At 55.3% G+C, this 57,671-nt stretch carries 50 protein-coding genes (2 of these 50 cut by a window edge); 29 read left to right on the top strand and 21 right to left on the bottom strand.

All coding sequences use genetic code 11. From position 1 onward, the window contains the following. The 7 genes in view from PHC90_01440 to PHC90_01470 are tightly spaced (at most 24 nt apart) and all read right to left on the bottom strand, a layout consistent with a single transcriptional unit that may run on beyond the window. A protein-coding gene (locus PHC90_01440) for an ABC transporter ATP-binding protein (protein ID MDD3845003.1) crosses the window boundary here: on the bottom strand, positions 1-454 show its 5' portion. Its footprint begins 416 nt before the window's first position; only the first 454 of its 870 coding nucleotides appear in the window; the start codon lies at positions 452-454; its stop codon lies beyond the left edge, outside the window. Beyond that, on the bottom strand, positions 454-1,467 hold the full coding sequence (locus PHC90_01445) for an iron ABC transporter permease (protein ID MDD3845004.1): 1,014 nt from the start codon (positions 1,465-1,467) through the stop codon (positions 454-456). Before PHC90_01445 ends, PHC90_01440 begins: the two co-directional genes overlap by 1 nt. A gap of 16 nt (positions 1,468-1,483) precedes the next feature. Continuing rightward, positions 1,484-2,293, bottom strand: a complete 810-nt coding sequence (locus PHC90_01450; GenBank protein MDD3845005.1) for a class I SAM-dependent methyltransferase — start codon at positions 2,291-2,293, stop codon at positions 1,484-1,486. 15 nt (positions 2,294-2,308) lie between these two features. Then, on the bottom strand, positions 2,309-2,905 hold the full coding sequence (locus PHC90_01455) for an FmdE family protein (protein MDD3845006.1): 597 nt from the start codon (positions 2,903-2,905) through the stop codon (positions 2,309-2,311). A 24-nt stretch (positions 2,906-2,929) separates the two neighbouring features. Next, a complete protein-coding gene (locus tag PHC90_01460; GenBank protein MDD3845007.1) occupies positions 2,930-3,739 on the bottom strand; it encodes an energy transducer TonB in 810 nt (269 codons plus the stop codon). After that, positions 3,736-4,173 carry a DUF4213 domain-containing proteins gene (locus PHC90_01465; protein MDD3845008.1) on the bottom strand — a complete coding sequence of 146 codons (438 nt, stop codon included), beginning with the start codon at positions 4,171-4,173 and terminating at the stop codon, positions 3,736-3,738. The genes PHC90_01460 and PHC90_01465 overlap by 4 nt, the downstream gene beginning before the upstream one ends. An 8-nt stretch (positions 4,174-4,181) precedes the next feature. Beyond that, positions 4,182-6,194, bottom strand: a complete 2,013-nt coding sequence (locus PHC90_01470; protein MDD3845009.1) for a TonB-dependent receptor — start codon at positions 6,192-6,194, stop codon at positions 4,182-4,184. 287 nt (positions 6,195-6,481) lie between these two features. Here PHC90_01470 and PHC90_01475 point away from each other — a divergent pair, with 287 nt between their 5' ends. Beyond that, positions 6,482-6,808 carry a LysR family transcriptional regulator gene (locus PHC90_01475; GenBank protein ID MDD3845010.1) on the top strand — a complete coding sequence of 109 codons (327 nt, stop codon included), beginning with the start codon at positions 6,482-6,484 and terminating at the stop codon, positions 6,806-6,808. Between the two features lie 202 nt (positions 6,809-7,010). Here PHC90_01475 and PHC90_01480 read toward each other — a convergent pair whose 3' ends face one another. Further along, the gene (locus tag PHC90_01480) at positions 7,011-7,829 is read right to left on the bottom strand and encodes an EF-hand domain-containing protein (protein ID MDD3845011.1); all 819 of its coding nucleotides are present in this window, start codon (positions 7,827-7,829) and stop codon (positions 7,011-7,013) included. Between the two features lie 188 nt (positions 7,830-8,017). On the opposite strand from PHC90_01480, the gene PHC90_01485 reads away from it, so the two are divergent. Then, entirely contained in the window at positions 8,018-9,268 is a 1,251-nt protein-coding gene (locus tag PHC90_01485) for a coproporphyrinogen III oxidase family protein (protein ID MDD3845012.1), read from the top strand. 16 nt (positions 9,269-9,284) lie between these two features. On the opposite strand, the gene PHC90_01490 is transcribed toward PHC90_01485, so the two are convergent. From PHC90_01490 to PHC90_01505, 4 genes are all read right to left on the bottom strand, one after another. Further along, the gene (locus tag PHC90_01490) at positions 9,285-10,004 is read right to left on the bottom strand and encodes a L,D-transpeptidase family protein (protein MDD3845013.1); all 720 of its coding nucleotides are present in this window, start codon (positions 10,002-10,004) and stop codon (positions 9,285-9,287) included. An 84-nt stretch (positions 10,005-10,088) separates the two neighbouring features. Further along, positions 10,089-10,346: a hypothetical protein gene (locus PHC90_01495; protein MDD3845014.1), complete on the bottom strand. Its 258-nt coding sequence runs from the start codon at positions 10,344-10,346 to the stop codon at positions 10,089-10,091. Between the two features lie 35 nt (positions 10,347-10,381). Then, positions 10,382-11,962 (bottom strand): sodium:solute symporter family protein, encoded by a 1,581-nt coding sequence (locus PHC90_01500; protein ID MDD3845015.1) that lies wholly within the window; start codon positions 11,960-11,962, stop codon positions 10,382-10,384. 6 nt (positions 11,963-11,968) lie between these two features. Further along, a complete protein-coding gene (locus PHC90_01505; GenBank protein ID MDD3845016.1) occupies positions 11,969-12,169 on the bottom strand; it encodes a hypothetical protein in 201 nt (66 codons plus the stop codon). Between the two features lie 204 nt (positions 12,170-12,373). Here PHC90_01505 and PHC90_01510 point away from each other — a divergent pair, with 204 nt between their 5' ends. Next, positions 12,374-12,739, top strand: a complete 366-nt coding sequence (locus PHC90_01510) for a pentapeptide repeat-containing protein (GenBank protein MDD3845017.1) — start codon at positions 12,374-12,376, stop codon at positions 12,737-12,739. 84 nt (positions 12,740-12,823) lie between these two features. After that, complete coding sequence (locus PHC90_01515; GenBank protein MDD3845018.1) at positions 12,824-13,252, top strand: tetratricopeptide repeat protein; 429 nt, start codon at positions 12,824-12,826, stop codon at positions 13,250-13,252. A 185-nt stretch (positions 13,253-13,437) separates the two neighbouring features. Here PHC90_01515 and PHC90_01520 read toward each other — a convergent pair whose 3' ends face one another. The 3 genes from PHC90_01520 to gltX (PHC90_01530) form a co-directional block, all read right to left on the bottom strand. Beyond that, a complete protein-coding gene (locus tag PHC90_01520; protein ID MDD3845019.1) occupies positions 13,438-15,009 on the bottom strand; it encodes a hypothetical protein in 1,572 nt (523 codons plus the stop codon). A gap of 482 nt (positions 15,010-15,491) precedes the next feature. Further along, entirely contained in the window at positions 15,492-18,827 is a 3,336-nt protein-coding gene (gene smc, locus PHC90_01525) for a chromosome segregation protein SMC (GenBank protein ID MDD3845020.1), read from the bottom strand. Beyond that, on the bottom strand, positions 18,827-20,227 hold the full coding sequence (gene gltX / locus PHC90_01530; protein ID MDD3845021.1) for a glutamate--tRNA ligase: 1,401 nt from the start codon (positions 20,225-20,227) through the stop codon (positions 18,827-18,829). The genes smc and gltX (PHC90_01530) overlap by 1 nt, the downstream gene beginning before the upstream one ends. Before the next feature lie 148 nt (positions 20,228-20,375). On the opposite strand from gltX (PHC90_01530), the gene PHC90_01535 reads away from it, so the two are divergent. The 9 genes from PHC90_01535 to PHC90_01575 all read left to right on the top strand — a co-directional run bounded on the left by PHC90_01535 (position 20,376) and on the right by PHC90_01575 (position 28,906). Then, positions 20,376-20,981, top strand: coding sequence for an ankyrin repeat domain-containing protein (locus PHC90_01535; GenBank protein ID MDD3845022.1), 606 nt, complete (start codon positions 20,376-20,378; stop codon positions 20,979-20,981). A gap of 149 nt (positions 20,982-21,130) precedes the next feature. Then, positions 21,131-21,658 (top strand): CarD family transcriptional regulator, encoded by a 528-nt coding sequence (locus PHC90_01540; protein ID MDD3845023.1) that lies wholly within the window; start codon positions 21,131-21,133, stop codon positions 21,656-21,658. Positions 21,659-21,662: 4 nt separating this feature from the next. After that, positions 21,663-22,706: a TRAM domain-containing protein gene (locus PHC90_01545; protein MDD3845024.1), complete on the top strand. Its 1,044-nt coding sequence runs from the start codon at positions 21,663-21,665 to the stop codon at positions 22,704-22,706. A 7-nt stretch (positions 22,707-22,713) separates the two neighbouring features. After that, positions 22,714-23,412 (top strand): 2-C-methyl-D-erythritol 4-phosphate cytidylyltransferase, encoded by a 699-nt coding sequence (ispD, locus tag PHC90_01550; protein ID MDD3845025.1) that lies wholly within the window; start codon positions 22,714-22,716, stop codon positions 23,410-23,412. Then, a complete protein-coding gene (gene ispF, locus PHC90_01555) occupies positions 23,409-23,882 on the top strand; it encodes a 2-C-methyl-D-erythritol 2,4-cyclodiphosphate synthase (protein ID MDD3845026.1) in 474 nt (157 codons plus the stop codon). The genes ispD and ispF overlap by 4 nt, the downstream gene beginning before the upstream one ends. A gap of 43 nt (positions 23,883-23,925) precedes the next feature. After that, entirely contained in the window at positions 23,926-25,290 is a 1,365-nt protein-coding gene (gene gltX / locus PHC90_01560; GenBank protein ID MDD3845027.1) for a glutamate--tRNA ligase, read from the top strand. Beyond that, positions 25,259-26,800 carry an ATP-binding protein gene (locus tag PHC90_01565; protein MDD3845028.1) on the top strand — a complete coding sequence of 514 codons (1,542 nt, stop codon included), beginning with the start codon at positions 25,259-25,261 and terminating at the stop codon, positions 26,798-26,800. The genes gltX (PHC90_01560) and PHC90_01565 overlap by 32 nt, the downstream gene beginning before the upstream one ends. After that, on the top strand, positions 26,790-28,259 hold the full coding sequence (locus PHC90_01570) for a sigma-54 dependent transcriptional regulator (protein MDD3845029.1): 1,470 nt from the start codon (positions 26,790-26,792) through the stop codon (positions 28,257-28,259). The genes PHC90_01565 and PHC90_01570 overlap by 11 nt, the downstream gene beginning before the upstream one ends. A 185-nt stretch (positions 28,260-28,444) precedes the next feature. Next, the gene (locus PHC90_01575) at positions 28,445-28,906 is read left to right on the top strand and encodes a hypothetical protein (protein ID MDD3845030.1); all 462 of its coding nucleotides are present in this window, start codon (positions 28,445-28,447) and stop codon (positions 28,904-28,906) included. 314 nt (positions 28,907-29,220) lie between these two features. Here the strand turns inward: PHC90_01575 and PHC90_01580 are convergent, their stop codons facing one another. Both PHC90_01580 and murI read right to left on the bottom strand, forming a co-directional pair. Then, entirely contained in the window at positions 29,221-31,188 is a 1,968-nt protein-coding gene (locus PHC90_01580; protein ID MDD3845031.1) for a zinc-ribbon domain-containing protein, read from the bottom strand. Then, positions 31,185-32,009, bottom strand: coding sequence for a glutamate racemase (murI, locus tag PHC90_01585; protein ID MDD3845032.1), 825 nt, complete (start codon positions 32,007-32,009; stop codon positions 31,185-31,187). The genes PHC90_01580 and murI overlap by 4 nt, the downstream gene beginning before the upstream one ends. 241 nt (positions 32,010-32,250) lie before the next feature. On the opposite strand from murI, the gene PHC90_01590 reads away from it, so the two are divergent. Continuing rightward, positions 32,251-33,483 (top strand): FIST N-terminal domain-containing protein, encoded by a 1,233-nt coding sequence (locus tag PHC90_01590; protein ID MDD3845033.1) that lies wholly within the window; start codon positions 32,251-32,253, stop codon positions 33,481-33,483. Positions 33,484-33,487: 4 nt separating this feature from the next. Beyond that, positions 33,488-35,536 carry a PAS domain S-box protein gene (locus tag PHC90_01595; GenBank protein MDD3845034.1) on the top strand — a complete coding sequence of 683 codons (2,049 nt, stop codon included), beginning with the start codon at positions 33,488-33,490 and terminating at the stop codon, positions 35,534-35,536. A gap of 122 nt (positions 35,537-35,658) precedes the next feature. On the opposite strand, the gene PHC90_01600 is transcribed toward PHC90_01595, so the two are convergent. Then, positions 35,659-37,005, bottom strand: coding sequence for a hypothetical protein (locus tag PHC90_01600; protein ID MDD3845035.1), 1,347 nt, complete (start codon positions 37,003-37,005; stop codon positions 35,659-35,661). A gap of 110 nt (positions 37,006-37,115) precedes the next feature. Between PHC90_01600 and PHC90_01605 the strand changes: the two genes are divergently transcribed. Continuing rightward, entirely contained in the window at positions 37,116-37,919 is an 804-nt protein-coding gene (locus PHC90_01605) for a macro domain-containing protein (GenBank protein ID MDD3845036.1), read from the top strand. A 55-nt stretch (positions 37,920-37,974) separates the two neighbouring features. On the opposite strand, the gene PHC90_01610 is transcribed toward PHC90_01605, so the two are convergent. Further along, positions 37,975-38,910, bottom strand: a complete 936-nt coding sequence (locus PHC90_01610) for a transcriptional regulator (GenBank protein MDD3845037.1) — start codon at positions 38,908-38,910, stop codon at positions 37,975-37,977. A 202-nt stretch (positions 38,911-39,112) separates the two neighbouring features. Between PHC90_01610 and PHC90_01615 the strand changes: the two genes are divergently transcribed. The 3 genes from PHC90_01615 to PHC90_01625 all read left to right on the top strand — a co-directional run bounded on the left by PHC90_01615 (position 39,113) and on the right by PHC90_01625 (position 41,259). Continuing rightward, positions 39,113-39,586 carry a PaaI family thioesterase gene (locus PHC90_01615; protein MDD3845038.1) on the top strand — a complete coding sequence of 158 codons (474 nt, stop codon included), beginning with the start codon at positions 39,113-39,115 and terminating at the stop codon, positions 39,584-39,586. 49 nt (positions 39,587-39,635) lie between these two features. Next, complete coding sequence (locus PHC90_01620; GenBank protein ID MDD3845039.1) at positions 39,636-40,136, top strand: hypothetical protein; 501 nt, start codon at positions 39,636-39,638, stop codon at positions 40,134-40,136. A 238-nt stretch (positions 40,137-40,374) separates the two neighbouring features. Continuing rightward, positions 40,375-41,259 (top strand): shikimate dehydrogenase, encoded by an 885-nt coding sequence (locus PHC90_01625; GenBank protein MDD3845040.1) that lies wholly within the window; start codon positions 40,375-40,377, stop codon positions 41,257-41,259. A gap of 66 nt (positions 41,260-41,325) precedes the next feature. Here the strand turns inward: PHC90_01625 and PHC90_01630 are convergent, their stop codons facing one another. Continuing rightward, positions 41,326-42,519 (bottom strand): cyclopropane-fatty-acyl-phospholipid synthase, encoded by a 1,194-nt coding sequence (locus PHC90_01630; GenBank protein MDD3845041.1) that lies wholly within the window; start codon positions 42,517-42,519, stop codon positions 41,326-41,328. 271 nt (positions 42,520-42,790) lie between these two features. Between PHC90_01630 and PHC90_01635 the strand changes: the two genes are divergently transcribed. The 4 genes from PHC90_01635 (at position 42,791) to PHC90_01650 (ending at position 50,663) form a co-directional block, all read left to right on the top strand. After that, positions 42,791-43,030: a hypothetical protein gene (locus PHC90_01635; protein MDD3845042.1), complete on the top strand. Its 240-nt coding sequence runs from the start codon at positions 42,791-42,793 to the stop codon at positions 43,028-43,030. Between the two features lie 119 nt (positions 43,031-43,149). Then, positions 43,150-43,830, top strand: a complete 681-nt coding sequence (locus tag PHC90_01640; protein ID MDD3845043.1) for a pentapeptide repeat-containing protein — start codon at positions 43,150-43,152, stop codon at positions 43,828-43,830. A 193-nt stretch (positions 43,831-44,023) separates the two neighbouring features. After that, positions 44,024-47,869 (top strand): hypothetical protein, encoded by a 3,846-nt coding sequence (locus PHC90_01645; protein ID MDD3845044.1) that lies wholly within the window; start codon positions 44,024-44,026, stop codon positions 47,867-47,869. 115 nt (positions 47,870-47,984) lie between these two features. Beyond that, positions 47,985-50,663: an autotransporter domain-containing protein gene (locus PHC90_01650; protein ID MDD3845045.1), complete on the top strand. Its 2,679-nt coding sequence runs from the start codon at positions 47,985-47,987 to the stop codon at positions 50,661-50,663. Positions 50,664-50,971: 308 nt separating this feature from the next. Here the strand turns inward: PHC90_01650 and gspG are convergent, their stop codons facing one another. Next, positions 50,972-51,400, bottom strand: a complete 429-nt coding sequence (gene gspG / locus PHC90_01655; protein ID MDD3845046.1) for a type II secretion system major pseudopilin GspG — start codon at positions 51,398-51,400, stop codon at positions 50,972-50,974. 293 nt (positions 51,401-51,693) lie between these two features. On the opposite strand from gspG, the gene PHC90_01660 reads away from it, so the two are divergent. The 6 genes in view from PHC90_01660 to PHC90_01685 are tightly spaced (at most 52 nt apart) and all read left to right on the top strand, a layout consistent with a single transcriptional unit that may run on beyond the window. Continuing rightward, the gene (locus PHC90_01660; protein ID MDD3845047.1) at positions 51,694-53,907 is read left to right on the top strand and encodes a secretin N-terminal domain-containing protein; all 2,214 of its coding nucleotides are present in this window, start codon (positions 51,694-51,696) and stop codon (positions 53,905-53,907) included. Beyond that, the gene (gene gspE, locus PHC90_01665) at positions 53,904-55,436 is read left to right on the top strand and encodes a type II secretion system ATPase GspE (GenBank protein MDD3845048.1); all 1,533 of its coding nucleotides are present in this window, start codon (positions 53,904-53,906) and stop codon (positions 55,434-55,436) included. The genes PHC90_01660 and gspE overlap by 4 nt, the downstream gene beginning before the upstream one ends. Next, a complete protein-coding gene (locus PHC90_01670) occupies positions 55,437-56,633 on the top strand; it encodes a type II secretion system F family protein (protein MDD3845049.1) in 1,197 nt (398 codons plus the stop codon). 2 nt (positions 56,634-56,635) lie between these two features. After that, positions 56,636-57,085, top strand: coding sequence for a prepilin-type N-terminal cleavage/methylation domain-containing protein (locus PHC90_01675; GenBank protein ID MDD3845050.1), 450 nt, complete (start codon positions 56,636-56,638; stop codon positions 57,083-57,085). 52 nt (positions 57,086-57,137) lie between these two features. Further along, positions 57,138-57,581, top strand: coding sequence for a prepilin-type N-terminal cleavage/methylation domain-containing protein (locus PHC90_01680; protein ID MDD3845051.1), 444 nt, complete (start codon positions 57,138-57,140; stop codon positions 57,579-57,581). Next, positions 57,568-57,671, top strand: partial view of a prepilin-type N-terminal cleavage/methylation domain-containing protein gene (locus tag PHC90_01685; protein MDD3845052.1) — the start only. It continues 541 nt past the right edge of the window; only the first 104 of its 645 coding nucleotides appear in the window; its start codon is at positions 57,568-57,570; the stop codon falls past the right edge of the window. Before PHC90_01680 ends, PHC90_01685 begins: the two co-directional genes overlap by 14 nt.

The following is a 57,671-nucleotide window of genomic DNA, read 5'->3' on the forward strand; positions in this document are numbered from 1 at the left end:
GCGCAATGAGGGTGAGCTGCCTCTCGCCGCCGCTTATCTCCGTGTAAGGGCGCCGGGAGAGATGAGTGATGGAAAGGCGCTCCATCACGGTCCGTGCAATGTTCATATCCTCCCGTGAGTACCGGAAGAAAAAGGTCTTGTGGGGCATCCTTCCCATGAGAATGACGTCGAAGACGCTGTAGGGGAATGTACTTTTATGGGTCTGGGGAACGTAGGCTATCTGTCTCGCCAGTTCTCTCTGCGTGATAGACGCTATGTCCTTCCCGCGGAGGCGGACCGTACCTTTCTTCGGCTTGATGAGCCCGAGGATGGATTTGAGAAGGGTGCTTTTCCCGCTGCCGTTCGGCCCCAGAAGCGTCACAACCTCTCCCTCATGGACTTCCATGGTGACGTCGTTCAGGACCGGTTTGTCCGTGTAGGCAAAAACGATATTGTTTGCCTCCATGAGGGGCATCAGCTCCACCCCCTGTTCGCCTTTTTGAGAACGGCGGCAAAGAAAGGTATACCCACGAGAGATGTGATGATCCCCAGCGGTATCTCGGTTGCGAAAAGAAGACGCGAAACGTCGTCGACCGCCACGAGATACAATGCACCGATGAGGGCACTCACGGGGATAAGCACGCGGTTGTCGGGCCCGACGATCATCCTGGCGACATGGGGGATGATGAGGCCTACCCAGCCGACCATGCCGGCGAGCACAACAGTGATGGCGCTCAGCATGGTTGCCAGGATAATGAGGAGAAACCGTATCCTTTCCACGGGAACGCCCATCGCCCGGGCCTCTTCGTCGCCCATGCTCAGAACGTTGAGATATCCCGAGAGCGAAATGATGAGAGCTATCCCGCCGACGACGGGGATCGCGGTATTCCTGATCGTGCTTCCATCGACCAGAGTGAGTCCGCCCATCAGCCAGTAGACGATTGCCGGAAGCTGGTTGTAAGGGTCGGCGAGGTATTTCACGATGGACAGGAGGGATGTAAACAGCGCCCCGCTTATTACCCCGCCGAGGATCAGGAGAAGAACGGTGTTGCCTCTATACAGGCGGGCGACCCCGACGGCCGCCATGACAGCCAGAAACCCGAAAAGGAAACAGCTCGCCTGGACGAAGAACCAGCTCTTCGAGAGTATCATGCCAAGGGCCGCACCGAAAGAGGCGCCGGCGAGCACGCCCAGTATGCCCGGCGAAACGAGGGGATTGATGAACATCGCCTGGAAAGCGGCCCCCGAGATCGACAGGGATGCGCCGACAAAAACCGCCGCCATGATGCGAGGCAAGCGTATATTGAGGAGAATGTTCTCCAGCAATTGTCTGTCGATCGAGAAGGTCACGCCGGCGTCGAAGAGCTTCCAGAGGAAGAAGGAACAGATGTCTGAGAGTCCCAGGGGATATTTGCCGAGCGCCAGGGACATGAGGACGGCGAGCACGAGGGCGGCGAAAAGCGATGCGATGAGCATCCCCTGTCTCATGGGTGGACGACCTCGTTCATTCCTTTTCCCACCACATCACCGCCCAACGTGTCATTCTCTTATAGTCGAGGACCCACTTTCCGTTTCTCGACACAAGGTGCTTTCGGAGATAATTCCGCAGGTCCCGTTTTTCACCTCTTGTCAATTTCCCCAGGAAATGCTCGTAGTGTGCAAAAGCCTCATCGTTATCGCGGAAGGATTCCACCCTGAGGTCTTTGATGATGAACAGGCTTGCGTAAATGCCGAGCTGGTGGAGGAGGTTGTAGGTGTATATGTAGTCCGGCCCGGGTGTGAGTCGCCTCCCGACGGCCTCATAGATCCTTCTGTCATGAGGCCCGTCCCCAACGATGGTGGAAATGTAGACGCGTTCCCGGGCCGCACTGTTCAATTTCAGAACGGCTTTCTGCAGATCATCGACGACGAGGCACCGCGACGCCACGACAACGTCATATTCGCCGATGCCCCTGGACATCCAGTCATCATCCCAGCTTGCATTGATGGTGGTGACGTTCTCGATGCCCTGTATCCGGCATTGTTTCTCGAGAGCTTCGAGCATCCTCGGCGAGAAATCGACAGCGGTTATCCTCCTGACGTATCTCGACAGAGGGATGGTCAACGCGCCTGTGCCGGATGCCATGTCGAGAACGGTCCAGCAGCGCCTGGGTTCCATGATCTTGAGGAAATCCCCGGAGTAATTCGATTCCCAGGGTTTGTTGAAGAAGTTGCGGGCCTTTTCATTCCAGAAATGGACATCCCGTTTCTCTACAGACCTTTTTGCAGTCTCATGTTTCCAGACCTCGTTCCAGTCAATTACCGTATCAGCCATTGAAGTATCCTGTTTTCAACTTTTTTTCCGCCAGTAGGTCCTGCTTTCCGCACAGGGCCTGCAGAGTATCCTGCCGTTGTCTCTGATCTCCCTCATATCCATGACTCGCTCCCCGCAGGCGGAACATGTGACAATCCTCAGGGGTTTGCCGGGCATATCTTCGGGTCTCAGGTCCACCTCCACCTCCTCGAATTCGAAGAGGTCCTCGGCGGGCATCATGGCGTATTTTTCCGTGTGCGGTTCTTGCTCGATCATCTCCCGGGTGTATTCCTTGTTCGGGTCGATAGTCTTGTCCTTCGTCACGACGCGGACGGCCTTGCCTGTGGCCAGATTGATGAATGTTGCCGCCATCTTGCCATAGTCGAGGATCTTCATCGTCCTTTTTCCCGGATGGCATCCGGTCACGGCCAGGATAGCATCGGCGGCGCAGCGGTCTGTCTCGACGAATATGATGAGGTTTTTACGGTCCCTCCCCATGGGGTCGTCAATGCCGATCGCCTTGAGGCCCAGTATGGACATTCTCGTGCCCAGCGTAATCCCCGCGCAGAGGTCGCCGTGGAACCGTGACGCCCTTTCGAGACATTTCTGCAAGTCCAGTTGATCGGTGTTCATTTTTCCTCCTTTTCCTTATCCTTTCTATTCCAGTTTGTAGACAATGGGTATGACAAGCTCTGCCTTAACGGGAGGCCTCGGGAAAGGCTGTGCCTCCCTGATGGTCTTCACCGTGTTGCTGTCGAGCACGTCGTAGCCGGAGCTTTTGACGACGCGCGTATTCTCCACGGTGCCGTTTTCCCTGATGATGAAGGCGACGACAACCCTTCCCCTCCACCCCATCTTCCTGGCCATGTGGGGATAGTTGATGTGTTTCATGATGAGGTCCCGGATGTAGCCGAAGTGTTCCTTCAGATATTGCATTTTCAGGTTTGAAGCCGCACCTCCCCTGCCGCTTCCGAAACTCTGCCCGTAACCGCTTCCGACGCCGGTTCCGGCACCGGGCCCGGAACCAGCCCCCCCGCCGCTTCCCCGTCCGCCTTCACCCCCGCCCGTCCGCTGCGGCAGGCCGTTCGAGATGCTCGCCGCGTCTACCCCGGCCTCCGAGCGGTCAACCTCTGCAGGAGTCTTCCGTTCCTCATCTTTTGTGTTCTTTTCAACGTTTCTCGAAAGGGCCTTCGTGGTGGACAATGATCTCTCCGGCCTCTTTTTTGCACTTTCTGGTGTCGTCGCAGGTTTTCCCTGTGGTTTTGCGTCTTCCTTCGAAAGCGCCGCCGCTCTGGCCGAGCCGCCGCGGCCTGCGCCGGGCAGTTCATCAGTAAGATAGACGAGGACGGTCTCCCGGGGTTTGTCCAGGGTGTGTCCGAAGACCACAACCGCTCCGAAGATACATATGTGGATCGCGAGGGAGATCGCGAATTCCCGGCCCATGCTGTGAAGGGACGCCGTATTCATGCGAAGTTGCTCACCTCCCGGGGCTTGTGTCTCAGAAGATTCATCTTGCGTACGCAAACGCCGAAGAGTTGATAGGCACCCGCGCCTTCGGAAAGTATGTCGAGGGCGCGGTCGGGATCGGTGACGACAACGCCGCCCACGATATCCAGACAGCGAGTTTTGCAGCGGTGGTCAGGAAGGAGACGGGGGGGCGGCAAAAGAATGTCGTAGACGGCTGCACCCTTGAGCTCCCCCTGCTTCTGTCCCATTGTATTGAGGATGGAGCAACAGGAGCCATGGAGTTCGGCTGCGGGTGTGTATGAAACACCCCCGCAGCCGTTTGACAGCTTAACACCGGTGAAGTAGACACCAACGACGGTCCTCTCGATGGTGATGTTCTTCAACGTCTCCCCGTATAGGGTTTCGAGAAGAGCCGCCGTTTCCTCGATGATCATCGTAAGCCTCAGAACTTGTAAACAAGATTGGTAAAATAGCTTCTGCCTGCCTCGGGGTAACCTTCGGCAAGGGAGTAATCCCTGTCGAATACATTCGATACCCCGCCTTCGATCCTGAGACCCTTCAGGAATTCATAGGCGGCCTTGAAATTGGTGACCGCGAAGGCCCTGGCGACCTCGATGCCGTCGGAAGAGCTGTATCGCTGGGAATTGTATTCGATGTCCGCGATGAGGGAAAGACCCGTAAGCGGCGTGTATTTCGCGTAGGCCGCAAGCTTGTGTTTCGGGATATCGGTCACCCGCGTGGAGTCGGTCCGGTTGTCGGACCAGATATAGGTGTAATTGAAGCCGCCGTTCAGGTTCGTGATGATGGAGCCCGAGACATCGAGTTCGGCACCGTATCTCCTCACATCGCCGATGTTCTGGTTCTGGTTCAATGTGGTTGCTGGATTGGAGGGATTGGGGACCTTGACCTGCATGACCATGTCCGATATATCGGAATAGAAGATGGCGGTCTTCAGTGCGATTTTCTTGAAGAACGTATTCTGGTATCCCAGTTCGTAGTTGATGGCCTCCTCGGGTTTCAGGTTCGGGTTGGGCAGGGCCGTCCCCTGTTTGTAGGAGTACTTGTCCTTCATCGTGGGAAGCCTGGTTTTTTTCGCCACGCTGGCGTGGATCTTGCTCGTGTCTGTAAGATCATAGAAAAAGCCGATCTGGGGGTTGAGAGATGATTGACTGTCCTTTTGGAAATCGGAGAAAGTGTTGGTCTTCGAATCGTAAGCTTCCGCATTGATAGTCTTTATGCTGTCGTAGCTGGCGCCGAAGATGGTGTAGAATTTGTCGACTATCTGCAGCGTGTCCTCAAGCCCGACGGACCATATTTCGTCTTTGAAATTTTGGTAGGGGTTCGGCTGGTTGTGTTCCTTGTGGCGGTCTTCCTTGTAGTGGAAGGCCGCTTTGATGTTGTTCCTGGGAACAAGGGTCGTCCCGGCCTCAATGGAGCCGCCGGTGGTTTTGTCGCTATAATCGCTCATCCAGGAGGATTTCTTATCCATTGTCGAATAGGTATCGTTGTCATAACTGTATAGTGAGTTCTGATACTGATCGTAGTAGAACCTTACCTTGAAATAGGAGTCTTGCCCGACAGGTGTCTTTGATGTGAAGTAGACGCTCTCCTTGTCCCAGTAGGGCCACTGCCAGTAACGGATGGCAACGGACGGGTCCGTACCGGCATATACCGGGTTGCCTTTCACGCCGTGCTGGTTTGTGTAACTGATGGCGTACTCATGGCCGTCGAAGGGGGTGAACCCCAATTTCAGGTTGTACTTCCTGTCCCTATAGTAGGAATTGTCGCGGTGCCCGCCGTTTTCCGTCGGTCTTTCCGACCAATTGTCGGACATCCTCACGTAGTCGCTGCTCACATAGGACCCGCCGCCCTGGAGATACCATTTCTTCTGGTTCGTTCCGAGATTGATATAGCTCATGAAGGTGTCACCTGTGGCGTACCCGGTGCTGATACTCCCCTCGAAGGCCTTCTGCGGTCTTCTCGATATCATGTTGATGGCCCCGCCTTCGGTATTGGGGCCGTAAAGCACAGACGTGAACCCCTTGGAAACGGTGATCTGGGACATGTCGAATGTGGTGAAGCGCCCGAGGTCCGGATAGCCGTCATAGGGCACATAGATCGGAATGCCGTCAAGGAAGATGGGAACGCGTCTCATATCAAATCCACGGATGTAGACCATCTGTTCGTTTCTGCTGTTCTTTGTCAACGTTACCCCGGGGAGCAGGTTGACCGCCTGCGCCACGTTGTTCTTGTTGAAGTCGCGCATGTCTTCCTCGTAGATCCTTTCGACGGTCACATTCCTGCTCACCTCGGATCGGTCCTTTACCTCGATCTCGCCAAGGGTGAACACATCTTCCTTCGGTTTTTGGTTTTGCGCGCCGGAGGGTGTGGCCAATGCCAGGGTCAACACTGCAACGATAAGGACGAAGAGAGCGGATCGTGTTAGAGAAACCATAAACAGAGCCTCCTTGTATCTTGATGGATATAACGAACGTTATATATCATCGGATATAAGGACAAGTCAAGGCCAATTTTTCGTAATGGTTCGACATTGTGTCCATGCTGGAGGACGCGTGGTATATCCTACCGGAATAACAGGATATTGAGGACCTTCAGAATTGTTGTCGATGATGAACACCGGGGCCGGGTTTGGCGGGAGGTGCCTGGGTCAATATTGTAACTTGACAGGATTACAGGATGTTTTCTATAATTGCCTTGATGGAAGAACAAGGGGGCCTGTATATGAAAGTTGGTTACAAGGTATGGATAGATAATGACGGCAAGGCGTTCGGTGAGGGTCCTTACCAGGTGCTCAAACGGATAGAGGAAACGGGTTCCCTGCACAAGGCGGCAATGGATCTCAATATGTCTTACCGCAAGGCCTGGCTGATGCTCCAGGCAATAGAGAAACGCCTGGGCTTCGCGCTTCTGGAACGAAGGGTGGGAGGTGTGTCAGGCGGCGGTTCCAACATAACGCCGGGGGGCAAGAAGTTCCTCAAAAGTTATGAAGGGTTTCGCGAGGACGTTAAGACTGTTCTGGAAAAGACCTTCAGGAAACATTTCAAGTAAGAAACGTTTCACGTTCCAATGCGCATGGAACATGGGGCGTGGGAACGTTTGTTGAACGACAATGCGCTGTTCTCGTCATGTGGATTTGAGTCGTGTATCGAGAAAAGAAGGGAGCAGGGTAATGTGGCCGGTCTGGTGGACCGGAACCGGGATGACAGGAAAAAGACCAGTCTGTTCTTTGTTTGAAACCTGAAACTGTTTTCTACCTCTTCTTCACGCTGCCGTATTCCGCTTCGTTGAGGCCGCCGTCGCCGTTGCGGTCATATTTCTTGAAATCTTCCATGGTAAGAGAAGGCAGCACTGTGCCGAGTTCCACGGGAGATACCTTGCCGTCCTTGTTGTTGTCGACGTCGTTAAAGGCAAGCCGGTTCACCTTGTATTTGACACGAACAGGAGTTGCCCCCTTTTTAGAGGATTGATTGGCTGTTGCGCGTTTAGACCGTTTGCCTTTCCGTGATGAGGCAAGTTCGTCAGGTGCGGTCTGGTTTTGGAGGTCCGGGTGGAAGTTCTCCCCCTTGACGATGCCGATGCCGTTCTTTATGTATCCGAGGGTGATGGTGTCCCCTATCTGGATCTCTCCTATGTTTGCATACCCCCGCACGACGGGGTTCGTAAGGTCGAAGGTCAGGTTTTTGCCTGTGCTTTTCACGGATATCGTCTTCCCGACGTAATCCACGGCGGTGACGCTGCCCGTGAAGGTGCTGCGGGAGGCGGTCTTTACCCTGGTCATGGATCCGCTCGCCATCCTTACGACTGGGCTGCCGTCTATGCTCTCGTCCTTCACGGTCCGAGCGGCTGATCTCGGTGTAGGCCCCAGCTTCGCTTCTTCGTCGGGAGCAGTAACGCGCTGTGGTTGGTCGGCAACCGGCTGCTTCTGCTGCCCGCCCTCCTGTCCTGGAAGGGAGGTCGTGGGATACTCCAGGTTGCCATAATTGGGAGAGAAAAAGGCGTCAAGAGAGCAGCCGACAATGGTGCTTGAAAGGAAAATAGTGAGCATTGGGAGAAAGAAGATTCTTTTCATGAATATGCCCATGTTTTAACGACCTTTGTCGGGCATGTCAAGTTATTTCCGGGGTCGGGGAATATGTGCTTGATTTTTCGCCACCGTGACCTTTAAACTAAATCACTCACGGGGCAGGGAACAGGATACAGGGGACAGGTTGAGAGGTTTCTGGCACCTTATGCGTACCCTTTACCCCTGAATTTACGATGCTGATCGAAAAACTCATATGCAACGTGGCCCGGAGAAAGAATGCGGATTACCTGCGTTTCTCGCCCGGCGAATCCTACGAAGTCCCGCGGCCCTCCGATGCCATCCCGAGGCTTCTGTACCTCCATGTGCCCTTTTGCGAGGAACTCTGCCCTTACTGCTCTTTCAATCGCGTGGTCTTCAGGGAGGAGATAGCCCGGTCCTATTTCAGGGCCCTTCGCACAGAGATCGGGATGTACGGCGATCTTGGTTATGACTTCAGCGCCGTTTACGTCGGCGGCGGAACACCCACGGTCCTTATCGACGAACTCTCGGAGACGCTGAAGCTGACGAGAGATATCTTCCGCATCCGCGAGGTCTCCGTCGAAACGAACCCCAACCATCTGACGGAAAACAACCTGACATTGCTCAGGGATATGGGCGTCAACCGCCTCTCCGTCGGCGTCCAGACCTTCGACGACGGCATCCTCAAGGCCGTGGAACGCTATCACAAGTACGGCAGCGGGGAAGAGATAACGCAGAGGCTCAGGGAGACCATGGGCCTCTTCGACACCCTCAACGTGGACATGATATTCAATTATCCCACCCAGACAATGGGGATGCTCGAGCACGATCTAGAGGTCCTCGTGGACCTCGCCGTGGACCAGGTGACGTTCTATCCCCTGATGGTTTCGACCTCCACGGAAAAGCTCATAGGCAGGAAACTGGGCCGCGTCGACTACAACCGCGGCCAGAACCTCTACGTGAAGATCACAGAAATGCTCCACGACGACTACCGCCCCAGCACGGCCTGGTGTTTTTCCCGCGGCGACGTCATGATCGACGAATACGTCGTCAATTACGATGAATACGCTGGCCTGGGAAGCGGTTCCATCGGCTACCTCGGCGGCAGTGTCTACTCAAATACCTTCGATATCTCCGCCTACATAGAGCGCCTCGCCAAAGGAGAACTGCCCATAGCCGCCCGAAAGGACTGCGGCACGAGGGAACGTCTCCTTTACGATTTCCTGATGAAGCTTTTCGGCATTACCCTCGACCTCAAGGAACTGTCGAAAAAACACGGTGTCAACGCCAGTCTCTATCTCCTCCCCGAGATAACATTCTTCCGCCTTGCAGGCGCCCTCACCAGGAAAGGCGACACCCTGTCCCTGACCGCCAAAGGCCAGTATTACTGGGTCATCATGATGCGGGAGTTTTTCATAGCGGTGAATAACTTCCGGGACTATTGCAGGGCGCTCATAACACGATAGCAAAAGATCTGAAGGTTCATTTTTCAAGAACGATCAACGGTTGTTTTGCCGGATCCAGCCAGCGGATCAATCTCAGAACGGTCTCCTCCGACAGGGCTACGCAGCCCGCGGTCGCGGTCTTGTCGTCCTTCCAGATGTGGATGAAAATGGCGCTGCCCCGGCCGGGGACGACGGGATTGGTGTTGTATTCGATAATGATGCCGTATTTGTACCGGTCATCGGGAAGAACCATGTTTTCGGAGGAGCGGGCAGTTGTTTCACCGCGTTTCTTCAGGCGGTTGTAGTCGGGGGAATCGGGGTCGTCGACCCATATGTCCTGAGCCGTCATCTGACGATAGGGCATAGAGGATACAACGGTTGGGGGATAGCCGAAGACGAGACCGAGAGGGTATGTTCCCGTTGGGGTCCTGCCGTCGCCTTCACGTTTGCCGCCTGGCTGCGCAAAGCCGTTTCGCCCCGTCACGGCGCGGACGGGACCGAAAATAGTGGTCCAGAGACCGCCTTTCTTTTCGAATGCATATACGGTGGAGATGTGAGGCGATGGGTCATCTTTCTTCACAACAATGAACTGTGAAGAGGCGGGCCATTGTTCTTCGACAGATCCTTTCGTCGACTCCGCGAGTCCCGTCGCTGCCATGATCACCTTTTTCGATTCCCCGGCACAACAGGTGTTCGCCTGAAGAATCAAGAGGACAAGGACAGCAAGAAGAAGAATGCCCGGCGCAGCATGTATCACATCATGATCCCCCATCCCGGATAGGCGCGCCATTGTTTTCCTGTTCCTTATCCCCTATTGCCCATCACCCGTTACCTGCCTTTCTCACATTTCAAATTCCATCTTTTGGACCTGCAGACCCTTGACCGCTTTCAGCCTTGACACCATTTCGGCAACGGCCTCGTCTCCGCCATAAACCTCGAGGAGGATAAGGCCGCCAGGGGCGCAAAGGTTTTCGTTGACCTCATGGAGGCCGAGGCGGGTCTTGATGTAACAGCCGCATGCCGTCAGGATATTCTGGAACTCGGCGGCACTTTCGACCCTGTTGCTGAGGTAAATGCCCAGAACGTAACGTTTTGACATGATGGTCTCCTCCTTAATTCTATCGAAGGCCCTTGCTATATGTGAACAAAAGCCTTCTTTACCGTTTCCTCCCGGACGGGGTGTGTTGTCAGCGATACGACGACGAAGACGATCAGGGCTATCGGCAGGGCGATGATCTGCGGGTCTATCATGTTCCAGGGGTGGCTGGCGAGGGTGTCGGTATTAAAGAACCTCCTGCACAGACCGAAAGCCTTTGCCTCCTGCTCGTGGAAAAGGAGCATCCAGATGAGGGATATGAAAAACCCGGTAAGTATGCTGGCCTTGGCGGCGGGTTTTGTTCCCCGCCTCCAATAGAGGCCGAAAAGATATACAGGGATAAAGGTGGCGCCGCAGAGGCTGAAAAAGAACGCTGTTGCGACGGCAACGATGCTCTCGGGCAGAACAAGGCCGATGATGAGGGTGGCGAAGATGCTGAAGACGATACCCACTCTGGTCACGATCGTTGTTTCCGCCACCGATCTTCCTTTCAGGAGGACCTGCTCGAAGATGTCGCGGGAGAGCGATGTACCCAGAGCATGGAACTGACTGCTTCCGGCGCTCATGGCAGCGGACATGAGGGCAACGAGAAAGAGTGCCACGAACCACGGGGGATAGAATTTGTCGATATAGAGGGGGATTATCTTGTCGATGTTCCCCTGTACGGCATGTATTGGCAGCTCTGTATATGTGTTATAGAAGTAGACGTTGGTGAGCGCCCCAACCGCGTAGGCTACCCCTGTGGTACAGAGGATGAATATTGCCGTAAAGGGGACGGAGCGGTTGATCTCCCTGTCGGATTTAAGCGTCATAAAGCGGACATTAAGCTGGGGCTGGCCTATGACGCCTATGCCTACCCCCATGACCATCGTTGTTATCACATACCACCAGATCGAAGAGAAGCCCTCGGGCATAGAGGTAAAACCCCTGTGCCCCGCTTCCTTGAGAAAGAGGGGAACATAGGGGGTGATGGCGTCCAGAGACCGGTGGGCCTGGGATATCCCGCCCAGGGAATAGTAGCTGGTGATGCCGATGGCGACCATGGAGACGACCATGATGATTCCCTGGAAGGCGCTGGTGTAAAGTACGCCCTTAAGGCCTCCCCAGATAACAAAGCACGCCGTGATGAGCAGGAAAGCGAGGAACGCCGTTGAAAAAGGAATGTTGAGATAGATCTCGATGAACCGGGAGATCCCTATCAACACAGCGGCAGTGTAGACGGGCATGAAGATAAGGATGATGAGGCCCGAAAAACCCTGGATGAACCTCGAGTCATAGCGCCTTCCCAGAAGTTCGGGAAAGGTGTGGGCGTCCAGGGCCTTGCCCATCTTGCGCGTCCTCTTACCGAATATCACGAAGGCGATCCAGACGCCTACCATGATATTGAGGAATGAAAGCCAGGTAAGGCCAAAACCGTAAAGAGCGCTCATGCCGCCGAAACCGATGATGGCCGACGTGCTGATGTACGTGGCGCCGTAGCTCAGGCCCATTGTGACGGGATGGACCTGCCGTCCGGCAAGAAGATAATCGGAAACTGTGACGGTCCTGCGATATCCAAGATAACTGAAGTACACCGTGATGGCGAGATAGATAAGCGTGAAGGTTATGAGGTAGAACATAAGACCTTAAGGGAGTTTCTCGATAAGTTCGATCTCTTCCCGTTCCCACTGGATCTCTTCGCGGTAGTCCCCTTCTTTTTCAATGCCGCCCTTGTTCCAGTTGCGTATACCGTAGAGAATACAGAAGAGGGCGGAGAGAACCGTCAGGGTGAAACCGGCGAAGACCCACGAATCTGAAAAACCCAGCAGCATGCTATTGATTAGCACGTCAGTTTTTTGACTGTCAAGCAATAATGTCCGGAAGGGGGTTGACATATGATGAAAGAAGGGTAAAATAGACTAAGTAATAAATGGTCGTGTAACTCGGGTTCAAAGACGGGATGACCGTTTTTGAAGGGTTATGAAGGATGGTCGGGCCGCCATCTCGCATGCGAGGTGGCGGCCTTTTATATTCTCACAAAGGAGGGTTCTATGAGGAAGACAATGATGTTGTTGATGGTTTTACTCGCGGGATCATTTCTGTGTGTGCCCTGGGGCGCTCTGGCCTTCAATCCTCAGGACGTTCAAAAGCTCAATGCCACAAACAATTGCGGCAAATGTGACCTGTCCCAGACGAATCTTGCAGGCATTGATCTCTACGGGGCAGATCTGAACGGGGCGAACCTGAGCGGGGCTAACCTCAAGGGAACGCTATTCAATGATGCGGACCTCAGGGGAGCGAACCTGAAGGGGGCTTCGATGGACAAGGAGACGAACTTCTCCGGTGCAAAGCTCTCCGATACGATCTGGCCGGACGGCAGGAAGTGCAAATCAGGTTCCATGGGCAAATGCAAATAGATCAGGGGCCAATATACCCATAGACATTGACGGACCACCGGGTTAGACTAATGGGGTTTCACATAATCATAAAAGCGAGGCCCCATGAGACATATTGCGACAGCAGTTCTTTTGTCAATCGTCATTATTCTGGCCGGTTGCTCCGGCAGCGGCGATAACGAACCGACCGCTAAGGATTATTACAAGAAGGCCTATCAATTTATCGATGCGGGCTATCCGGGAGAAGCCATCGATCTCCTCAATATCGCCATCAAAAAAGACCCCAACTATTTCGATGCCTATTACAACCGCGGTGTTGTTCATTATCTCATGAAGAACTACAGGGCGGCGATAGACGACCTGTCAAAGGCCATATCGATCGATCCCAATAGTTCAGAGGCCTACGCAAGCCGGGGAGAGGTGTACGAGATCATGAATGACGGCGAGAAGGCTTTTAACGATTACAAAAGGGCCGCTCGGATGGGGAACAAAGGCGCACAGGATTATCTCAGGTCGAAGAACGCTTCCTGGTAGTCCTATTTCTTTTTGAACTTGCTGTAGATGTAATACGCCAGGATTCCCACCCCTGCCGCAAGCCACGCAACGGTGTATGTTTCCATGTGTGTTCCCCCCGTAGTATCGTCAGATATGTCGCGGTTCCGTAAGGTAATAAAAAGAGGGGCTTAAAAAAGCCCCTCTTTTTCTCGAGTCTTGCAATATCAGTTCTTTGCCGGGAAGAGTCTGTCGAGCAGTTCCTTCGAAGGCGCTTTCGTAACGGCGCTGACGACAAAATAGAGTACGCCGCAGCCGATGACGAGCCACCACTCGAATGTTCCCAGACCGATCTCTTTCTTGAAGAGAACCTTGTAGCCGCCAAAAATGCTCATGCCCGTGCCATAGAGAACGGTGACGAGTGCGCCCCACTTCGTGGCGCCTTTCCAGTAGTAGGAGACAGCGGTGACGAAAACGAAAATGGCGCCGAGACCCATCGCTGCGAGGCCCATGAAGATGGACAGAAGCGGCGGGGGATTGACCAGCGTCCAGTAGAAGGGCAGGAAGAGGAAGAGGGCGATGAAGAAATATCCGAGATAGAGCATCGATTTGTCGGATACCTGAGGCCACCAGAGCTTAACGACGTCCCTTGTGATATTGGCGCTCATGATGAAGACCATACCGGCGAGGGTGGAAAGAGCGGCCGCGAAAAGGCCCATGACATAGAGGGTCATCAGGGGAACGCCGCCGACAGCAAAGGCGAGTTCAGGCGCGGCAAGGTCGGCTGCCCAGGGTTTCACTTTCAGAAGGTTTGTCCCGTAGATCATCCTGGCAACAAGACCGTTGCTCGAGCAATCAAGCATGATGGGAATACCGGCAATGAGGAATACCACGGTGATCAGCGTCCAGTAGCCCCTCTTGCTTAGCGTGCCCATACCGAGGAACCGGCTTACGTTGTGGGGGAAGCCGATGGCCATGGTGAAGAATATCACCGGGGTGGCAAGAATACCGACCAGGCTCGAGAAGAGCTGGGTCGGTCCCACCTTTGGCAGTTCAGGCCTGATGAGCTTGATGAGCGCGGGGCCCACCTTTGGTTCCATGTAGAGCTTTGCCGATATTTCATAAAAACCTCCGGCCCAGATGATGGCCCATATACCGAGAAGCGCCCCGACAAAGCCGAGGAAGGCCCCCTGGAAGGCCATGGACCACTGGGTTCCCACGTAGCCGCCAAGGACCATGTAAAGCCAGGCGATAAATATGGAGAGAAGCAGGCACCATACTTCGGGCAGGCCCGTTGTGGCATACCACACACCGCCTGCCGCCTTGAGCTGGCCAACGGAATACATAAAGAGGAAATAGAGCATACAGACTGCGACAACGGTCTGGAGCATCTTGCTCTCAAACCGGCGTCCGATTGTCTCGGGCAACGTGGCCGCGCCGAGTTTTTTCGAGAAATCGGCTGTTTTCACCGCTGCAAGCCAGCAGCAGGGGATAAGGCCGAGCAAACTCCAGATCCCGGCAAACCACATGCCGGAAAAACCAACGGCGTATACGACGCCGGTGCTGCCGGCAAAGGCCCAACCTGAGAGGTAGGAAGCCGCCAGCGCACAGCCGGTGACGACAGGGCCGATGTCCCGTTTCCCGACGAGGTATTCGTCGAAGGACCCCTTCGTAATCCTTTTCTTGCTCATAACCCCGAGAATGATCGAGATAACGAGCAGGATCGCGACACCGATGCTGCCAAATATTGCCATCTCGGTTGATGGTTTTTGAAATTCAAGGTAGGTTATCGGGTTCATTCCTTCCACCCCCTTGTTATAAGCCAGGTGCCAATAAACGTCATGAGAAAGAGTCCGATGATCAAGACCCACCATACGTACCATGGATGCATTAAGACCGATGCATCAGGAAGCGTAACAGGCGGTAAAACTGCTGCTGTTGGCTGCATAATAACCCCCTTTGCGTTTTTAAAAACACATATCCCTTAATGAAGGTAAATCCCACCTCCTTTCGGCAAATTTTTTTTAAAAGAGGACACGTTAAAAATAGAAACCGTTGTTGTTGCACCAACGGTAAAGATATAGTGGTGAACTTGATGTTCCAAACGCCCCCTTCCCCTTTATAATAATAAATCATAGTGTTCTAAGGAAAAAAGTCAAGAAAAAAATCCTCGCCCTGAGCCGCGCAGAATAAGACCAGCAAAGGAACTATGCTACATATCAACGGGATGTGGCAACATTGTACCAAAAAGCATTTGCGCCACCGCCGACCGCGGGATGCCCTAGAGCCTTACTGATACGGTTTTTGAGATGCCCTGTTCCTCCATGGTTATGCCGTATATCATGTCGGAATATTCCATGGTTATCCTGTTGTGGGTGATGAAGATGATCTGTGATTTGAGACTCATGCCCCGTATAATGTCGAGGAGGCCCGCGAGGTTCGCGTCGTCGAGGGGAGCGTCTATCTCGTCCATGAGGGCGAAGGGGCTTGGCTTTGTGTCCATCAGTGCCAGAAGGAACGCAAGCGATATGAGGGCCTTTTCACCGCCGGACAGAAGCTCCATCCTGGTGACCTTTTTCCCGGGAGGCTGGACGAAGAGATCGACGCCGGCCTGTTCCGCGTTGATCGCCAGGTATCCCTTGCCGCCCTTGAAAAGAAGATCGGTGAACCGGATGAAGGCGGTGTTGACCTTGTCGAAGGTTTCCGTGAAAAGTTCCCTGGTGAACTGGTCGATCTTCGTTATCGTCTTTTTGAGGGATTCCATCGCGGCGATGAGGTCTTCCTTCTGTTTGTCCAGGAAAGATATCCGCTCCCTCAATTCAAGATATTCCTTTTCGGCCCTGAAATTGATCTCCCCCATCCCGGCGATCCTTTCGGTGAGCGATTCCCGTTCTTCCTCAATATTTGCAGGCAGCTGTACCGATATCTCGTCCGGTTCTCCGATATTGTATGTATCTCTCAGGTGTTCGATTATGGTCAGGCGTTTTTCCTCGAGAACGGCCAGATCTTTTTCGGCATTCTCTTTTCTGGCGCGGACCCTTTCCATCTCCTTCGCGGCGGCATCGATGGATTCCTGGAGCGTCTGTTTCTGAGCGTGGAGAGTGCCGAGCATTGTCTTGAGCTCTTCGTATCTCGCGACATGTTTCTGCAGTTCCGATCGAAGCTCGTCGTAGGAGCGTTCAAGGTATTTCGTCTTCTGGGTGCGGCCCTCGATATCGTGCTCTATCGCGGCGAACCTTTCCTTGAGCCCCTTCGCCTGGCCCGTGAGTGACCTGATGGCGGCGCCGGAGCGTTCCCGGTTATCACTCAAGGACTTGAGCGTGTTCGTCTTTCTTTCGATCTCGATCGTAACGCCATGCCATGCGGATTGGGCCGCTTCATATTCCTTTTTCAATCCGGCCAGCGTTTCTCTCAGGCGGGTCATAGATGTTTCTACGCCGGCCTTTTCCTCTTCGTAGTGCCTCCGCTGCGCATCAAGCTCTTCCCGTGCCCCGGGGCCGGTGTCATCCGGGGATTCGGCGACGGCTTCCAGCGCGGCAAGCCTGTCGGCCGTGTTTTTCCACTGAGCGTCGGCCATGAGGAGGTCCTTTTCGAGGGCCTTCACCCTCCCCTCCTGTGCCTCACGGTCGCTGCGGGCGGAGCGGCATCTCCCATCGCAGGCCTCGAGGATGGGCCTGAGAGCCGCCAGTGCGCGGTCATGGCTTTCTGTGTCGGCCGACAACGTCTGGAGCTCTTTCTCGAGCTTCAGCTTCTCCTTGAACTGTCTCACGTCTATCTTCTTCGAACCCGTTCCACTCAGGATGATGCCCCGGGAATCGACATAGATATCGTCGTTGATGAATATGCCCTGTTCGCCGCCGGCCACCCGTGACAGGGCCTCCTCGATGCCGGTTATCCATGCGATATCGACCTCGACGTCGTCCCCCGCTTTCCTGAAGATCCCCCCGGGTGAGAAGAATATACGGTTGCCTTCCCGCTCCTGCACCGCCGAGGCCACAGATTCGATGGAGTCATTCTTCATGACCTCGTATTCGAGCTCTTCGGAAAAAAATCTTTCCAGGGCTTTGATCTTCCCCTCGTCGACCTTTATCAGGTTGACGAGGCGGTCCTCCGCGCGCGTCGCATCCCGGGAGCCCTCTATGTAACCCCCAAGCTGTTTCAGGAATTCTTCCTTGACACGCTTCTCACCTTTCGTGCTCTCGGCGAGCCCCTTGAGCCTTTCCATCTCGCGCAGCGTGCTTTCTCTCTCCGCCAGCAGGGCCGATTCCCGCACGGAAAGGGACTCCTTCTCCTGAAGCGCATCGCGAAGGGAATCGTGAAGGGCCTTGCGCTTTCCGTCCAGGGATGCGAGGAGTGTCTCAAGTTCTCTGCGCTCGGTCGCCTGACGCTCGATGCGTTTCTGCCTTTCCTGTGCCAGCCTTTCAATTTCGGCGATTCTGTTTCGTGTCTCCGTAAGGGAACTCATGGAAACGAAGAGCTTTGTCCGCGATTCCTCAAGCGTTCTTTCGTGCTCCTCGATGTTTGCCTTGAATCCCTGTGCTACCTGGCGTGTCCTGGCCTCCTTTTCCCTCTCTTCCATGAGTTCGCCCGTCAAGGTTCCGCTTTTCTCCTCAAGGGTGTTTATCTCGTTCTCATGCCGCGCCGTTTCGGCTGTGATAGAGGCTTCCTCTTCGGAAAGTCCTTTCAGGGAGGCTTGAAGACGCTTCACCTCATTGCCCAGGTATTCTATCTCGAGAAGGCGGCTCTCCATGTCCTTCTCCTTGCTTTTCAGGTCGACTTCCAGCTGGCGGATAATGCTGTCGGTGAGGGAGAACTCGCTTTCCTTCGCCTCGAACTCTTCCTTGAGCGTGGACCTGTCGGCTTCCTTTTGCAGGATCTCTTCCTCGAGGTCGACCTGCCGCTCGCGGACCTTCGTCATTCGTTTGCGAAGTTTCGCATAGCCGTCAAGAAGGAGCTGCCTGTCTATCTCGTGGAGCCTGTCGGCAAGTTCCTGATATGCCTTCCATCTTTCCCATTCCTGCTCGGCCTTGGCGAAAGAAGCGGTGACCTCCCGGTAAACGTCCTCTACGCGCTCGAGGTTCGATGTCGTTTCCTCCATGCGGTGGACGGCGTCGCGCTTTTTTTCTTCGAACCTTGTTATGCCGCTTGCTTCTTCGATAACGATGCGCCTCTCGGCGGGCTTCATGTTGATGAGGGCCTCGATGCGCCCCTGTTCGATGATGGCATAGGAATTCGTGCCGAGGCCCGTTCCCAGGAAGGCATCCTGCACGTCTTTGAGCCGGACGATCTTGCCGTTCAGGGAATACTCGTTCGTGCCGTCCCTGTATATCCGTCTCTTGACGATGAATTCCCTGTCGTCCTCGGTGAGATCGAGGGTCACCTCGGCGATGTTCACGGGTCGTTTCCCGTTGCTGCCGTGGAAGATGACATCTCCCATGTCCTTGACCCTGAGGCTTTTCGTGCCTCTTTCACCGAGTACCCATACGATGGCGTCGACTATGTTGCTCTTGCCGCAGCCGTTGGGGCCGACTATGGACGTGATGCCTTCACCGAACTGGAAGACGGTGCGGTTGAGGAATGATTTGAAACCGAAAATTTCGAGTCTGGCCAGTTTCATTAAATCGATTCAATAGCTCGCGATATTCTCTTCTCGACGGTCCCTTTTCCCAGAATAGCGATGACCTCGAATATCCCGGGGCTTACGGTCCTGCCGCAAAGGGCGACTCTGACAGGCTGGATGATTCCGACGGGCTTGGCATTGTATTTCTTTGTCAATCCCTCGATGAGCGCCTTGAGAGCCCCCTCTTCGTCCATGGAGGCGAGACCCTTGAGGCCTTCGACAAAATCGACAAGAATAGGTTTAGTTGCGACGGTGAGGAATTTTGCACGGGCGGCCTCGTCGAAGCAGGGATCGTCGAGGAAGAAGTATTCCGCCATCTGCGCCATTTCCTTCAGGGTCCTTGCGCGCTCGCGAAGGCTGACCACGATCCGGACAAGCCGGTCGTCGCAGGAGGCCTTTATCCCCGCGCTTTCGAGAAACGGCACGAGTCTTAGAGCAATGTCCTCCGCGGGAAGGGTCTTCAGGTAATGGCAGTTGAGCCACGTGAGTTTGTCCATGTCGAAGACGGACGGCGATCTTCCCACGTTGGGAAGATCGAATTTCTCGATCAGTTCCTGTTGCGTGAATATCTCCTGGTCGCCGTATGCCCAACCGAGCCGTGCCAGGTAATTCATAAGCGCCTCGGGTAAAAAGCCGTCGTTGCGATATTCGAGGAGCGACGTGGCGCCGTGTCTCTTGCTCAGGCGCGTCTTGTCTTTTCCGTGGATGAGGGGCGCATGGGCGAACTGGGGGACGGGATATTTCAGCGCCTCGTAGATGAGGATCTGCCGCGGTGTGTTGTTGATGTGGTCGTCGCCGCGGACGATGTGGGTGACGCCCATGAGGGCGTCATCAACGACGACGGTAAAGTTGTATGTTGGTGTCCTGTCGGTGCGAAAGATTATGAGGTCGTCGAGCTCCTCGCATTTAAAGGTGATGGTGCCGCGAATGAGGTCGGTGAAGCTGACCTCCCCGGTCAGGGGACTGCGGAAGCGGACGACAAAGGGTTTGCCTTCATGCGAGGTGTCATCGGCGGGAAGGTCCCGGCAGGTCCCGTCATAATGGGGTTTGCCTCCCTCCTTCAACGCCTTTTTCCTCTTTTCCTCGAGCATCTCGGCAGTGCAATAACATTTGTACGCATGTCCCGTGTCAAGGAGCCTGAACGCATGTTCCCGGTAGATGTCCATCCGGTCCATCTGGTAGTAAGGGCCTTCGTCCCAGTGAATGCCGAGCCATGAAAGGCCGCCGAGGATGTCCTTCACGTATTCATCTTTCGAGCGCTCGACGTCCGTGTCCTCTATCCTCAGAACAAAGACGCCCCCGTGATGTTTCGCGTAGAGATAATTGAAAAGGGCGGTCCTGGCGCCGCCTATGTGGAGGTTCCCCGTTGGACTCGGCGCGAACCTTGACTTGACCATTATGATGTCCTCCAGATAAAGATTGTAGTGATTATAAAGGAAAAGTCCGCCGGCATCAATCCATTTTTCAAAAGGCGTCTGCGCATATCTCCCCCCGAACCCCCGAAAAAAATCACCATTTGTTCTGCGGTGGTATATAATTATCCAAGTGGAAAGTATATTTTCAAGTGAATTGATCACGGCAAGTGAAAACGGTGACCTGGAGAGCGTCGTCCAGTTCATCAGCAAGGGTGCTGACGTCGACAGTGTAGACCATAACGGAAATACTCCCCTCATGTATGCAGCGATGCACGGGTTCACGGACACGGCACGTTTCCTGGTAGATAATGGTGCGGATGTCAATGCGAGGAATGCAATGGGTGTCACCCCCCTTATCTATGCCTGCAGGAACAACCAGGTCGGCGTGCTGAGGTTTCTCGTCTCCCGGGCCGCCGATGTCAATGTTCTCGACAAAGATGGCGGCACGGCCCTTACCTTCGCAAGCAAGAGCGGCCACCTGGAGATCGTCAGGCTCCTCGTTGAGCACGGCGCGGACCTCAATGCCCGCGACCGTGAAGGTGATACGCCTCTCATGTGCGCCATCAACAACAAGTTTGCCGGCATAATCAACTTCCTCATCAGTCGGGGAGGCGATCTGACCGCTATGAACACACACGACAAGACCGCTCTCGATCTCGCCAGCGAAAAAGGGCTCCCGAGGGTCGTCAACGACATAAAGTTCAAACTCCTGGAAAGGCAAAAACAGGTATCCTGAACCCCCCGGGTTTTTCCCCGATAAGCAGGGGTCAAGCCTTGAATTCTTTACGGATTATCGCATAATAACAATTACTTATTTAATTTTTCTCAACATTATGCTACAATATGGCAACCTAGCCGAAAAACGCTGAAAATATCGGAGGCGTAATGTTTGATGTAGGAGAAGTTGCAGTATATCCAGGGCATGGTGTCGGTCGGATCGAGTCCATCGAAGAAAAAGAATTCTCAGGTACCAAACAATCATTTTACATAATCCGTATCCTTGATACGGACATGACCATCATGATACCCATAGATGGTGCAAAAAATGCCGGCTTGAGAAACGTTATCGATGTTTGCGATGTATGCAAGGTCTACGACATCCTTAAGGACAAGAACATCGTTCACGATAACTCACCCTGGAACAGGCGCTACAAGGAATACATGGAAAGGATCAAGAGCGGCTCCATTTATGAAGTGGCGACCGTCCTGAAAGAGCTCTACAATCTGCGATACTGGAAAGAGCTGTCCTTCGGCGAAAAAAAGATGTTCGAAATGGCGCGGAATCTCATTACCAAGGAGCTTTCCATGTCGTTGGGCACCGAGGAACCGATAGTGGAACAGGAGATCGAGGAGATCTTCCTCGCCAACAACGGTAATCAAAAGGGAAGTACCGCTAATCACCATAAGGGCTGATTACTTGGATATATTTATTCAGATAATCCTGCTTACCGTTACAACCCTTACCGGATATTTCATACTCAAAGAGCTTCTTTCCAGCGGCGTCTGGGGCCTTGTCGGGGCGACATGCGGCCTGATCCTGGGCTATGCTATTCTGAAGATCGAACTGAAGCTTCGGGACATATCTCTGAAGATCATAATTGGAAGCCTCACCGGGGTCGTGGTGAGCCTTTTCGTAGCCAACCTTTTCGTATCCCGCCTCCTCCTCGCTTTCATCAAGGACATCCCCATCACGCTTCCCATTTACGTTCTTTTCTACTTTGTCATGGGCTACCTCGGCTTTGTTCTCGGGAAGGAAAAGAGCAAGACGCTCGACCTTTCCAAGGTACCCCTCTTCGACCGTCTGGAGGAGGACAAGGACGTCAAGCTCCTCGATACCAGCACGATCATAGACGGGCGGATAGCGGACATATGCGAGACGGGTTTCATACAGGGGACCTTTGTCATCCCCCAGTTCGTCCTCTACGAGATACAGCACGTCGCCGACCATCAGGACCCGGTGAAAAGGACCCGCGGCCGCAGGGGCCTTGATGTCCTTCACAGATTACAGAAGCAGACCTTCCTGAACGTCAGGATCGTGGACTACGATTTCCCCAAGTTGAAGGATGTGGACACGAAACTCATCGCGCTGGCGAAAAGACTGGGAGGGAAGATCGTAACCAACGATTATAACCTCAACAAGGTCGCGGAGCTGCAAGGTATCGAGGTCCTCAACGTGAACCAGCTTGCCATGTCTCTTCGGCCTGCAATGCTTCCCGGCGAACAGATAAACATAAAGGTGCTTCGGGAAGGCAAGGAACACGGCCAGGGGATCGGATACCTCGACGACGGGACCATGGTGGTTGTCGACGATGCCAGGAAATATCTCGGCAAGGCTGTCGATGTCGTGGTGACAAGTGTCCTGCAGACTACCTCGGGGCGCATGATCTTCTCGAGGCTCAAGGAACAGGCCGGGAAGGAGTACATCTTCCCCGACGAATATCAATTAGAAGAACAGGCGTGATAATAACATGAGAACAATAGCGATCATTCTTGCCGGCGGCGCAGGAAAAAGAATGGGCACCGCCACGAACAAGCAATTCCTGCTCATAGAGAACAAACCCATCATTGTTCACACACTGCAGATCTTCGAAGATTGCAGAACTGTGGACGATATCTATCTCGTCGTCAACCAGAAGGACCTCCCGCTTATCCAGGAGGAGATACTGGAGACGTACAGGTTCAACAAGGTCATGAAGCTCGTTGTCGGCGGCAAGCTGAGGCAGGATTCCGTAAGGAACGGGCTGGAGGCCATCGAGCATCCCTGCGATATCGTTGTCATACACGATGGGGCGCGGCCTTTCGTCTCGCCCGCCTTCATCGAAAAAGGCATCTTCCTCATGGAGATGTACGATGCGGTTATACCGGCGCTGCCGATGAAAGACACGGTAAAGGTCATTTCCAAGGAAGGCTTCGTGGTCAAGACCCTTGAGCGCGACTCTCTGTGGCATGTGCAAACTCCCCAGACGTTCAAGTATCCTCTCATCATGAAGGCCTACCGGGAGGGTATGGCGAAAAAATACTACGGTTATGACGACGCAACGTTCATTGAGCATCTGGGCAAAAAGGTGAAGGTCATAGAGGGTTCTCCCTACAACATGAAGATCACCACGCCCGAGGACCTGACCATCGCGAGAGGTCTGCTTTCTGAGCTCAAAGGGAGCCTATGAGGGTAGGGATAGGGTTCGATGTCCACCGGCTGACGACAGGCAGGAAGCTTGTCCTGGGAGGCATCGAGATTCCCTTCCAGAAAGGTCTCCTCGGTCACTCCGACGGCGATGTTCTCCTCCATGCCATCAGTGATGCGATACTGGGGGCCGTTTCGGAGGACGATATCGGCGTTCATTTCCCTGACAGCGACAAGAACACGGAAGGCATCGACAGCGCCGTGATACTCTCCCGGGTTTCCGCGATAGCCCGCGAGAGGGGCTATCGGGTCGTCAATGTCGATAGTGTCATTGTGGCCCAGATGCCCAAGATAGCGCCATACCGGGAGGCGATGAAGGAGAGGATCGCACAGGTCCTGTCCATCGACGCCGGGATGGTCGGCTTAAAGGGTAAAACAACGGAAGGCCTGGGGTTTACCGGCCGGGGCGAAGGGATCGCCGCACACGCCGTTGTTCTGCTGGAAAGAATTTAAGGCCAGTTATGTGTACCGAATCTCCAGGATCTATGAGGCGAAGATGGTCAAGGTAAGGTTCGCCCCGAGCCCGACAGGGCATCTCCACGTGGGGAATGCAAAGACGGCCCTCTTCAACTGGCTCTTTGCCAGGAAGAACGGAGGGTCTTTCGTTCTGCGGATGGAAGACACCGACATCGAGCGCTCCGATGTCCTCTACGAGCGATCCATTATGGACGATCTGCGCTGGCTCGGGATCACCTGGGACGAGGGCCCGTTGCGTCAGTCCGACCGCCTTGATATCTACAGGTCACACGCCATGGGCCTCCTCGACAAGGGTTTTGCCTACAGGTGTTTTTGTGCCGAGGAAGAACTGGCCGCTGAGAGGCAAAGATCGCTTTCGCGGGGTGAGCCCCCCAGGTACGGTGGAAAATGCCGGGACCTCGCCAATGACGAGGCCGTAAGGCTCGAAGGAGAAGGACGGCCCTTCACCATTCGCTTTCGTTCCGATAACAAGCCCATCACATTCCGTGACGGGATACGGGGAGGACTCTCTTTCCCGAGGGGCCATGTGGACGACCTTATTATCCTGAGAAGGGACGGTACGCCGACATATAACCTTGCCGTCGTCGTCGACGACATGCTGATGGGGATCACCCACGTCATACGCGGCGGCGATCATATCTCCAATACACCGAAGCAGATTGCCCTGTTCAATGCGCTGGGAGGCGAGCCTCCCCAGTACGCACATCACTCCCTTCTCATCGGCACCGATCACAAACCTCTCAGCAAGAGACACGGCACCACGCGCGTCGTCGACTTCCGTTCCCTGGGAATGGTCAGCGACGCCCTCGTGAATTACCTGTGCACGATGGGTCGAAGCGCCGCCGTGGAGATAATGGACAGAAACGAACTGGTCCGGACCTTTTCTCTTGACTCCATCTCCGGTTCGGACAATATTTTCGATATGGAGAAACTTCTCTGGTTCAACAGGGAATATATGAAACACATGCCGCTGGCCGATCTCATCGACAGGACGGGGATGGAGGTTTCCGATGCCGCGAAGGTGTCCGCCGTCCGTGAGAATGCCTCCACGCTGAACGATCTTAAGGAATACATGGAGATGTTCGACAGGGCGGAATTGAAGGAAAGCTCCCTTCGCTATCTGATGAAGATGAACGCGGCCGAGGAGATGGGCAATACCATGCGGTCCCTCCTCGCGGGTAAGGATGGGCTTACCTTCGACGACCTCACCGGGAGCTTAACCCAGCCCCCGGACCTCAGGAAAAGGGATTTCTTCATGATCCTCAGGGCCTTCATTACGGGAAGGTCCGACGGCCCGCCCCTTAAGGAAATTTTCCCTCTCGTCCCTCCCCGGGTCATCACAGGCCGTATCGATGCCTATCTCAGTCTTAAGCGTGAAGGATAACACCCCCATGGATACCGATGACAGGCACGGTGTGAAGAAAAAGGCGGCAGAGTTCTACGCCTTCGTAAAGTCTGTTTTCCGCAGCCTTTCGTTGCGGACACAGCTCCTGCTCATCCTTCTGTTCCTCCTTCTCATATCCATCGGTTCGCTGACCATCATCTACACGAGGGCCGAAGAGGCGCTTCTCGACAAGGTCGGCGAGAATATCGACGATATCACGAGGGCCATCCAGATAAGCGTCGAGGAACTGACCTACCGCGGGGATTCCACGGCCCGCCTCAAGAGCTATGTGGATATGCTCAACAAGAAGGGTATCAAGGAGATCTCCATCGTCAGCGACACCTCGGAGGTCATCGCCAGCTCCGACCCCAGGAAGATCGGCACCACCCAGAAAATGACGGAGAAGAAGCCCGCCGCCCGGAAAAAGGACCTCATGATCACCGCGCGCCTTGGTGACGAACACAGAAGCGAGACCCAGAGGCTCTACAACATCATCATGCCCGTTGCCATCAAGGGCCAGAACATCGGGTACATCCATATCAACATGGCCCTCGACGACTACCGCCTTTTGCAGAACCGAAATCAGATCAAGAGGATCCTGAGCATGATCTTCGCCTTTACCATCGGCATCATTGTGTGTCTTGTCATCGCCGAGAAATACACGGAGCCGATAAAAAGGATAGCCATGGCGAGCAGGAAGATAGCCATGGGGGAGCTTGTAAAGATCAAGGCGATGGACAGGAAGGATGAGATCGGCACCCTGGTGAGCAGCTTCAACGAGATGGTTGACAAGCTTGACGAGCAGAAGGAACTGGAAGAAAAACTCAAGAAATCGGAGCAGCTGTCGCTCATCGGGCAGCTTTCCTCGGGGATCGCCCACGAAATAAGGAACCCCCTCAATTTCCTTACGCTCTCCATCGGGCACATCAAGGAGAGGGTACGGGAGGAGCCCATCTCCGGCAAAGAGGAACTCGTCGAACTTCTCGACAGTCTTCTCAAGGAGATATACCGGGTAAACGAGCTTATCCATAATTTTCTTTTCCTTGGGAAATCGATCACGCTCCACAAAGAGAATGTGGCCCCCGCGGGCCTTGTCAACGAGGCCCTCGTCGTGGTGAAAGACAAGATGCGAAGCGGTGTCGATATTAACCTCACCTGTCACGAAGGGAGCGATGTGTTCTACTGCGACAGGGAATACATGCGGTTGTGTGTCATAAACCTCGTGATAAACGCCGTCCAGGCGATAGAAGGATCGGGGGTGGTGCGCATTGAATGCGGGGGAGAGAAGGGTCTGACATATCTGTCCGTCTCCGACGATGGTGAAGGCATTGCAAAGGATGAGCTTGACAAGGTTTTCGAGCCCTATTACTCTACAAAAAAACTTGGCATTGGCCTCGGCCTGGCCATAACCAAGCGGTTTGTCGAGGAGCACGGCGGGACCATATCGGCCGCGAGCGAGATAGGAAAAGGAACGACCATGACCATAAGGCTGCCGCGTCATGAAGAATGACACCAGGGGAACGATCCTTGTCGTCGAGGATGACAGGAACCAGCGCGAGATCATAAGAACGATCCTCTCGAAAGAGGGTTTCTACGTCGAGGCCGCCGACTGTGGCAGAAAAGCGGTGGACGTACTCAAGAACGGCAATTTCGATGTCGTGCTCACTGACCTCAGGCTCCCCGACATCGACGGAACGGAGGTGCTCAGGGAGGTGCGCGCACTGGGGCGGACCTGTCAGATCATAATCATGACCGCCTTCGGCTCCATACCGTCGGCTGTGGAGGCAACAAAACTCGGCGCCTTCTATTACCTTGAAAAACCTTTGGAAAAGGACCAGCTTCTCCTCGTCATCAACAATGCCATGAACCAGGTGAGGCTCCTCAAAGACAATATCATGCTGAAGGACCAGCTGCACGACCGTTTTCACATCGACAACATCGTCGGTGCCCACGGTTCCATGGAGGAGCTCTACAAGATCGTCAAGAAGGTCGCACCGACGAATTCAACCGTTCTCATTCACGGGGAAAGCGGAACAGGCAAAGAGCTTTTTGCAAAGAGCATACACTACAACAGTCCGCGAAAGGTAAAGCCTTTCTTTGCCATCAACTGTGCGGCGATACCGGAGACCCTTCTCGAAAGCGAACTCTTCGGGTATGAGAAAGGCGCCTTTACAGGCGCTTTTTCGCGACACACAGGGCTTTTTGAGCAGGCCAACTCAAGCACGCTTTTTCTGGACGAGATAGGCGATCTCACCCAGAGCACGCAGGCAAAGCTCCTGCGGGCCCTTCAGGAAAAAGAGATACGGAGGATCGGAGGAAAAGAGACCATCAAGCTCGACGTTCGGATCATTGCGGCGACGAACAAGAAGCTGGAGCAGGAGATAGCGGCGGGAAAATTCAGGGAAGACCTCTACTACAGGCTCAACGTCATCGCCTTTACCCTGCCGCCCCTTCGCGAGCGGCTTACGGACATACCCCTTCTCGTGGAACATTTCCTGAAAAAGCTCGACGACACCCACGAGAACAAGAAAAGCGTGAGCAATGAGGTGCTGCAATACCTCATGCATTATTCCTGGCCGGGGAATGTCCGGCAGCTGGAATCCGTGCTGGAGCGCTCCTACATCATGTGCGAGACGGGCGTTATCACCACGGAGCACGTCCCCGCCGAGGTGAGGCAATATTCCCAGCCTGCGACAGATCTCGACAAGATCAGCTCGAAGCTGGACGAACTCATAAATGCCAAGCTTACGGCGGCGGAATACCGTCTCTATCTTTACCTCACGAAACTGGACCCCCCAAACGGAGGGCCAAACCATCTCCCTGAGCCAAAAGAGATAGTGGAACACCTGGGAATAAACAGGGATACCTTCTTCGTCGGCGTATCGAAGCTCAAAGACCTTGGACTCTACGACTACAAGGCGAGAATGAACGAACTTAAGAACCTCGCGGCCAGACCAAAAAAGGCATAGTCGGATAATTCCGATTAGAGGGGCATACAGAAGTCGGATATTTCCGACTATCCCGGGCTCCGATGGATACCGCCTGGCCAGCTTCCCTTGATGTATCAGTATGTTGCAATTGCGGCACGGTAAGTGCATTGGTATCTACCATGCAGCTCAATGTAACCAATGAAAGGGAAGGAGGTGGAAATAACATGAAGAAAGCATTAATGATCGTTCTCGCAATCCTCATCAGCGTTGCCTTTGTTACGACCGTGTTGGCACAGGACAAGAAAGCTCCCGTCGCAACAGACAAACCGGTCGTCGCAACAGACAAACCCGTGAAAGAGAAGGTAGTGCAGAAAGCCAAGAAAGCCGGCGTGAAGAAGTTCGCAGGTGAATTCGTCAGCATGGACGAAGCGGCGAAGACAATCGTCGTAAAAGGCGAAACTGAAATGACCTTCGACGTTTCAAAGGTTAAGAAAATGGCAAAGTTCGCGGCTGGCGACAAGGTTAAAGTAGTCTACACCGAGGCAGACGGCAAGAACATCGCCAAGGCAGTGGCAAAAGCCGGCGCAGTAAAGGCAAAAGCCAAAGAGAAGAAAGAAAAGGCAAAAGAGAAGACGGACGAGAAGCCCGCAACGGAGAAACCCGCGGCGGCTCCGGCCAAGAAGTAGTTCTTCATCACAGACAAAAAAAGGAGGCCTTAAAACCTCCTTTTTTTTGTCGAAAAATAGACCACATGCAACACCGAGAACACGCCGCCCTTCCCTGTCCCGTCTTACCGCACCGGTTTTGGCAAACCCTCCCTGATCTTGCGCGAGAACTCAGGATCTTTGCCGATCATATGGGCTTTTGGATTTATATAACCCAGCCTCTTGAGCTCCTCGAAAGAGACACGGGTATATAGCCCTCCCATCTCATAGGCATACTGAGGGGCATATCCGCTTTAGTCCCATCAGTTTTCGTGTTATCGTGCCCATGCGGTTCTCTAGAAGTTCGTCGGATCCGCCTCGACCTCCACTCCCGGGATGTCGTAGAATTGCCTGAAAGCATCGCCGAGGAGCTCCCCGCTTCCCTTGAGTATCACCCTGCGCAGGTGGTAGGGAGGTTTTTCCAGGGGGAGGGTGCCAAAGAGGGCCCATTCGAGGCCCCCGTCGGTGATGACCTTGCGGATCCTTTTCAGGATCGTGTCCGCCCTCGACGCGGTCCTGGCGCGGGCCTGAATGAGAAAGACCCTGACGAAGGGCGGAAACTGTGCTTCTTCGCGTTTCCGGAGTTCCCGCTCGGAAAAACGGAGAAGGTCGAGATACTCGCGGGGGTCGATGGGTCCTTTTTTGGCCGAATGAGAGAGGATGGCTCCGGGGGTGAGCGCGTCGAGGAGATTGACGATGACCTGATGCGTTTTTTCCTCTGACCTGTATCCGCCCATTTTTCTCAGTTCTTCCCACCCGGTAAGGATCAGCTTGTCGGCGTGGAACCCGTAGAGTTTGGACAAGGACTGGGTGCCCACGAGAACGGCGCTGTCGCCGTCGCGAAGTTTACGGATCGCGGCTATCTCTTTCTTCAAGGAATCTCCGGTGATACGGGTGACGCCAAGACCCGGCTGGTTCCTGCGTATGTGTTCCTCGACGAAGAGCGCGCCTATCCGGGAAAAGCCGATCATGCTGCTGCCGCAGTTGGGGCAGGTGTTCTCATAGGGAAACCGGGCCCCGCAGGCGTGACAATGCACACTTTCCGTGTCCCTGACGTAGTTGAGAGATCCGCCGCAGGCCGGGCAGGCGAGGGTTTCCTTGCATGCATGGCATTTCAGATAGGCGCCGTAATCCTTCCGGGGCGTATAAACAGCCACGCGCATACCGCTTTGGGCCGCCTCGGCGGTTTCAACGCAGAGTGTGTCCAGCATTTCTCCCGTCGAACGGGAGCCGGTGTATGTGGTTTTTTCCACATAGCCGTCCCGGGCGGGCCATTCATTGCAATTGACCGTGAAACCGTGTGTTCGGGCAAGATGGATCGCGTCGATGCAACATGCAGCGGAGCCGAGGACGATGGAGGCGCCCTTGAGCCGCGCCCTTTCGACGGCCACTCTCAGGGAATTGAACTTGAATCCTTCCTCGTTCTTGTACTCATCATCATCGGACCTCTCCACGATGAGAAGGGAGAGATCGTAAAGGGGAAGAAAGACGCAGCTCTTGTTCCCGAGGACAATGTGTCCGCCCTCGCGGCGGCTCCTGAAGTAGGTCTCCATCCTTTGCTTCACCGGTGTGCCGGAACCAAACCACAGGACACGCGCACCATAGCTTTCCTTCAATCGTTTCGTGAACCATGCGCCGGCGGCATAGTAGTCCGGCACAAGGACGAGGACGTTGCCGCCGCGGTCCAGGTGGCCCGATATCATGGCGTTGTAATATGCCAGCCGTTCTTCGACGGAATCGATGAAGAGGATCTTTTCTCTTTCGACCTCGCCGCGGACGGGAGAAGCCGGGGGCGGCGCGGCAAAGGGTTCTCCCGTCAGAGTGTCGCAAAGGTCAAGAACCCTGTCGTTGTACAGCTGCAGGAGCCTTGTCCTGCCGAATTTCCGGATGGCTTTTCTGAGGGGCAGGCCGGCGAGGTCCTCCTGGCCGGCGGCATCGACAACAAGGAAACGCTCCAGATCTCCGGTGGACGGCAGGGCGTGCTTGAATACCACGCCCTCGGGCGTGACATAGAAGGAGGATGACCACTGGAGAAGTGCCGGAAGCTCATCGCCGATGAGGGGAAAAAAATCGAGTACGCCGGCAACGGATTTGAGCCCCCCGTCTTCACCGTCTCGCACAGCGACGACAACCCCCGCCGTCTCCCTGTATCGGAAGGGGACGAGCACTCGCGCGAGTTTAAAGATGTAAGGCGCGAGTTCATCCGGGACCGTGTAGGAAAAAGATCTGCCGACGGGTATCGGAAGGGCTACATCGACGATCATGAAGAAAAAAGGAGGTCCCGGTAATCGAGGCTCTTCAGGGTTCTTACGTGCGTCAGGGACTCGCCGAGGATCCTGCCGCCTATCTCGTGGAAGGACTCCGGGGTGTCCGTCACGAAGTACTCACACTTGCCGCGGCCCCGCCTGTTGAAAAGACCCTTCTCGTCGAGGATCATCCGGGCCTCCTTGGCGGTCTCCTTTCCGGAATGTACGATCTTCACGCCCCTGCCCATGGTCTGACTGATGACGTTCTCGAGAACCGGGTAATGCGTGCATCCCATGACGAGGACGTCGATGCCGGAGCCTTTGAGGCCGCCGAGGTACTTTTGAGCGGTGAGGCGGGCTATCTCGTCGTGTTCGAGGCCTTCTTCCACGATGGGAACGAAGAGAGGGCAGGCCTGCGAGAAGACCTGTATGCCGGGATCGATCTTCCTGATCGACCTGTCGTAGGCCATGCTCTTGATGGTGGTCCTCGTGCCGATGACCCCGACCCTCCCGCTCCTGGTATGTCTTACCGCCTCCTTCGCACCGGGGTTGATGACCCCGATGACGGGGACGGGCATCTTTTTCTGCAGTATCTGGAGCGCAAATGCCGAAGAGGTATTGCAGGCGATAATGAGGAGCTTGATCCCCTTCGTGAGCAGGAAGAGGGCGCTTTCGAGTGCATATTTCATCACCATCTGGGGCGACTTGTTCCCGTAGGGAACCCTTGCCGTATCTCCGAAATAGATGATGTGTTCACGAGGGAGAAGTTCCCGGACCTCCTTGAGGACGGTCATGCCTCCCACCCCTGAATCGAACATGCCGATTGCCAGTTTTTGCATGGGTACAGATTAGGAAAGATGGGGTGAAATGTCAAGGCAATAAGGGGCGCGGGAAGGGGGCCTTTTTCCTTGCCTTTTCCAACGTAATACTGGTAAATACAATAAAGTGATTCCCTGACAATTTGCCGTTTTTCCAGAGCCGTAGACTGTGGGCCAGACCGGTTCAGGCCGGCATGGACCGAAAATATGCAGTATCCGGCGCAGCGATCAAAAGGAATGAAAGGGGGTTGAAACGGACACGGTGACGAAGATAGGTATTGCCTGTAAAGGAGGCAGGGGCGAAGCCGTATCGGGAGACGTTCTTGCCAGGAAGGCGATGGAGTCGGGGGGCATGACGAAGCCCGATCTGATATTCGCCTTCTGTTCCGGCAAGAGTGGACCCGAGGCTTTCTTTCACGGGATTCGGAAGGCCGCGGGCAACGATGTGCCCATTGTCGGAGGTTCCGCGATCGGTGTTATATCCAGCGATTTCCTTTGCTATACAGAGCCCGTGGCGGGAGTGATGGCGATCAGTTCCGATCTGATCAGCTTCAGGGTGGCCTCTGCCGGGGATATTGACAGGAATGAAAGGAAGGCGGGCAGGAAGGTGGCTGCCGATGTCGCCCGTGAACCTCAGGACAAGCTTCTGCTTGTCTTCTATGATTCGATAAAAAGCCCGCCCGATAACGCCTCTTCTCCTCCCATCATGAACTCATCTACACCGCTTATCGCGGCGATAGGCGAAGTTCTCGCCGACGATGTTCCACTCATCGGCGCCGGGCTTATAGGCGATTATGATTTCAACAGGACCGTCCAGTTTTGTGGTTCCTCAGCGGGTTCGCAATGCCTTGTTGGCCTTATGCTCAGCGGGGACTTTTCCGTTTATCATCGGATAACGCACGGCTGCACCCCTCTCGACGGGGTATATCACAGGGTAACCAAAGCCTCCGGTCCGCTTCTCTACGAGATCGACGGCAGGCCCATAGTGGAGACGATAAACGAGTTGTTCGACAGCGAGGAATGGCAGGAAGAGCGTCCTCTTGATTTTCTCACCATCGGCGTCCATTGCGGAGAAAGATATGGAGGGTACAAGGAGAACCAGTACGTTAACAGGCTGATACTGGGTGTTATTCCTGACCGGTCCGGGGTGGTGATGTTCGAGTCCGATCTCAAGACCGGCGACGAGATCCAGTTCATGGTGAGGGACGCGGGCAGGATGGTAGAGTCTGCTCGAGACAATTCCCGCCACCTCGTGGATGTGATACGTAAGGAGGGGAAGATTCCTGTTCTCGCCATGTATATCGATTGTGCGGGTCGGGCGAAGGACTACTCGAATACGAGCGTTGAGGAGGGGGAGGAGGTCCAGAAGGTTCTCAAGGAGCATGATATCCCTTTGTTCGGTTTTTACTCCGGGGTGGAACTGGCGCCTCTGCTGGGCAGAACAAGAGGTCTCGACTGGACGGGGGTTCTCACGATCCTCGCGAGAAACCTGTAGGACCATGGAAAGGGACCTTACGAAAGAAAAGATGGTTTCATACTTCAGGGATATCGCCCAGGTCACGGGGAGGAAATATCTCAGGGAGGTGAGCAAGCTCTCGCGCATTATCGCGAAGGCCAGGAAGACGGAAGAGGTTCTCGACCGTTACCGGGTCCTCGTCGAGAGCTTCTCCGATGCCATATTCATGCTGGACAAAGACAGGAGGATCATCTCGTGCAACCGTGCTTTCCGCAGTCTCTTTCAACGAACAGAAGAGGAGATCGAGAAAAGGACGCTGCGCATTATCACGAAGAACGATGATGAGTATGACCGTATCACCACGATCATAGATGACATCATTATCGGCAACAACACGTATGTCTTCCCCTGGGAGTTTGTGAGGAAGGATGGATCCGTCCTGACCATGGAGGTGACGGTCTCGCAGGTGCGGACGTTGCTTTCCGAAGACGCGGCGCCCGTCGGCGGGTGCGTTGCCATTCTTCACGACATAACGGACCGCATCGAACAGGAGGACGCACTGAGGGCCGCCGAGGAGAAGTACCGCAATATCTTCCAGAACGCGGCGGAAGGGATCTTCCAGGTTGCTGTCGACGGTCATTACATCAGCGCCAACCCGGCCCTCGCGAGGATCTTCGGATTTGCCTCGCCTCTTCAAATGACGGGCAACGAGAACCTCAAGGCAAAGAAGACATTCGTCAAACCCGAGGATTACCGGCGTCTCAATGCCATCCTCAGGACCCGTGGATTGGTGGAGAACTTTGAATCGGAACGATACCGCACCGACGGCACCAAAATGTGGACATCGACAAACGTTCGCCTCGTGACGGACAGGAAGAACGGCTCCCGCTATTTCGAGGGGACCGTTCGGGACATCACCCCGAGGAAGAACCTGGAGTCTCAATTGCGGCATTCCCAGAAAATGGAGGCCATCGGCACGCTGGCCGGTGGGGTTGCCCACGATTTCAACAATCTTCTCACGGCCCTTATCGGATATGGAAATCTTCTCCAGATCAAGATGGAAAAGGACAACCCCTTGCGCGTTTACGTGGATCACATCCTTTCATCGGCAAAAAGGGCGGCGAACCTGACGAACAGCCTCCTTGCCTTCAGCAGGAAGCAGGCGGTTAATCTTGAGCCCAACGGCATCAACGAGATCATAACGGGGGTGCAGAAGCTTCTCGAGAGGCTCCTCAGCGAGGATATCGAGCTTCGTGTCCAGATCCCCGCAAGAGAGATCACGATAATGGCCGATCGCACGCAGATCGAGCAGATCCTTATGAACCTGGCCACGAATGCCCGCGACGCCATGACAGAGACCCGCATCCTGACCATATCTACCGGGCAGGCATCGATCGACAGGGCCTTCATCAACAAGCATGGTTATGGGAGGATAGGGGCCTATGCGCGCCTCACCGTAACCGACACGGGTCATGGAATGGACGAGAAGGTGAAGGAACACATATTCGAGCCTTTCTTCACCACGAAAGAGGCAGGAAGGGGCACGGGACTCGGGCTTTCCACGGTGTACGGCATCGTGAAACAGCACGACGGATATGTTACCGTGGAAAGTGAGCCGGGAAAGGGGACGACATTCCAGCTCTATTTTCCGTCGGTACGGGTGAAAAGGGAGAAGGCCAGGCACGTAGAGCCGAAGATGCCCACGGGCACGGAAACGATCCTCGTGGCTGAGGATGACCGGGAAACTCGCCAGCTCATGAAGGAGATACTTCAGGAATACGGATACACGGTGATAGGCGCCGCCGATGGCGATGAAGCGGTTCGATATTTCGTCGAACACAGACAGAGTATCGGCCTCGTCATCATCGACGTGATAATGCCGAAGAAGAACGGCATGGAAGTCTATTCCGAGATAAGCAAGGTGGACCCTTCGGTCAAGGTGCTTTTCGTAAGCGGTCACGCCCGGGACGTGGTGGTTGACAAAGGTGTCGTGGACAGCAGGAGCAACTTTCTCTCCAAACCCATAGCACCGTCCCTGTTGCTGGAAAGATTGAGGACCATCCTTGACGCCGAGATGCACGGATCCCCTTAATACGCGTCGACCATCCTCTGTATGTCCGTCGGTTTCGAACTCCTCGTCAGGGCGAGCATAAGTAGTATCTGCTCTTCCTCCTGCCTGGTTTGCGGGTCCTGCACCTGCTCAACCCATTCGACCTATGGGTCCTGTTTCAGCGCCTTCTCCGCAAGGTGCAGGAAGTCATTGACGAACCTGTCCGCCCAGCTCTCTCTTATGAGCGGAGAGGCGTAGGCGAAGGTGAGGGAGAGGGTGCTGCCCACCGTCGCAAGGGATATGGCCATGATATGGTCCGCTGTCCGGCGGCCGCTGACGAGACCGATGTTCTGCAGTATGAAAGGGCTCCTTTCACCGGGGCCGATGCGTCCCGCATCGACAAGAAGACAGGACAGGGGGAAGCTCCGTGCCCCCCGCAGTTCTTCGATCCTTTCCGCGGGATCGTGCCCAATATCGACGACCTGGTTTGTGCCGCCTGACGTGAGACGGAGCAGCCTCTCGCTGTAATCCCTTGCCAAGTCCCAGAGGTCGGAGCGCCCCGTGCCTTCATATTTCAGCCCCGTCTGGGTTTCCAGGCACCATAGCTCGTCATCGCCTATCCCCACTCCTTCGGATCCTCTGACGCTGATGGGTGTGTCCACCGAAACCCCGGCGCTGTTCCCGAAGTGCTTCCGCATGGTCATCAGCGTAATGGCCGCCAGGGCGCCACGGAGCGTGGTATTCCTGCGATGGCATTGCTCCTCCAGCGCGGCTGATCTTGCCGGCCCCAGGGCCTCAACGCGAAAACGGGTATGCCGTCTGCCCCCGGGCTGGAATTCATGGAAGGACATTGTGTTTCCCGTCCCGTCCCCGGAAAGAGTATTCGTCACTGCCGGGGCCATATCCGCGATAAGCCGCGCCGGTGCGGCGAGTTCCTCGAGGGACGGACGAACCGGCAAAAGATCCACATGCAGGACCTCGCCCATCAGGATCCTGGCGCAATACAGGACCATCTCCCCGGCGAGGTGCACCGCACACGCCCCGTCGCCTATCGAATGGTGCAGTGACAGAAGGAGATAGTGGCGTTCGAAGTTGGTCTTGTCCGTTATGAGGAATACCCTCCAGAGGTACTTCGACGCATCGAAGAGGGTATCCGCCTCGCGTTCGACGATGGTGTGGACGTCGGTCTTTCCGAGCTCGAAGAATGAGTGGACCGGAATGTCGCGGAAAGGCACATCGAAAACGAAAGAAAGCGTGCCGTCCCTCGCGGCGATGCGTGCCTTGAGCGGTGGGTGACGCTCCCAGAGATGACGGCAGGCGTGCTTCACGAGCTGAATGTCGAGGGGCCCCGCTATCCTCATTGAAACGCACAGCACGGCAGGTCCTCCGAAAAGCTCCTGGTGGACAAGGTGAAAGAAGGCTTCCCTGTTGCCCAGTTTTCTCTCGGGGGTCGCGGCTGGACGGTCTTTTTCCTTAAAAGCTTTGGCCGGTTGCTTCCGTTCCTTCGTCATGGTTCATCCATTTTCCTCTGAATGATGCATTTTTTCAACTCCTTTTCGTCTCACAGGACCCCTCCCGGTAAGGTCCGGTTGTCTTGACAACTCCGACTGCGAATCGTAGCATGTTTAAGGATCGCAATCGATATCACGGCATCGCAATGGTGTACCGGAAGAGCATGCGAATTGGAATTGTTACAGGTGACTTGCTGGATCAGAAGGTTGACGCTATCGTCAATCCATGGAACAGGAATGTGATCCCCTGGTGGCTGCTGCTGCCCCGGGGAGTATCGGGAGCCATCAAGAAACGCGCGGGTTACCGACCGTTCATCGAACTCCGGCACAGCGGCGCACTTCCTCTTGGCGGGGCTTCAGTGACCTCTGCGGGCCGACTGCCCTTCAAGGCGATCATTCACGTGGCCGGCATCGGTCATGCCTGGCGTTCGTCCGAGAGATCTATCCGTGATTCCGTCCGTTCCGCCCTGAAGGAAGCAAAGACGAGAAAGTTCGGATCCATTGCGGTCCCATTGATCGGCGCCGGCACCGGGGGCGGATCTGAAGACGATGTTCAGAGGATCATCGAGCAAGAGTGCCGTCATTCCGACTACGACGGTGAGATCGTCATTGTGCGCTACAACGGCAAGAAGTGGCCGCCCGGACGCTGTCAGTGTGGTTTGTGGCAGAAGAATCCGGGTGTACTGGCCCGTCAGGGTGTTCCTGAAGGGTTCTGCGGGTTCTGTGGTGTCTGCGGAGCACCGGGCCATGTCCTGCATTTTCCGGGCGCGGTTCCCGTCACGATCGCCTGGTGCAGAAAGCATTACTACAGGGCGATGATACTGCACCCGGGAGGGTCAATAGGCATCTTTCTGTGGGGCCTTGCCGTGCTTGCGGCCGCCGGACTGATAGCGACGTTCACCTGGCTTTTATGAGACAGATAACCATCGCGCGGGCCCGTTTCCCCTCGATCATATCCCTCTGCGCGGCTCACTTCTTCCTACCGTGTTTCTTCATGGCGTTTTCGAGGTCATCGAGGAAGATGTCCCGCAGTTCCTTTGGCTCGACGACCTCGACGTGGGGTATCCACTGGTAGACCCAGTTCCGGATGCCCAGGATGCCGTTGACCCTGAAAGTCACCTCGACGCGGCCGTTGGCCAGTTCACGCTGCTTCTGGCTTGTATGCCAGATCTTTCTCAGGATGAGCGGTTTGTAGACCTCATCGAATCTCAGTATCACATCGACGGGATCGCCGTCTATGAAAGCGCCGAAGGCTCCGGAGAGTTCCGCTTCCGGTTCAAGGTCGGGCGGAAGAAAATGCCTGTCCAGGATGGACAGTGACTCTATGCGGTCAAGGGCAAAGGTTCTTGCCGCTTTGTCGCCGTGGTAGTACCCCCTGAAGTACCAGATGCCGTTCTGAAAGAAGAGATAGTGGGGATCGACGGTGCCAGGCGTTGCCTTCTTTGCGGCGAAGGCCTTATAGGCCATTTCGATCCTCTGGTAGTTGATGATGGCCCGGTGGATGGGAGCGAGATACCGCTCCGTGCCGGCCGGGACCGTTTCGGGCGAGAGGACGATATGCTTCAGACCCGGCGAATGTGCAACGGTAAGCTTTTTTTCGATGCTGCCGAGGCTTTTGTCCATTCCCGGGCCGAAATTGTCGAGCATCTTCCGGGCGAGAGAAAAAGCGAGGGTTTCCTCCACGGAAAGATTCGGTCTTTTCAGGGTGTATCCGCCGACGAAGGCATAGGTCTTGTTGTTGCGATCATAATCGATGGGGAAATTAGCAGTCTGCAGGGTGCTTATATATCTGTGCACCGTCCGCTTGCTTACCTCGAGCTCTTCCCGAAGCGAATCCGCCGTGACCTTTGCTCCGCTGTCAAGTTTGTTCAGAATGATCAACAATGAATCGAATTTATAGGACATGCATACCCCCTTATTCTTACATCCCGCTCTATCATAGCCGACTGACAGTCTAATGTCATCATCGAGGTATGCCGTGACGTAAAAAAGCTATGTTTCTGGATGTGGTGCCTGTCAAATGGCATGGGATCGACATTGTTCTAAACATTATTGTTGAAATGTGGGTAGAATAAAGAGAAAAAGGATTGGGAGGAGCGGATAATCTATGGATGGACTCTTGCCAGGCTACAAAAAGTGTTTCTTCTGCGGCCCGGCCACCGGCGGTCTTGGTTTGGAATTGCACTATGCCGACGGCAAGGCGGCGTGCGGATTCACGGCCAGCGACAAGTTTCAGGGCTATGACGGGATGCTTCATGGGGGCATCGTAACCGGGATACTTGACGAGGTTATGTGGTGGACCGTCTTTATGGGGGCAAGGCAGATGTGCGCAACGTCCAGGATCGAAGTGGAGTTCAAAAGACCGGTTGAGTGCGGAAAGGCGTACCACGCTTCAGGAAGCCTCCTCAAGAAGACCGGTAAAATTCACTACCTTTCCGGCGTCATCAAGGACGATAGCGGGAAAGTCTGCGCACGGGGCAACGCCTCTTTTCGTGAATGGAGATTCACGGTTGAGGAGCTGGCCAGGCACCTCGACTTCAGAGGTGTTTCTCCGGAAATACGAGCTCTTTTTCAATCATAGCGCACGTCTGGGTGACCCCAGACGTTCTTTATCAAGGAGGTTGACTGGTATGAAGATTCGCACGCTGTTGTTGGTGGTGATCATTGCAGGAATTGCTGTTTTCGTCGCTCTCAACTGGAGTTCCTTCCTGATGCCGACAACTCTTTCTCTGGGGGTTGCCGTTGTTCAGGCGCCGCTCGGACTGGTCATGCTTGGGCTTTTGGTGTTCCTTGCGGTGTTTTTCCTTGTGTTCCTCGTCTATCTGCAGACGTCGTTTCTTCTGGAGGCCCGCCGCAACGCGAAGGAGTTACAGGAGAAACGGGAGCTTGCAGAGCAGGCCGAGACTTCGCGCTTGACTGAACTGCGAGGATTTCTGGATGGGGAGATGAAGAGACAGGTGGAACTGGATGCCCAGTCGAGGGCGGCCGTGCTCGCCAGGCTGGACCAACTCGACAATGATCTTCGCTCCGCGGTGGAACAGACGGGGAACACGCTTTCCGCATACATCGATGAACTGGAAGACCGGCTTGAGAGAGGGGGATTGGCGCCACAGCCGAAAGACCCCGGCTGATCGGATTGCCTGGCGCTTGATCTGCTACCTGTGTCCTGCGGCAGAGCATGGCTTTGAAGGGAACGGACCAGCGATACGGTACGTAATCCGGCCGTCCGATCCTGCCTTCCGTTAAGACGTGCGCATATCCGCTCCGGGCATCCGCCTGCGAGGCGGCGGTGCACATAAATCTTGACATGAGTGGTGTTGTGGGAGATGATTTTTATGCTTCGATTACGTATCTTAAATTCCGGTGGTGATGATGATCAAAGGAACAACCAAACTGCTGGGGGTCGTTGGCTACCCCATCGGCCATTCGCTCTCTCCCGTGATGCACAACGCGGCCATAGAGCATCTCAAGGCCGACTATGTCTATGTTCCCTTTTCCGTGCGGCCTGAAGACCTGGCCGCGGCGCTTCGGGGATTCGAAGCCATGGGTGTGAAAGGTTTCAGCGTCACGATCCCCCATAAACAGACCATCATGCCCTTGCTGACGGAGGTCGCTCCCGAGGCGAGGCTCGCGGGTGCCGTGAATGCCGTCTGGCGAACGCAGAGCGGCTGGAAGGGTACCAATTACGATTCTTTCGGCTTTGTTGCACCCTTGAAAGCAATGGACCGGGATTGGAAGGCCGTCACCCCCGTAATATTGGGAATTGGAGGGGCGGCCAGATCCGTGGTTGTGGGCTGCCATTCCCTGGGGTGTCCCGAGGTCCACGTTCTTGGGCGAAATCCGGACAAGCTGGCCGCTTTCGCGGAGAGCTGGCGGAACACACCCGTTCAACAAGTTCTAAGGGTGCATTCATGGGATGAGCTGGAGGGGATGATACCCCGGGCAGGGCTCATCATCAATGCCACTCCCATGGGTATGCATCCCAAGGTTGATCAGATGCCGGTCTCCGAAGAAATGATCGGGAAGATCCTTCCCGGGACCATCGTCTACGATCTGATCTATGCCCCCAGACCCACCCTGTTCCTGGACAAAGCCAAACGCAATGGGGCAATCATCGTCGATGGCCTGGAGATGCTGGTTCAACAGGGAGCAAAGGCCCTGGAGATATGGTTGGATCAGGCTGTGCCTATCGATATCATGCGGGAGGCGTTATTGGGACAGTCGACGCCTGGTGCCGGAGGCAGGGGCAGTTGACATGCGAGAGCTGAACAAGCCGGAGACGACGATCTCCCGGCCGGGAGAATTCTGCCGTTTTCCCCCTCAGTGGAACCGGTACAGATGCTCCCGCGTCATGGGGAGGGAGTTGTTCAGGCCGTTGGTGAACAATATCTGGTAGAGACGTATATTTCCCCATCGGAAAGCCGCGGCGCTGCCGTTGAGAAAAAGGCGCCACATGCGCACGAGTCGTGCATCGAACATCTCTTCGACCTTGTCCGCGTTTGCGTCGAAACGCTTGCGCCATTCGTCCAAGGTCGAGGCGTAATGGAGACGAAGGTTCTCGATATCGACGGGAACCAGCTCCTCCTTGCCCATGATCCGGATCACGTGGTCAAGCACGGGGATATGGGCTCCGGGGAAGATATACCGCATTGTCCACGGGTCGCCGGCTGCATTTCGCTCCTTTCCCACGGTATGTATGAGGCCGATGCCTTCTGGCTTCAAAAGTGATCTCGTTCTTTCCATGAACTTCTGGATAAATCCTTTTCCCACATGCTCGAACATGCCGATGGAGACCAGTTTGTCAAATTGGCCCTTCAGGTTCCGGTAGTCCTGGCGGAGAATGGTGACGGCCTTTCCCAGGCCTTCCTGCGTGACCCTTCTCTCGGCGTATTCGGCTTGTTTCGGCGAGAGGGTGCACCCCAGGCCTTTCACGCCATAATGACGGGCGGCGTAAAGGAGCATTCCGCCCCATCCGCATCCTATATCTACGAGCGTCTCGCCCTCCTTGAGTTGAAGCTTCCGGCATATATGCTCGTATTTCTGTTCCTGCGCCTTTTCAAGAGTGTCAGTCCCGTTCCTGAAATAGGCACAGGAATATGTCATACTCTTGTCGAGGTAGTGGCTGTAAAAGTCGTTGCCCAGATCATAGTGGTGTGAGATATTCCCCGGAGATCTCTTCACCGTGTTGAGAGATAAGATATGCCGCCAGAGAATGGAAGCTCTGGTCCGTGCCGGGAGCTTTATGTCCTGAAAACGGGGGTCAATGCCCATGCGAACAAGTTGCTGGAAATCGCCCTGAACATCGATGTTGCCATCGACATACTCTTCGCTGAAACCCATGGATCCCCTGCTGAAGATGCGTTTTGCGGCGGCCTTGGTCTTGAATGCAAGGATGAAAGCAGGCGGGTTGGTGCCAAATCGTTCTGTCTGGCCATCCCAAAAACACACCTCAAAGGGAATATCGGGCGACCTGGAGCTCAACTGCACAAGGAGTTTCTCGATAGCTTTTTTCATACCTGTCCCCTGTGAACCATCGCTGGTGTTTTGGCCTCAAGTGAAGGTGCAAACGGTCGGTACATTTATTGTCCATCTTCCCGGGGCAGAATGTCAAGAGGGGCAACCGTAAAACTGTAAAACCATTTCAGATAGTCGATCCTTCGTCGGACCACAATGAGAATATTCCTTGTAAATTATCTTCCATTGAAGGAAAATGGAAATCGGAATGTTGCGGACGGAGTCGAGAACATCGTCTTGATGATCGCACAAAATGTGAGGAGGAGATAAGATGATGTCGCACCTTCGAAGGGGAAAAAAGAAATGGATATTGCCGGCCATCGTCGTGATGGCTGGTATGGGAGGCTGCATCGTAAGCTATGAAAAACCCGGCATGACCTCTGCCCAGTGGGCCAGAGACAAGGCATACTGCGAGCAGGTTGCAGAGAAGGAGTATGCCCGCAAAGGCACCCGGGTTTGTGACGAGGTCGATGCCTGCCTGATAGCCAAGGGCTGGAAGAGAAGCCAGTAGGGCAAAGCATTCTCGAGCCGCGGAACAACGGTATCGCCGGCACTTTCTTTCCCGGGAAGGACACCGCTGTTGCTCATCCGTCGGTGACTTCCATTCTCATGCGGCGAAGGGAAAGTATCATGGAGATAACCGATAAAGAACTGAAGACGATCCTGCGTCGACACCGGAAATGGCTCGATGGCGAGGATGGCGGCATGTGCGCCAACCTCTCGGGTGCTGACCTCTCGGGCGCCAGCCTTGCAGGAGCGAACCTGTCACATGCCGTCCTCACCGGCGCCGTCCTCACCGGCGCCAGCCTTGTCAGGGCCAATCTATCCGGGGTTGACCTCTCCCACGCCAATCTCACCGATGCCGATCTGTCGCGGGCCAATTTCTACCGGGCCACCCTCTCTCACGCCGACCTCACCGGCGCCATACTCTCTCGTTCCAACCTCTCCGGCACGGACGTCTCCCGCGCCAACCTTTCCCGTGCAAGACTCACCGGTTCCAACCTCTCCCGCGCCGACCTCACCGGCGCCGACCTCAACGAAGCGGACCTCACCGGTACCGACATGGAGCGTGCCGACCTCGCCCTTGCCGACCTCTCCCGCGCCGACCTCACCGGCGCCAGCCTTTCCTTTGCGGATCTTTCATACGCCGACCTCACCCGCGCCAACCTCACCCGTGTAAACCTCGCCGGCGTGGACATCTCCCGCGCCAATCTTTCATACGCCAATCTGGCAGGCGCCAACCTCACCCGTGCCGACCTCAACGAGGCCGACCTCACCGGCGCTACCTGGACAGACGGAACAAAGAAATAGAAAGCCCCCCATAAACAGCAGGTTCGTCCCTAAATTAGCCAACCTGGAGACATAACTATTTCAGGGCGAGGTCTGCCGCGATAAAAATTCCCGTTGTTAAGAACAGGATTCCATCGGAAGGGGCGGCTGCGGATCACTATCCGTGTCCGACCAGGTGGGATCCCGCAAGAAACTCAAGAAGGGGGTAGTGCTCATGAACCAGCGAAAAAATCGATTCTTCATCACCTATTTCTTGACTTCTCTTTTTGTTTTCCTGCTGTTATTCCCGGCGCTCTCCAGGACCGCATCCGGCAAAGAGACCGTGGACCCGTATCATCTGTGGCACCTGTTTACGGGGTCGGCCAGGACGGGAGGGGAGCATCTTAGTGCCGTTGCGGTCGATGACGATGGGAACATCTTCATCGCGGCGGAAGGCCTCAAGTGGAGTGGGTTCCAGGAGACCGATCCGAATTACGGCAGTCCCGGCCAGCCGCTGCACTGGCATTCGGGCAACGCCGACAACAACAAGGACATCCTGGTGGTCAAGTTTGGCCCCGACGGCGAATTCAAGTGGTACACCTACTACGGAGGATTCGAAGAGGACACTGTCAGGGGCATGACCATAGTCGATGGCAGGCTCTATATCACGGGCACAAGCAGGGACAACTGGGGCGGGCCCAACAATGAGTCAGCGGTAAATCAGCATTCCAGAGCGATAGTGTATTACGTGAGGGATGGTGTCGGGGGTGGATACGGTCATGACTATAAGTATTATTCTGGCGACATCTACGCCCTCGCCCTTAATGCTGATAGCGGTGGGTACCTGTGGCACACGTTCCATGGGGAATCCAAGTGGAATGAAGAGGTTTACGGCATTGCCGCCGATAAAGAACGCGTGTTCCTGGTTGGAAAGGCCGATGCCGAGTTCTTCGGATGCTGGCCCAAAATGTCAGGAAGCGAGTTAACCCAGTATGTTACAGAAGACGACATGGAAAGGGTCGAGAGGCTCTGCCAACCGACGCGGGCCTACCAGGGCGGAAACGATGCATGGGCCATGACGCTCAGAGCAAGTGACGGAGGATGGGTCAAACACACCTTTCTCGGCAGCAGCGCCTCGGACGACTGGGGCGAAGCCATCGCCATCGACAAGGAAGGCTTTCCGGTTGTTGTCGGTTCCAGTAGTAAGCAGTGGAACTACGACGACCATGTTCATTACAACGCTTCTCCCCGTAATTCCCATTCCGGCGGTTTCGATATGTTCGTTGCCCGCCTCGCCAGAAATGATCTTGAGTACCACTGGCATTCCTTCTTCGGCGGGACAGACGACGACTGGGCCACGGCGGTAGCGGTGGATGATAACAATAAATACTATCTCGCAGGATACAGCCAATCTAACTGGCCGGTGCACGATAACTGTCCGGTAGTTGACCATACTGTACCCGTTCCGGACTACGACTTTGTCGTCATGAAAACGGACAACGAAGGCCGCTACACATGGCACACCTTCCGCGGCGGAGAGGGTACGGAGGATGTTCCCCACGCAATGTCTCTGAGCAGCGATGGTACTACGGTGTACGTGGCGGGAGAGGCCCGTGGTCCCTGGAGGAAATACAAATACGGCGACGGGAATCCCATTCATGGTTTCTCCGGTGACGTGGGCATTACCGACATGGCGATCCTCGGCCTTGACGCGAGCAGTGGCAGGAGCAGGTGGTACACCTTCTGGGGCGGTCTGGGTGCAGACAGGGCCTATTCCGTGGCGACAGATCCGACAACAGGTGGTATCGTTGTCGGGGGCACCACTGATGTGTCGTGGAGGGGCGACAACAATGAAGAATCGAAATACACCTTCCCTAACAATGGCGATGCCGTTCTCAATCCCAACTTCGCCGTCCTGAAGCTGCGCAATTACAAGTTTGCCATCAACGCATCGGTTTCTGGAGGAAATGGCACCATCACACCGGCCGGCAAAACCCTGGTGAAGCCCGGTGCGGATCAGACATTCACCTTCACGCCTAATCTGGGCTACGGTATTGCTCAGGTGATACTGGACGACAAGGCCCAGGATTGGTCAACAGACACCTACACTATCCCAAAAGTGGCTAGCGACCATACCATTAAGGTTGTTTTCAAGAGAAAGGATTACACGATCACGAGCAGCGCGGGCACGGGCGGCACCATCAACCCCGCCGGCAACCAGACCGTAGGCCGAGGCAGCAGCCGGCAGTTCACCGTGACGGCGAGTGAAGGCTATGTCATCGACACCCTGACAGTGGTCAAGGGCACAACGACAGAAACCATAAAGGCGGCAGCAGACCAAACATCATACGCGTACACCTTCACGAACGTGACGGCGAACGGTTCAATCACCGCTACCTTCAAGACGAAGACTTACACGATCACGAGCAGCGCGGGCACGGGCGGCACCATCAACCCCGCCGGCAACCAGATCGTAGGCCGAGGAGGCAACAGCCAGAAGTTCACGGTGACGGCCGGTGACGGTTACGTCATCGACACCCTGACAGTGGTCAAGGGCACAACGACAGAAACCATAAAGGCGGCAGCAGACAAGGCATCATACACGTACCGCTTCATAGACGTGACGGCGGACGGCTCCATCACCGCCAAATTCAAGCAATTCCACACCATCACGGCCACGGAGGGTAATGGCGGTAGCATGAGCCCCGAAGGGGACCAGATTGTGGGGAACGGCAAGAATATCACGTTTACCATAACGGCCGATGTCACCAACGGTTATGTGATTGACACACTAGCCGTGGACGGAAACACTGTGACTGCGGCATCGGGCCAGAGTACGTATTCCTATCCCTTCACGAACGTGACACAGAATCACGCTATCAGCGTTACCTTCAAGAAACCACAGCACATCACTATTGCGGTCTCGGCAGGCCAGAACGGTACGATAAGCCCCGGGACGTCGCAGATGGAGCGGGACACCACGAAGACCTTCACGATAGCTGCCTCCGACGGTTATGGCATTGACACCTTGACGGTGGACGGAAACGTCGTGGCCGGAGCGTCGGGAAGGAGCACATACACATATACCTTCGCGAAAGTAACTGAGGATCACACGATCAGCGCCACCTTCAAGGAGCAATCGATATTCACCATAAAAACCTGGCTGAGCACGGGTGGTACTATCAGTCCCAGGGAGAACACGACAGTCACTAAGGGCGGAAGCCAGTTATATACCATAGAAGCTGGTACCGGCTACGTGATAGCCAAACTAACAGTGGTCAAGGGCACAATCAGTGAAACCATAACGGCGGCAGCAGACCAAACATCATACGCGTACACCTTCACGAACGTGCAGGCGGACGGTTCAATCACCGTCAGCTTCAAGTCCACGGCGACCACCTACACGATCGACGCCTCCGCGGGCTCAAACGGCACCATCAGCCCCTCGGGTTCCGTATCGGTCACATCCGGCGGAAGCCAGACGTTTACCATATCAGCCCTTGATGGCTATGAGGTTGAGAACGTCCTGGTGGACAACCAGTCCCAGGGCGCAATAACGACCTACACCTTCACGAATGTGACGGCCAACCACACGATCACCGTCACCTTCAAGCAGAAACCGGCGACCACCTACACGATCGACGCCTCCGCGGGCTCAAACGGCACCATCAGCCCCTCGGGTTCCGTATCGGTCACATCCGGCGGAAGCCAGACGTTCACCATATCAGCCTCTAACGGTTATGAGGTCGCGGACGTCCTGGTGGACGGCCAGTCCCAGGGCGCAACAGCGACCTATACCTTCACGAACGTGACCGCCAATCATACGATCAGCGTCACCTTCAAGAAGCCGGCCACAAAGTATACCATCACGGCAAGCGCCGAAGCAGGCGGCACCATCAGCCCAGATGGTGTCACTGAAGTCGACGCCCACGGAAGCCAGACATACACAATTTCGCCCGAGCTAGGTAAGGTGATAGACGCGGTGTGGGTGGACGGAGAAATGGAAGAGAATCCCGATGAATCCTATACGTTCAATGATGTGACAGCGAATCACACGATCAGGGCTACTTTTAAAAACTGAGGGTCCGGGCATATGACAATGGAGATATGAAAACGAAAGAGGATGGAGCGATTCATCCTCTTTCGTTCCACTTCATCTCGTTACAGCGAAGGATATTAAAGGAAAAGGTGAATTTATGAAGATGAGAATACCATTTAAGAAAGGCATGGTCTGCGGTGTATCACTCCTTATGCTTGCGGCACCATGCATTGTAAAACCATCCCTTGCGGAGGTTGTAATAGACGACTCCCGCACAGCAGGCATAGTCCTCGAGAATGAGACAAACACTGCTGCTAACCAGACGAACGCCACCGTCAAATCCGGGGCATCCGTGACGGCTGAAACCGGGAAGTACGCTATCCTTGGAAAGACCGGCGGATGGAATATAACCGTGGAGAAGGGCGCAACCGTCGCAAGAACCGGTACTTACGCTAACGGGATCTGGTTAAATCCTGACGGTGATTCGACAAAGGCCGATTTGAACGGCAACGTCACCAACAGGGGGACAATACAAGCAACTGGAAGCGCTATACAACTGGGTGCAGGCACCGTGGTCAATGAGAAAGAGGCAGTCATTTCATCAAAAAACAATTATGGTGTGCAGACAACTGGTGGTCCTTCCACGGTCATCAACGAAGGTAGTATCGTCGGCAGGGTTTCTGGTGTATCGATGGACGGGTCTAGTGCCAACACCTTGATCAACAAGGAAACTGGGACCATCGGCGACTTCGACACGAGCTCCTACGGTGTTCGAATCGCCGGCACCGTAGAGAATGAAGGTCTTATTGTCGGGAATTCAGCGGTATACATGTTTAGTGAAGATAGCAGGTTGACCAATAAGAAGGGTGGTACCATCATCGGTAAAACAAACGGTATCTTGGGAATCGGCTCTATTGTCAACGAAGAGGGTGCGACGATAAAGGGATCCACGATGGGAGTCGATACTATAGGAGATAGCAGTGTTAGTAACGCCGGTACGATAGAGGGTGCCACGGGAATTAGGTTCCGGGGCTCTGAGGGCGATAATATTCTCGACAATAGAGGCACTATCATCGGAACATCCGGCAACGCTGTGCTCATGGGGGCCGACAACGACACTGCCTATCTCCGTAACGGCTCCGACATAACGGGCAACGTGGATGCTGACAATTCGGCTGATTCCAGCATTGTTTCAGGTACCGACGATACAGTCTACCTCACCGGCTCGGGCGAGATAAAGAACGGCACCCTCCTCAACTTCGAGACCATAGAGAAGTCCGGGGACGGCACCTGGAGCCTGGGCGGAGACCTCTCGAGCGGCAACAGCATATCGGTCCTCGGCGGCGTGCTCAAGGCGAGCGGTGTCTACACGCATGAGGCGGGCGCAACCTACACGGTGGGAGCTGGCTCCAACGGCAAGGCCGGGAAGATAACGGCCGACACGGCGACACTGAACGGAGGCGCTGTATCCGTTGTGAGCAAGGGTCTCAAAGGGGGCACACACACCATAGTCGAGACGACAAACGGTCTTACCGGCACCTTCGACTCGGTGACGTCAGACTCGAAGTACAGGGAGATGTCCCTTGCCTATGACGCAAAGAACAGCTACCTCAACATGAAATCCAATTTCAAGAAGGCAGGGGCCACGGGCACAAGGGGCAATGTGGCGTCGGCAATCGACGACGCCTACGGCAATTCCTCCTCCGACGACATGGTCACCGTTGTCGATGAGTTGTTTTCTCTCGACGACGGTGCTCTCAACTCTGCCATCGACCAGATATCGGGAACGACTCACAGCGTATCGGCAACGGTCGCTCCTGTAAAGCAGGGGAGCTTCTATCAGAACCTCTTCGGCCGTACCGGCGGTGCCACGACGGGCCTTGGCTTCCTCGGGCTCAACGACCGCCAGTCCGATCCCCTGACGATGCTTGCATCGGGGGGCCCGGTGGCAAACGACGCAGGGTTTTCCCTGACAAGGGCCGGGCAGAAGCTGCCCTACGGAATGTGGATCAAAGGGTACAGCGTGATGGGCAACCGCCACGGCGGCGACACGGGCTCCCGCTATGACTACACCATCGGCGGCGCCATCGCAGGTTTCGACTACCTCATCAATCCCAACATCCGGGCCGGCGTGGCCGTCGGGTATTCGAAGACCAGCGTCGACATGAAACAGCTTCAGGACAACTCCGATGTTGAAAGCTTCCAGGGGGCACTGTACGGCTCCTACGTCCCGACGAGCAAGCTGTGGTATGTGGACGCGGCGTTCGCGTACAGCAAGAACAGCTACGAGACGAAACGCTATCTCACCTTCGGCAACATCTATCGGGTGGCCCGTGGCTCCTATGACGGAAGCGACATATCGGGCTACCTGGAGGGCGGCTACAAGGTGCCCATCTTCGGCGGCATCACCGCAACGCCCCTTGTTTCCTTCCTTGCCATGAGGAACCATACGGACAGCTTTACGGAAACAGGCGCCGGTTCAGTAAATCTCGAAACCGGCAGTAACAATACCGATTCCTACCAGAGCGGCCTGGGTGTGAAGCTCTCCCGGGAGTTCAAGGCGGCAAAAGACTTCACCTTTACCCCCGAATTTGGGGCCAAATGGCTTCACGAGTTCGGCGACACAGAAGCGAACATCAACGCCCGGTTCGCAGGCGAAACGGCAGGCTCCTTCGTCATTGCCTCCGATACAACGGAAAGAGACACGGGCGTTTTCTCCCTGAACCTCACGGGAAAGAAAGGCGACATGCTTAACTTCTTCGTAGGCTATGATCTGGGCATCACGAATGACCAGATAAGCCACGGCTTCACGGGGGGACTGAGGCTTAATTGGTAAAAGAGTGGTAACAGGTCATGGGTGACGGGTAACAGGAAAACCTGTCAAGCTTAGCCGATGACCGGATAATAGAGCAGACAAGGGGTGGCCCGAGAGCCGCCCCTTGTCGTTTCTTTCCGTCCTTCGAGGACTCTATCATGCGCTGTCCAACGTGATCCGAATGTGACAGGCCATTGGTGGCCGGGTGGTCTTGCAGAGTGGCAGGGCAGGGGGGATTACAGTCTTTCCTGGGTCCCGGCCTTTGCCGTGACGACGGAGGTAAATACAGGGAGCCCGAAGGTGAAAAGAGCCGAGATTGTCAGGATTGTCTATTCCCAATCGACCACGTCCTTGTCTTCACCCTCGCCGCCAGGTGTGCCGTCCCTTCCGTAGGAGTAGATGTCGAACTCTCCGTGGGAACCGGGGGACTGGTACTGGTAGGGTTTGCCCCAGGGGTCGTTGGGAAGGGCCTTCTTGAGATAAGGTCCTTCCCAGTTCTGCGCTCCTGGGTTTGTGACGAGGGCGCCGAGACCTTCCTGTGTTGTGGGGTAGCGACCTACGTCGAGGCGAAAATGGTCGAGCGTCTGGCCGAGAAGCTCGACCTGCGCCCTGGCCGCGGCCTGTTTGCCCTTGCCGAGCTTTGGAAAGACCTTGGGACCCACGAGGGCAACGAGGAGCCCCACGATGACCATGACCACGAGGAGCTCCACCAGTGTGAAACCGCGCCTGTCCCTGCAATATCCGTACTGAGTTTTCATGTATCCTCCCTGTCTGCCGTGAAATGATGCCGGCAGTTTTACTTTTGGAAAGAGATTAATCCGGCACCTCTTTTTTGTCACTACCCCCGGCGGCTCGTTCATCACATTTTCGGGCATGATGGTACTATTCCGGGATTTGACTCACACCATGGCCGTTGCAGGCATCGGTTTGCAGGGGTACCGGCCTTCTTAGAACCGTAATCGGTCCGGTTTATCCCATTAGGATGTGAACTGATGTCGCATAACCTTAGAATCCTATTGGTCTCGCAAAAACTCCGGTGGGTGATGGATCAATGATGACAAATTGCGGAAAGCTCGTATTCTTCGGGTGCCTCTTTTTCACGCTGACGGTGAGTCCTTCGTATGGGGACGACAACCCGCGAACGGCAATCCCCCGGCAGGTATCGCAGCACAATGGGGCAACAGAGGGTCCATCATCAACGGGTCCGCTCGCGACGCAGCCATCTGAAAAGGCTAAAAAGCTGACGGCAAGGGCGTCCAGCCCCGTCAGCCTCTCCTTTGATGATGCCGATATGTACCAGGTCATCCAGACCGTTTTCGGTGAGATCCTGAGGGTCAATTATGTTGTGGACCAGAGGGTGAAGGGACGGGTCACGTTCCGTTCCGTGACTCCTATTGAGGGCGACCGGGTGCTTTCAGTCATGGAGGTCATTCTGAGGCTTAACGGAGTGGGTGTTGTGGAAGAAGGCGATCTCTACAGGATCGTTCCGATCAGCGACGTCGCCAGGGAACCCGCGGAGGTGACCGTCGGCAGAGATCCGGATTCCATCGAGGTCCAGGGCAAATCCATCATACGTGTCGTGCCTGTCATGTACAGTCAATCGGCGGAGATCATCAAACTTATCACGCCCTTCCTGACGACAACCGCCGTGGTCATCGATGTGTCCAGCATCAATCACATCATGCTCGTAGACACCGACGCGAACGTAAAGAGACTGCTCAAGCTCATCGATCTTTTCGACAGCGAACAAACAAGAAAAAAGAAGCCCCAGGTTTTTGTCTACCATGTCCAGAACAGCAAGGCCAAAGATATAGCGAACATTCTGCAGCAGGTCTTCCTTTCCTCCGGACGGGGCGGCGCGGCAAACCCACCCCTTGCTGCGTCGCCTTCCGCCTCCCCGAAAACGTCCGCTTCGAAAGAGTCTCCGGTCGCGGCGGCACGCAGTGCCCTGGGTGGATTGTCCGGATCGGATTCCCACATGGGAGAGGGCCTTGTATCTCCCATAACGAAGATCATCGCCGAGGAGAACCTCAACTCCCTTGTTATCCTCAGCTCACCCGAGGATTATGAGGTCATCAAGGAGGCCATCCGCCGCGTCGATATTATCCCGAGACAGGTCGTTATCGAAGGTGTGATTGCGGAGATATCCCTGAAGGACGACCTGAAGCTGGGTGTTTCCTGGGCCCTTCAGTTCTCGCCGGGCGGCATGAACGGTGTGTTGGGGGCGTTGGACGGCACCGTCGGATTCGACGTGCCAGGCGCTACATCCACGAGCACTACAGACAGCGGCACCTTCAACTTCGCGGGGACGGTGGGGGGAGATTTCAAGGCGGTCATCGACATGCTTGCGACGCAATCAAAGGCAAAGCTCCTTGCCGTGCCGCGCATACTCGTAACGGATAACAAGGAGGCGCGCATCCAGGTGGGAGAGCAGGTTCCCATCGTGACAACGGAAACGATAGCGTCCACCACCACAGCCGCTCAGCGGACCATCCAGTACAAGGATATAGGTATCATCCTCAAGGTGAAGCCCCGCATCAACGAAGGCGGCCTCGTTACCCTCGACCTTGCCCAGGAAGTCTCTTCCTACGACACGATCACCCTTTTCGACGGCGAGACGAACATCATCGTCAAGAAGACGGAGGCGACAACGAACCTTGTCGTCCAGGATGGTCAGACGGTCCTCATTGGAGGGCTTATCAGGGAGGACACATCGACGGCGCGATCGGGCATCCCCTACCTGAGCAAGATACCTCTTCTCGGCTATCTCTTCGGCAGCACCACGGACGAGAACCACCGCAAGGAGTTGATCATACTCTTGACCCCGCGGGTCATCAAGAACCAGTGGGATGCCCGGAAGGCCACATCCTCCTATGTTGACGATATAACGAAAACAGGCAAGGGAAAGCTGAAGAAGGAAGAGCTTATCCGCGACGTCCCGCAGGAGGAAAGGGACGGGAAAAAGGACGAGGTGCGCAAGCAGCCCACGCCGGAACCGGTGCGGCAGATCAGGGAAGGGTTGGGAACGAAAAAGCATGAAATGATGCAATCGGAAGTCTCACCCGCGGCTGGTGATACCGTGGCGCAGCGGAACGGGGTACAAAAAACGCAGAAACAGAACCAGGTTCAGCAGAGTTCGAACAAAACGACGGAGAATGGGCAGAGCAAAGACCGGGAAGAACCTGAAGGCCCCCGGCCGCCGGGCCGCCCGGCAGTAAAAAAGCCGGCACCAGAGGCGGCGCCCGATGGCGGAGGAAAGTCGTGAAGGGCAAAACGGTAGTCTACCTCTCACCGGAGGAATTCCCCAGAATGCCCCTGGTTCTGGATGGAGTCTCGACGCGCTTTATTCGGGAGAACAGGATCATTCCCTTCGAGTGGAAGGACAAAACGCTCAAGGTCATCATGGCCGACCCCTCCGACCGCGAACTTGTCGATGCGCTCAGGGTAGCCGCCGCGGGCGATGTCCTGGTCCATACCGGGGACCTTGCCGTCATCGACGAACACATCTCGCGATTCTACAGCAAGGAGCAGCAGAACATCGACAGGATCATAGAAGGGATCGACGAACAGGAGGGCTACGAGTTCATACACGACGAGGAAGAAGAGGATGTGGGTCATCTGAAGGACCTCGCCTCGGAGGCCCCCATCATCAGGCTGGTCAACCTGCTTATCACCCGCGCCGTAGAGTCGAGGGCGAGCGACATTCACATCGAACCTTTCGAGGACGAGATGAAGATCCGCTACCGGATAGACGGTGTTCTTAACGATGTGGAATCGACACCGAAGAGGCTTCAGGCCGCCATCGTCTCACGCATCAAGATCATGGCCAGGCTCAACATCGCCGAGCGCAGACTTCCCCAGGACGGGAGGATACGACTGCGCGTGGGCGAGAAAGAGATCGCCATCAGGGTTTCCACCATCCCCATCGTGAACGGGGAGAGCATCGTAATGAGGATACTCGACAGGGAGAGCATCGTCATCGACCTTGACAGGCTGGGTTTTTCCCGGGCCATGCTCGAGTCTCTCGACAGGCTCATCACGAAGCCCAACGGCATCATCCTTGTGACGGGGCCCACGGGCAGCGGCAAGACAACGACCCTCTACGGGGCGCTCGACAAGATCAATTTGCCCCAAAAAAAGATCATTACCGTGGAAGACCCCGTGGAATACCAGCTGAAAGGCGTGAACCAGATCCAGGTGAAACCCCGGATCGGATTGGATTTCAACAGCACGCTGCGCCACATTGTCAGGCAGGACCCGGATATCATCATGATCGGCGAGATCCGCGACCTGGAGACGGCCCAGATAGCCATCCAGTCGGCACTGACGGGGCATCTCGTATTCTCCACCCTCCATACGAACGACGCGCCGAGCGCGATCACACGCCTTCTTGACATGGGCGTGGAGAGCTTTTTGCTGTCGTCCACGGTGCGGGGTATCCTCGCACAGCGGCTTGTGAGGATGATCTGTCCCGAATGCCGCAGTCAGGTGGGCATATCCGACGAGGTGGAGGAACTCATGGCCCTCGGCATGGGCAGCGGTGTTCCCATTTACCGGGGAGCAGGCTGCGAGGCCTGCGCGCAGACGGGATTTTTCGGGCGCTCGGGGCTCTTCGAGTTCCTTCTTGTTGATGAAGATATAAGGCGGTTGACCTTGAAGGGGGCCGACGAGGGCGAGGTCAAGGCACAGGCGAGAAGAAGCGGGATGAGGACGCTCCTCGAGGACGGGATCGAGAAGGTCCGTATGGGCATAACCACCCTGGACGAGGTCTTACGGGTGACAAGGGAGGATTGATTGGCCGTATATTCATACAGGGCGACGACTCTTGAAGGCACCATTGTCGAAGGCGTCATCGAGGCACCCGATGAAGGCTCGGCCCTGGAGCGGGTGAAGGATGCGGGTGTCATTCCTCTGAAGGTTACATCTCCGCGAAAGGGGGTCCTCAAAAAGGGCATGTCGCTGCGCTCATCGAAGGGCGACCTTCTCACCTTTACCGCTGAGTTGTCGGCGCTTATCGGCGCGGGCCTTCCCCTCGACCGGAGCCTCAACATCCTCGCCGGGGTTTCCGAAGGCAGGCAGATGCAGGAGGTGGTCAATTCCGTTCTGAAGTCCATACGGGAGGGAAGTTCCTTTTCCGATGCCCTGAAGAACCATCCCGGGGTGTTCCCCAAGCTCTACGTCAACATGGTCAGGGCCGGTGAGACGGGCGGCGTCCTGGATATCGTCCTCGAGAAACTCGGCGAGTTCCTCGAGACGGCAAAGGAACTGAAGGACAGTGTCTACTCGGCTATGATCTATCCCGTGATCCTCGCCATAACGGGGGGTATTTCCATCATCATCCTCCTTACCTTCGTCATACCCCGCTTTTCCATTCTCTTCAAGGAGATGGGCGGGGCCTTGCCTGTGTCCACGCAGATGATCCTGTACTTCAGCACCTTCCTGAGGGGTTTTTGGTGGATTCTCCTTCCGGCGGGCGCATTCGGGGTGCTGGCACTGCGGCGTTTTATAAAGACCGAACGGGGCGCCATCGCCTGGGACAAGTTGAAGTTCAGATTCCTCAGGGACGTTGTGGGCAAGCTCGAAACGGCCCGTTTTTGCAGGACCATGGGGACCCTGATAAAAAGCGGCGTTCCTTTCCTGCAGGCCCTGCAGAACTCCAAAGACGTCATCGGGAACCGCGTCATTGCCGCCGCCATCGCGGCGGTGGCAAAGGACGTCAAAGAAGGCAAGGGCATTGCCGCGCCGCTCACCGACGCGAAGGTCTTTCCCCGGCTGGCGCTGTCCATGATCAAGGTGGGCGAAGAGACGGGACAACTCGATACTATGCTGCTCAAGGTGGCGACTACGTATGAAAAGAGCCTCAAGGACTCGGTGAAGCGATTCATGGGTCTTCTGGAACCGGCGATCATCCTCACCATGGGGCTTGTAATCGCCTTCATCGTCGTCTCCATGCTTGTTGCCATATTCGGCATCCTGGAGCTGCCCTTTTGAAGATGAACGGCAAGGGTTTTACGCTTCTCGAACTGGTTATAGTCATGGTCCTCATGGTGCTCTTCCTTGGCCTGTCGGGCGTGCATTTCGCAAATCACCTGCCCTCGGCGAAACTCGGTGCGACGGGTAGGGAACTCTCCGGCCTTATCCGCATGGCGCGTATCGAGGCGATGAACAAAAGGGAAGAACAGAGGGTGATCATCGACCTCAGTCGCAGGACCTACGGCATGGAGGGGAGAGCCGGGCGGGCCGTCCCGGAGGCCATCGCCATCAGTATCATAGACCCCGTAAGAGGCAGCTTCCACGGGGGGGAATACGAGATTATCGCCGACGCGTCGGGCTCGGTCGCGGCGTGCGAGATCATTCTCAGAAATGCGAAAAGGACACTCAGAATAGAGATCGATCCCGTCATCGGGGCCGTGGTGGTGAAAGGCGACGGAGAAAGAGACTGACGTTTCTTTTTTCTGCGTCATTCCGGCTTCAGGCCGGAATCCAGGAGGTGCGGTGAAGGCGAAGAATATGTCCGGGAAGAGAATGAGGAATGGACCTTACAGGTCTTCGCCCGGTTTTACACTCCTTGAGATCCTTGTGGCCATTGTCATTCTCGCCACGGTGGTCACTGTTGTCCTCCAACTCTTTTCGGCGAACCTCAAGACACTGTGGATGTCCGACGACTACCTTACAGCAACGGTGCTCGCGGATATCAGGATGAGGGAGGTACTCGAAGGCGGTCAGGTGAAGGAGGGCACGTCAAGCGAGACGAGGGAAGGATATGTGATGGATATAACCGTAACCGAGGCGCTCGGGGAGCGCACGAAGGATTTTCCCTGGAAGGTGCTTGAGGTGGTGCTGGATGTCTCCTGGCGGAAGGGGACGAAGAAGAGGTCGTTGTCTCTGAAGACCTACAAGACGGTCAAGAGAGAGGTGATCACGAATGAGAAGCTGTAAGAGCCGCCCTTTTCGGTCGGGGGGTTTCACGCTCCTGGAGCTTACGATCTCCATCGTCCTCGTCGCCATGATCGTCATCATTCTTGCCGC

The organism is Syntrophorhabdaceae bacterium (genome assembly GCA_028698615.1).
Lineage (GTDB): Bacteria > Desulfobacterota > Syntrophorhabdia > Syntrophorhabdales > Syntrophorhabdaceae > Delta-02.

Coding starts and splice junctions, on each gene's coding strand:
- PHC90_01455 (MDD3845006.1), bottom strand. CDS start 2,905: ATGAACACCGATCAACTGGACTTGCAGAAATGTCTCGAAAGGGCGTCA.
- PHC90_01605 (MDD3845036.1), top strand. CDS start 37,116: ATGTTTAAGGATCGCAATCGATATCACGGCATCGCAATGGTGTACCGG.
- PHC90_01480 (MDD3845011.1), bottom strand. CDS start 7,829: ATGAAAAGAATCTTCTTTCTCCCAATGCTCACTATTTTCCTTTCAAGC.
- gltX (MDD3845021.1), bottom strand. CDS start 20,227: ATGGTCAAGTCAAGGTTCGCGCCGAGTCCAACGGGGAACCTCCACATA.
- PHC90_01640 (MDD3845043.1), top strand. CDS start 43,150: ATGGAGATAACCGATAAAGAACTGAAGACGATCCTGCGTCGACACCGG.
- PHC90_01475 (MDD3845010.1), top strand. CDS start 6,482: ATGAAAGTTGGTTACAAGGTATGGATAGATAATGACGGCAAGGCGTTC.
- PHC90_01495 (MDD3845014.1), bottom strand. CDS start 10,346: ATGTCAAAACGTTACGTTCTGGGCATTTACCTCAGCAACAGGGTCGAA.
- PHC90_01645 (MDD3845044.1), top strand. CDS start 44,024: ATGAACCAGCGAAAAAATCGATTCTTCATCACCTATTTCTTGACTTCT.
- PHC90_01540 (MDD3845023.1), top strand. CDS start 21,131: ATGTTTGATGTAGGAGAAGTTGCAGTATATCCAGGGCATGGTGTCGGT.
- PHC90_01610 (MDD3845037.1), bottom strand. CDS start 38,910: ATGTCCTATAAATTCGATTCATTGTTGATCATTCTGAACAAACTTGAC.
- PHC90_01515 (MDD3845018.1), top strand. CDS start 12,824: ATGAGACATATTGCGACAGCAGTTCTTTTGTCAATCGTCATTATTCTG.
- PHC90_01580 (MDD3845031.1), bottom strand. CDS start 31,188: ATGATCGTCGATGTAGCCCTTCCGATACCCGTCGGCAGATCTTTTTCC.
- ispF (MDD3845026.1), top strand. CDS start 23,409: ATGAGGGTAGGGATAGGGTTCGATGTCCACCGGCTGACGACAGGCAGG.
- PHC90_01570 (MDD3845029.1), top strand. CDS start 26,790: ATGAAGAATGACACCAGGGGAACGATCCTTGTCGTCGAGGATGACAGG.
- PHC90_01470 (MDD3845009.1), bottom strand. CDS start 6,194: ATGGTTTCTCTAACACGATCCGCTCTCTTCGTCCTTATCGTTGCAGTG.
- PHC90_01465 (MDD3845008.1), bottom strand. CDS start 4,173: ATGATCATCGAGGAAACGGCGGCTCTTCTCGAAACCCTATACGGGGAG.
- PHC90_01650 (MDD3845045.1), top strand. CDS start 47,985: ATGAAGATGAGAATACCATTTAAGAAAGGCATGGTCTGCGGTGTATCA.
- gltX (MDD3845027.1), top strand. CDS start 23,926: ATGGTCAAGGTAAGGTTCGCCCCGAGCCCGACAGGGCATCTCCACGTG.
- PHC90_01635 (MDD3845042.1), top strand. CDS start 42,791: ATGATGTCGCACCTTCGAAGGGGAAAAAAGAAATGGATATTGCCGGCC.
- PHC90_01460 (MDD3845007.1), bottom strand. CDS start 3,739: ATGAATACGGCGTCCCTTCACAGCATGGGCCGGGAATTCGCGATCTCC.
- PHC90_01575 (MDD3845030.1), top strand. CDS start 28,445: ATGAAGAAAGCATTAATGATCGTTCTCGCAATCCTCATCAGCGTTGCC.
- PHC90_01445 (MDD3845004.1), bottom strand. CDS start 1,467: ATGAGACAGGGGATGCTCATCGCATCGCTTTTCGCCGCCCTCGTGCTC.
- smc (MDD3845020.1), bottom strand. CDS start 18,827: ATGAAACTGGCCAGACTCGAAATTTTCGGTTTCAAATCATTCCTCAAC.
- PHC90_01450 (MDD3845005.1), bottom strand. CDS start 2,293: ATGGCTGATACGGTAATTGACTGGAACGAGGTCTGGAAACATGAGACT.
- PHC90_01630 (MDD3845041.1), bottom strand. CDS start 42,519: ATGAAAAAAGCTATCGAGAAACTCCTTGTGCAGTTGAGCTCCAGGTCG.
- PHC90_01660 (MDD3845047.1), top strand. CDS start 51,694: ATGATGACAAATTGCGGAAAGCTCGTATTCTTCGGGTGCCTCTTTTTC.
- PHC90_01620 (MDD3845039.1), top strand. CDS start 39,636: ATGAAGATTCGCACGCTGTTGTTGGTGGTGATCATTGCAGGAATTGCT.
- PHC90_01600 (MDD3845035.1), bottom strand. CDS start 37,005: ATGACGAAGGAACGGAAGCAACCGGCCAAAGCTTTTAAGGAAAAAGAC.
- PHC90_01485 (MDD3845012.1), top strand. CDS start 8,018: ATGCTGATCGAAAAACTCATATGCAACGTGGCCCGGAGAAAGAATGCG.
- PHC90_01500 (MDD3845015.1), bottom strand. CDS start 11,962: ATGTTCTACCTCATAACCTTCACGCTTATCTATCTCGCCATCACGGTG.
- ispD (MDD3845025.1), top strand. CDS start 22,714: ATGAGAACAATAGCGATCATTCTTGCCGGCGGCGCAGGAAAAAGAATG.
- PHC90_01565 (MDD3845028.1), top strand. CDS start 25,259: ATGCCTATCTCAGTCTTAAGCGTGAAGGATAACACCCCCATGGATACC.
- murI (MDD3845032.1), bottom strand. CDS start 32,009: ATGCAAAAACTGGCAATCGGCATGTTCGATTCAGGGGTGGGAGGCATG.
- gspG (MDD3845046.1), bottom strand. CDS start 51,400: ATGAAAACTCAGTACGGATATTGCAGGGACAGGCGCGGTTTCACACTG.
- PHC90_01510 (MDD3845017.1), top strand. CDS start 12,374: ATGAGGAAGACAATGATGTTGTTGATGGTTTTACTCGCGGGATCATTT.
- PHC90_01615 (MDD3845038.1), top strand. CDS start 39,113: ATGGATGGACTCTTGCCAGGCTACAAAAAGTGTTTCTTCTGCGGCCCG.
- PHC90_01675 (MDD3845050.1), top strand. CDS start 56,636: ATGAACGGCAAGGGTTTTACGCTTCTCGAACTGGTTATAGTCATGGTC.
- PHC90_01595 (MDD3845034.1), top strand. CDS start 33,488: ATGGAAAGGGACCTTACGAAAGAAAAGATGGTTTCATACTTCAGGGAT.
- PHC90_01625 (MDD3845040.1), top strand. CDS start 40,375: ATGATGATCAAAGGAACAACCAAACTGCTGGGGGTCGTTGGCTACCCC.
- PHC90_01520 (MDD3845019.1), bottom strand. CDS start 15,009: ATGAACCCGATAACCTACCTTGAATTTCAAAAACCATCAACCGAGATG.